The following is a 54,113-nucleotide window of genomic DNA, read 5'->3' on the forward strand; positions in this document are numbered from 1 at the left end:
GCGCCCTCGACGAGGGTCGTACGGACAGCGGCGGGGTGGCGTCCCTCGGCGACATCGTCGCCGTGCCGCCCGTGCGCGAAGCCCGGGACGCGGGACGGCTCAAGGCTCAGCCGATGTTCGCCCGGCTCACCGCGACTGGCGTGGAATGGGGCGACGGCAACCGCACGGACGCCGACGCGATCGTCTGGTGCACCGGCTTCCGGCCGGCCCTCTCGCATCTGGCGCCACTCGGCCTGCGCGGCCCGCGCGGCCACGTCCCCGCGGCCGGCACGCGAGCCGTCGGCGAACCCCGGCTCCACCTGCTCGGTTACGGAGACTGGACGGGCCCCGCCTCCGCCACCCTCATCGGTGTCGGCCGCCCCGCTCGCGAGGCCGCCCGGGAGATCGCCCGGCTCCTCCACGGCTAGAACCGGTCGAGGGGGGGCGATCTTCGCGTCCTCACGCCATGGCGGCCTTGGTGAGCAGCTGTCCCATGGCGGCGAGGACGGCGGGTTCCACGCGGTAGTAGACCCAGGTGCCGCGTCGCTCGGAGGAGAGCAGGCCGGCTTCCTTCAGCTTCTTCAGGTGGTGGGAGACGGTGGGCTGGGAGACGCCGACGTCGGAGATGTCGCAGACGCACGCCTCGCCGCCCTCGTGGGAGGCGACGGCGGAGAAGAGCCGCAGGCGCACGGGATCGCCGAGGGCCTTGAACATGAGGGCGGTCCGTTCGGCCTCGTCGGCGGTCAGCGGGCGCTCGTTCAGCGGCGGGCAGCAGGGTTCGGCGGCGGGTTCGAGGAGGGGGAGCGCCTTCGCATTCGACATACGTCTATGTTGACACACGTCGAACCAGGGGCCCAGGGCGCCTTCGGTCTCTCCTCTCTCCGCCCCTCCGTCTCTTTTCGGCCCCTCTCTGCCCCTTCGGCCGCCCTTGGGTTCGATGAATGTCTATGTTGACGCTCGTCGATACAGGTGCCATGCTGAGGGCCTCAGAGATCGACAGACGTCGAAATACAAGGGGATCCGTCATGAACGCCGCCACCACACCCGCCGACCGGCTGCCCGTCGTCGTCATCGGGTCCGGCCCCGCAGGACTGGCCGCCGCCGCGCACCTCGTCGACCGGGGCCTGGATCCGCTGGTCCTGGAGGCGGGCGCCAGGGCGGGCGCGGCGGTGCGCGAGTGGTCGCACGTGCGGCTCTTCTCCACCTGGGGCGAGGTCACCGACCCGGTGGCCGAGAAGCTGCTCGCCCCCACCGGCTGGGTGAAGCCGGACGCTGGCACCTACCCCACGGGCGGCGACTGGGCGGAGCGCTACCTCCAGCCGCTCGCCGACGTCCTCGGCGACAGCGTCCGTCTCGGCGCCCGGGTCACCGGCGTCTCACGGGCGGGCCGTGACCGGATCGTCGACGCCGACCGCGAGGCCCAGCCCTTCACCGTCCACGTCGAGTACGCCGACGGCCGCGAGGAGCGGATCACCGCCCGCGCCGTCATCGACGCCTCCGGCACCTGGGCCGTCCCGAGCCCGGCCGGCGGCGACGGACTGCCCGCGCTCGGCGAGAAGGCGGCGGCCGCACGGATCTCCTACCGCGTCCCGGACCTGAAGGACCCCGCCGTGCGCCTCCGTTACGCCGGGAAGCGCACCGCCGTCATCGGATCCGGCGCCTCCGCCTTCACCGCGCTCGCCTCCCTCGCCGACCTCGCGACGTCCGCGGACGGCGCCGGCACGCACGCCACCTGGATCCTGCGGCGCGGCATCTCCGGGTCCACCTTCGGCGGCGGCACCGCCGACCAGCTCCCCGCCAGGGGTGCGCTCGGCCTCGCCGCGAAGGCCGCGGTCGACCAGGGACACGCCGACGCCGTCACCGGCTTCCGTACGGAGTCGATCGAGCCCGACGGCGAACGGCTCGTGCTGGCCGGCGAGGACGGCCGCCGGCTCGACCCGGTCGACGAGGTCATCGTCCTGACCGGCTTCCGCCCCGACCTTTCCTTCCTCGACGAGCTCCGCCTCGGCCTCGACGAGCGCCTCCAGGCCCCCGTCGAGCTGGCCCCGCTCATCGACCCGAACCAGCACTCCTGCGGAACGGTCTACCCGCACGGCGTCAACGAGCTCTCGCACCCTGAGCAGGGCCTCTACCTCGTCGGCATGAAGTCCTACGGCCGCGCCCCGACCTTCCTCGCCCTCACCGGCTACGAGCAGGTCCGGTCCGTCGTCGCCGCCGTCGCCGGAGACCGCGCGTCCGCCGAGCGGGTCGAGCTCGTCCTCCCGGAGACGGGCGTCTGTGGCGGCGCCGGCCTCTTCGACCAGTCGCAGACCGCCCAGGGTCAGACCGACGGGACGCAGACCGACGGCGGCTGCTGCGCCCCCGCCCCTGCCCTCATCCAGCTCGGTACGACCACCGCGTCTCCCTCCTGCGGCGCGTGACCGTCCGCAGCACCCCGGCGGACGGGGCCGCGACCGGAACAGGGGACCGGTCGCGGCCCCGCGCCGTCCTGCCCGCGCTGTGCGTCACCCAGATCACGAGCTGGGGCATCGTCTACTACGCCTTTCCCGTCCTCAACCCGGCCATCACCGCGGACGCCGGCTGGAGCGCGGGCTCGACCACCGCGGCCTTCTCCGCCGCCCTTGTCGTCTCCGGCCTCGCCGGAATCCCCGTCGGCCGGGTACTGGACCGCCGCGGGCCGCGGGTCGTCATGACGGTCGGCTCCCTCCTCGGCGTCCTGAGCCTGCTGATCGTGGCCGCGGCCCCCGACCCGGCCGTCTTCCTCGCCGGATGGCTCCTCGCCGGAACGGCGATGGCCACCACCTTCTACCAGCCCGCCTTCGCCGCGCTCACCCGCTGGTGGGCCCCGGACCACGTGCGCGCGCTGACGATCGTCACCCTCGCCGGCGGACTCGCCTCCACCGTCTTCGCACCCCTGACCGCGGTCCTCGCCGACCACATGTCCTGGCGCGCCACCTACGCGGTGCTCGCCGGCATCCTCGCGGTTCTGACCGTCCCGGCCCACGCCCTCGCCCTGAAAGCACCCTGGCCACCGGCGCCCGAGAGCCCCGCGCACGCCACCCGCGGCAGCGGGGGAGTGGTGCGCAGCCGCGCGTTCTGGATGCTGGCCGCCACGTTCACCCTGTCCGCGTTCGCGATGTACGCCGTCGTCATCGGCCTCGTCCCCCTCTTCCTGGACCGGGGCTACACCACCGCCCAGGCCGCATGGGCCCTCGGCCTCGGCGGCGTGGGACAGACCCTCGGCCGCACCCTCTACGCGACCCTCGCCCGCCGCCTCGGCGTCACCGCCCGCACCACCGCGCTGATCGGACTCGGAGGACTCACCACCGCCGCCCTCGCGACGGTGGCCGGCCCGTACGCGCTGCTCATCGCGGTGTCCGTGCTCGCAGGGGTGGTCCGGGGCAACCTCACGCTCCTCCAGGCCACCGCCGTCACGGACCGCTGGGGGAGTGCCCACTACGGCAGGCTCTCCGGGCTGCTCGGCGCACCGGGCCACGTCGCCGCCGCTCTCGCCCCCTTCGCCGGCGCGATGCTCGCCGGGCCGCTCGGCGGCTACCCCGCCCTCTTCGCACTGCTCTCCGCGCTGTCCGCGATCGCGGCTGTCACAGCCCTCGGAACCCGCCCTCCCAGGGGCCGAACGCCCGGGCGACCTCACCGAGGCGGACGTGCAGGTGATGCGTGAGGTCGTCGACACCGTCCGGGCTCAGCGCAAGCCCGAACTGGACCCCGAGGGGGGTGACGCCGCCTGGCGGCTCGCCCTGATGAACATCGGCCACGCCCCCCTCAAGCCGACCCGGTGTCGGTTCATTCGCTCCGTTCGCCTTCTCGTCCGGTACACCGGACCGTTCGGCGTCCTCTCTCGGCTCGTCGTCGCCTCCGTCGGCTCGCGATTCCTCCCGCTCGGCCGGGACGGCCGACTCGACGACGCCGGGGGAGAGCGGCGCCGACCCCTCACCGGTACTCCGGGGTGTCCGGCGCGCGGCTCCCCGACCGTTGCGGCAGGCTGGGATCATGCCCGAACTCCCCGAGGTGGAAGCGCTCCGCGCGTTCCTGGACACGCACCTGGTGGGCAAGGAGATCGCCCGTGTGCTGCCCGTCGCGATCAGCGTCCTCAAGACGTACGACCCGCCCCTGAGCGCCGTCGAGGGCGCCACGGTCACCGCGGTCGGACGGCACGGGAAGTTCCTCGACCTGACCGCCACCGGCCCCGCAGGCGAACTCCACCTCCTGTTCCACCTGGCCCGCGCGGGCTGGCTCCGCTGGCAGGACCCGCTGCCCTCCGGTCCGCCCAGGCCCGGCAAGGGCCCGCTGGCCCTGCGGACCGCGCTCACCGGCGGCGACGGCTTCGACCTCACCGAGGCCGGCACGACCAAGCGCCTCGCCGTCCACCTCGTCCACGACCCCCAGGAGGTGCCGGGCGTCGCACGGCTCGGCCCCGACCCGCTCGCCGAGGACTTCGGCCCGGACGAGTTCGCCGCACTGCTCGCCGGCGAGCGGCGGCAGATCAAGGGCGCCCTGCGCGACCAGAGCCTCATCGCCGGGATCGGCAACGCCTACAGCGACGAGATCCTGCACGCCGCCAGGATGTCGCCCTTCAAACCCGTCCAGAACCTCACCCCCGAGGAGACGGCCGCCCTCTACACGGCGATGCGGACCACCCTCCACGAGGCCGTCGAACGCTCCCACGGCCTCGCCGCCGGCAGGCTCAAGGCCGAGAAGAAGAGCGGCCTGCGCGTCCACGGCCGCACGGGCGAGGCGTGCCCTGTGTGCGGCGACACCATCCGCGAGGTCTCCTTCAGCGACTCGTCCCTCCAGTACTGCCCCACCTGCCAGACCGGCGGCAAGCCGCTCGCCGACCGCCGTCTGTCGAAGCTCCTCAAGTAGCCCGCGGCCTCATGAGGGCACGCGCGCACCTCCGGCCGCCCCAGGCCCGCCGGTTACACTCCGCCGCATGCTGCGCGTACTGGCCGTCGACGACGAGGCACCCGCCCTCGGGGAACTGCTCTACCTGCTGCGCGCCGACCCCCGCGTCAGGAGCGCCGAGGGAGCGGGCGACGCAACCGCCGCCCTGCGCAGGATCGGGCGCGCCCTGGAGGCGGGACCCGACGCCGACGAGGCCGTCGACGTCGTCTTCCTCGACATCCACATGCCCGGCCTCACCGGACTCGACGTCGCCCGGCTGCTCGCCGGCTTCGCCCGGCCGCCGCTCGTCGTCTTCGTCACCGCGCACGAGGGCTTCGCGCTCCAGGCCTTCGACCTGAAGGCCGTCGACTACGTCCTCAAGCCGGTCCGCCGCGAGCGGCTCGCCGAGGCCGTCCGGCGGGTCCACGACCTGGTGCACGCCACCGCCGCCCCCGTCCCGGCCGCGCCCGCCGCCGCCGAGCAGGTCCCCGTGGAGCTGGGCGGGGTCACCCGTTTCGTCTCCGTCGACGACATCGCGTACGTGGAGGCCCACGGCGACTACGCCCGCCTCCACACCGACCACGGCAGCCACCTCGTCCGCATCCCGCTCTCCACCCTCGAGGAGCGGTGGGCGGCCCGCGGCTTCGTCCGCATCCACCGCAGTCACCTCGTCGCCCTCGCCCGCATCGACGAGCTCCGGCTCGACGGCGGCGCCACCTCCGTACGGGTCGGCGCCACCGACCTCGCGGTCAGCCGCCGGCACGCCCGCCACCTGCGGGACCTGCTGATGAGGCGCGCCGGCGGCTGAGCCCTGGCGCCCGCGTCTTCCGCCGTCCGGAGGTGCTGCGTAGACTCCACGCGATGTCAGAGCACCACCCCCAGCGCAGACCCCGCCGTGAGACCGTCACGTACGCCTCCGCCCACGGCGCGGGCGCCGTGCCGGGCCCCGCCCGGCGGCGGCCCGTCCATCCGCCGGCCCGTTCCGAGATCGACGAGCAGACCACCCTCGGCCACACCTACGTCCGCTCCCTGATGCGCAGCCAGCTGCGCGCCGCCCTCACCGCGCTCGGGGCCCTCGCCCTGCTCGTCGGCTCGCTGCCGCTGCTGCTCGCGCTGCCCGCGCCCGAGGCGTTCGTCTGGATCGCCCTCGGCGTCGGGGTGTACCCCGTCGTCTGGGGCATCGCCCACTGGTACGTGCGCCGCGCCGAACGCAACGAGCGCGACTTCACCGGCCTCGTCGAACGGTGACAACGGTGACAAGGGCGAGAACGGTGAACCGGCCCGCGTGAACCAGACCTACGCCGTCGTGGCCGTCGCCGCCGTCGTCCTCGCCACCGTCCTCATCGGCGCCCTCGGGCTGCGGATCTCCCGTACCACCTCCGACTTCTACGTCGCCTCCCGCACCGTCCGGCCAGGCCTCAACGCCGCCGCCATCAGCGGCGAGTACCTCTCCGCCGCCTCCTTCCTCGGCATCGCGGGGCTCGTCCTCGTCCAGGGCCCCGCCATGCTCTGGTACCCGGTCGGCTACACCGCCGGCTACCTCGTCCTGCTCGTCCTGGTCGCCGCACCGCTGCGCCGCTCCGGGGCGTACACCCTCTCCGACTTCGCCGAGGCGCGCCTCGAATCCCCGCAGGCCCGCCGTCTCGCCAGCCTCTTCGTCGTCGGCATCGGCTGGCTCTACCTGCTGCCGCAGCTCCAGGGCGCGGGACTCACCCTGGAGATCCTCACCGGAGCCCCCGACTGGGTCGGCGGACTGCTCGTCGCCCTCGTCGTCACCGGGACCGTCGCCGCCGGAGGGATGCGCAGCATCACCTTCGTGCAGGCCTTCCAGTACTGGCTGAAACTCACCGCGCTGCTCGTCCCCGTCCTCTTCCTGCTCGCGGCCTGGTACGGCGACGGGGCCCCCAGGGCCCGCTTCGACGCCCCCGCCGTCCTGCGCGGTCACACCGTCGTCACGGTCGCCGACACGGTACGGATCGGCCTCGACGCCCCGCTCACCCTGACCGTCACCGGCAGCGTCGACTCCGTCCCGTACGAGCGGCGGACGGTGACCCTCGCCGCGGGCACCCACCACGTCCTCGGCGGCACCACGCTCGCCTTCCCGCCCGGAGCGCCGCTGCCGGAGCGGGTCGCCAGCGGCACCGACCCCCTCGGCTGGTCCCAGCCACTGGCCGGCGGACGCGACGGCCACCAGCTGTACGCCACGTACGGGCTGATCCTCGCGACCTTCCTCGGCACCATGGGCCTGCCGCACGTCGCCGTCCGCTTCTACACCAGCCCGCACGGCCGCGCCGCCCGCCGCACCACCCTCGTCGTCCTCGGACTCGTCGGCGCCTTCTACCTGCTGCCGCCCCTGTACGGCGCCCTCGGGCGGATCTACGCCCCCGAGCTCGCCCTCACCGGCTCCGCCGACGCCGCCGTGCTCGTCCTGCCCGACCGGATCCTCGGCGGGCTGCCGGGCGATCTCCTCGGGGCGCTCCTCGCGGGCGGCGCCTTCGCCGCCTTCCTCTCCACCGCATCCGGGCTGACCATGTCCGTCGCCGGGGTCCTCACCCAGGACGTGCTGCCCTCCCGGGGCGTACGGCACTTCCGCCTCGCGACCCTGCTCGCCACCGCGGTCCCGCTGGCCGTCGGGGTGGTCGCCTCCAAGGTGCCGGTCGCCGACGCCGTCGGCCTCGCCTTCGCCGTCTCCGCCTCCTCCTTCTGTCCGCTGCTCGTCCTCGGCATCTGGTGGCGGCGGCTCACTCCGCCCGGTGCCATGGCCGGGCTGCTGCTCGGCGGCGGTTCCGCCCTGGCGGCCGTGATGGCGACCCGGGCGGGACTCGCCCCCGAGGGCTGGCCGCACACCCTGATGGCGTGGCCGGCCGTCTGGTCGGTCCCGCTCGGCTTCCTCAGCATGGTCCTCGTCTCGCTCGCCACGCCCGGCCGGGTCCCGCCCGGTACTCCGGCGCTGCTCGCACGCCTCCACCTCCCGGAGGAGATCAGCCGGCCCCGGCACACCACCCGCACCGTCCCGGCCCCGGAGGTACGCCGATGAACCCGGAGGTACGCCGATGACACCCGAGACGCGTACTCCCGAGACGCGTACTCCCGAGACGCGCCGATGAGCGGCATCGCCCTCGCCGCCGCGGCCGCCGCGGGGGCCGTGCTGCTCACCGCGGGCTTCGTCCTGGGGCGGCTCGCCGGCCGGCGCGTTGGCCCGGCCGCCGATCCCGATCTCGGTACGCCCGTCGAGCGGGCCACCTTCCACACCCTGCACACCGCCTCGCTCGCGGCGCCGCCGCTGCGCGCCGGGCTCACCGAGGAGACGGCCCGCAGGGCGGCCGGCACCCTCCGTTCGCTGCTCGGCACGGAGGCGCTCTGCCTCACGGACCGGGGCGCGGTCCTCGCCTGGGACGGGCCGGGCGAGGAACACCACCGCGCCCACGTGCCGGAGCAGGTCTCCGAGACCCTGGAGACCGGCCGCAGCCGGTCCGCGCACACCGGATGCGCCGACCCGGCCTGCCCGCTGCGCTGGGCGGTGATCGCCCCGCTCACCGGGGAGGACGGGGTGCTGGGAGCGCTCGTCGCCTACGGCTCGCGGGAGTCGGCCGTCCTGGTGCGGGCCGCGACGGAGGTGGCCCGCTGGGCCTCGGTCCAGCTGGAGCTGGCCGAGCTGGACCGCTCGCGGACCCGGATCGTGGAGGCCGAGATCCGGGCGCTGCGGGCCCAGATCTCCCCGCACTTCATCTTCAACTCCCTCGCGGCCATCGCCTCGTTCGTCCGTACCGACCCGGAGCAGGCCAGGGAACTCCTCCTGGAGTTCGCCGACTTCACCCGCTACTCGTTCCGCAGGCACGGCGAGTTCGCCCAGCTGGCCGACGAACTGCGTTCCATCGAGCAGTACCTGGCCCTGGCCGGGGCGCGCTTCGGCGACCGGCTGAAGGTGACGCTGCAGATCGCCCCCGAGGTGCTGCCGGTCACGCTGCCCTTCCTCTGCCTGCAGCCCCTGGTGGAGAACGCCGTGAAGCACGGACTGGAGGACCGCGAGCGGGGCTGCCGGGTCACCATCGCGGCCCGTGACGCGGGCGCGGAGGCCGTGGTGACCGTCGAGGACGACGGCATCGGCATGGATCCCGAGCTGCTGCGCGCGGTCCTGCGCGGCGAGCACCCGGCCGGCTCCGGCATCGGCCTGTCGAACGTGGACGAGCGGCTGCGGCAGGTGTACGGGACGGAGTACGGCCTCGTCATCGAGACGGGTGTCGGCGCCGGGATGAAGGTGACGGTCCGCATCCCCAAGTACCGTCCCGGCGTGCACCGTTCGGCACCGTGACGGCCTGAGCCCCCGGCCGTCCCGGTACTCGGCGGCCCGCCGCCGCGGTCAGCGCAGGTGCAGCGACAGGTGCGCCAGCGGCAGGCCCAGCTTCCAGGCGGGCAGCCAGATCTGCTCGTCCTCGTCGACCGGGGACCCGGCCTCGTCGGCGCTCCTGTCGTCGAGGTCGGCCGCGCGCACCCAGGTGTCCCTGAGGTGGCGCCACGCGGTCTCCGCGAGCGTCTGGTCGGGGCCGTCACCGCCGGCCTCCCGCCGTGCGGCGAGCCGCTCCTCGACCCAGGGGGGCCAGGGCCGGTCGTACGCCGTGTGCCGCAGCCACTCGTCGATCCGCCAGGCGGCCCCTCCGCCCGCCTGGCCCGCCGGCTCCTCCGAGAGGTGGACGGTGAGGGCGAGGGCCTGGCGGCCCGCCCGGTACTCCAGTGAGCCGGGCGCCACGAGCGCGGCGGCCCGCAGCACCTCGTCGGCCAGGTACTCGGCGCACAGCCAGGCCATCGGGACGGCGAGGCCGCCACCGCTCGTGCCGCCGGTGCCGTTCGTGCTCTCGGGCAGCAACGCTCCCACCTTCTCCCGGAGATCGGGGACCCGGACATGGGGGACCCGGGGAGAGCTTCCTCCGCGAAGGGCGTCCGCGGGACCCGCTTTGCTCAACTCACCCGTGTGGTTTCGGATACGTTTTCCGGCCGGATCGGTGCCGGTGGGATTCCTGGTGCCACGGGAGGCGTACGGGGCGGGAGGGGCGTCGCGGGCAGGGGCGCGGGCGGGTATCGGTCCCGGCCTCAGCCGAGGAGCGCGTACACCGCGGTCGCGTGGGCGGCGGTCTCCTGTGTGCCCTCCGCCGTCATGGTGATGTCGGCGAAGGCCATCCGCTTCCCCGCCTTGGTGAGCCGGGCCCGCACCAGGACGTCCGAGCCGACGACCGCCCGCTGGAAGCTGATGGACTGCTGGACGGTGGTCATCGGCACGAAGCCGCCGCGGGCGGCGGCGACCGCGATCACCGTCGCCGTGTCTGCGGCGGCCATCAGGGCCTGACCGGAGAGGCCGCCACCCTCCCGGGCGAGCCGGTCCGACCACGGCAGCCGGAGCACGGCCTCGTGGCCGTCGGCGGAGGCCACGGATTCGACGGTGAGTCCCAGATCGAGCACCCAGGGGGCGAAGTTGTCGGCGAGGACCTTTTCGGCGGCGGAGAGTGTCAGCGTCACGGCGTCATTGTGGGGCCCCGGCGCGCACCCGGGCAACGGGCCCGCGGCGCGGCCGGTAGCCCGGAAGGGACCGGCCGAGCTGCCGCAGCGCGTAGTGCGAGCGGGACTTGACGGTGCCGGCGGGGATGCCGAGTTCGACGGCGGCCTCGTTGACGGTGAGGCCGTGGAAGTAGAGCCGGACGAGGACCGCGCGGTGCTCGGGGCTGAGTTCGCGGACGGCCGCCCGTACGTCGAGGGCGGCCTCGGCCGAGGCGGTGGCGTCGGCGGGGTCGGGGGTCACCTCGAGGACGCCGTCCCCGATCTCGGCGGGGCGGGCGAGACGTGAGCGCCAGGCGTCGATGGCGAGGCGGCGGGCCACGGTGAAGAGCCAGGGCCGCATCGACTCGTAGGGGCCGTCGAAGGCCTCGGGGTGGAACCAGGCCCGTACCAGGGTCTCCTGGGCGAGGTCCTCGGCCCGCTGGCGGTCCCCGTGGGTGAGCCCGAGCAGGAAGGAGAGCAGGGCGGGTCCGTGGTCCCGCTGCAGCTGCTCGAGGGTCCGTTCGTCGGTGGTCGCCGTCGTCATGCTTCCCGCCTCTCCCGCGGCTCGTCGTCCGGCCCGTATACGAGCGCATCCGGACGGCAAGAGACAGGGAACGGACATCGGCGTGCGACGAACGGTCGGACCGAGCGGCGAATGGTACGGCGAACGGTCGGACGGCGACCGACCGGAGGTGGTGCGTCCGTTTCAGCGGGGTTGATGCGCCGATGCGGCCTTGACCCTTGACTGCGGCTTTCCCGCGAGATCAATTCGTCAGAACACATGTTCATCAGACGAATAGGGTGGAGCGCCGTTACATGACCTCACGCACCAGACCTGCGATGGCACTGGCCGCCGTCCTGCTCGCGGCGGCCACCGGTTGCGCCGAAGGCGGCGGCCCGGCCGGAGGCTCCCCCACCCCGGAGGCCACGGCGAGCCCGCCGGGCAACGCCCGGCCCGCTGCCCCGTCCGCCGCGCCCGGCGGGGCCTCGGCGCCCGCCGGATTCACCCTGGTGGCCTCCGGGGACGTCCTCCCGCACGACTCGATCATCCGCCGGGCGGCCGCGGACGCGGGCGGCGACGGCTACGACTTCGCCCCCATGCTCTCCGGGGCGAAGTCCGTCGTGTCCCAGGCCGACCTGGCCATCTGCCACATGGAGACCGTGTACGGGAAGGACGGCGGCCCCTACACCGGATACCCCGCCTTCAAGTCGCCGCCCGAGGTCGCCGCCGCGCTCAAGGCCACCGGATACGACTCCTGCTCCACCGCCTCCAACCACACCCTCGACGACGGCGCGGCGGGCCTCGGACGTACCCTCGACGCCCTCGACCGGGCCGGCGTCCGGCACGCCGGATCGGCCCGTACCGAGGCGGAGGCGGCGAAGCCCACGCTGCTCAGGGCCGGCGGCGCGACCGTGGCGCAGCTCGCCTACACGTACGACACCAACGGACACCCGCTGCCCGAGGGGCAGCCCTGGGCGGTCCAGCTGCTCGACGAGCGCAAGGTGATCGCCGACGCCCGCGCCGCCCGCGCGGCCGGCGCCGACGTCGTCGTGGTCAGCGTCCACTGGGGCACCGAGTGGCAGACCGAGCCCGACGAGCGACAGCTCTCCCTCGGCCGCTCCCTCACCGCGTCGCAGTCCGGCGGCCGCCCCGACATCGACCTGATCATCGGCACCCACGCCCATGTACCGCAGGCCTACGAGAAGGTCAACGGCACCTGGATCGTCTACGGGATGGGCGACCAGATCGCCGGGGACATGATCAACCACCAGGGTGCCTTCGACCCCCGGGGCAACCAGGGCAGCATCGGCCGCTTCACCTTCGCCCCGCCGAAGAGCCCCGGTGGACGCTGGGAGGTGGCGAGGGCCGAGTTCGTCCCCCAGTGGTTCGACACCGGGCGCGGCCGGGTCGTCAACCTCGGCGCCGCCGACGGCGGCGACCCGCGCCACCCCGGCATCCGCGAGACGATCCGCCAGGTCGTGCTCAGCCGCGGCGCCGACAAGGACGGCCTGGTGATGGGCGGGTAGGCCTCCGGAGCGATCGGCTCATCGGGTGCTTTCGGACGGGTGACCGGTGTCGATGAGCCGCGCGGACCCTCATCCGTACGAACCATTGGTCATGAAAAAGGATCAGATGACCAGCGGGCGGCGGGCGGTGCTGCGGCTCGCCGCCGCCCTCGGAGCCACCGCCACCGTCGGAGTCCTCGCGGCGGACCGGCTCGCCACACCCGGACGGAGCAACGGCGCCGCGCCCCGGCCCACCCCCGGAGGCCACCCGGGACGCGCAGGCGCGGCAGCGGGCCCGGCCGCCGGCCCCCAGGCCCAGGCCGCCCGGCTGCGCCCCAGCGCGTACCGGCTCCAGCCGATGACCGCGTACGCGCCCCCCGCGGTCCGGCGAGCGGTGCCGCCGGTGCGGCAACGGCCCTTCCTCAGCATGTCCGGGGTCGGCAGCTCCATGGTGCTGTCCTTCGACGACGGCCCCGACCCCCGCTACACCCCCGGCATCCTCCGGACCCTGCGCCGGTACGACTGCCGCGCGATGTTCTTCGTCTGCGGCGAGATGGCCGTCGAGAACCAGGACCTGCTGCGGGAGATGGCCGCGGACGGCCATGTCATCGGCAACCACTCCTGGTCCCACCCCCTGATCCCCAAGCTGCGGCCCTCCCGCATCCGCGACGAGCTCGGCTCCACGAGCGAGGTCGTCGAACGGACCCTGGGCGACGCCCCGCTCTGGTACCGCGCCCCCTACGGGGCCTGGAACCGGCACTCCTTCGAGATCGGCGCCGAACTCGGCATGGAACCGCTCGCCTGGACCGTCGACACCCTGGACTGGAAGGAACCCGGCACCGGCACCATCGTCCGCCGCGTCCTCGACGGCGCAGCCCCCGGCGCGATCGTCCTCTCCCACGACGCGGGCGGCGACCGGACCCAGAGCGTGGCCGCGCTCCGCCGCTACCTGCCCGAACTCCTCGACGCCGGCTACCACATCACCGTGCCCCGGCGCTGACCGACCGGTCACGACGAACCTGAACGGGTGCGGGCACCAGGAGGATCCGGGGGGCCTGCACCCGTGCGTCGAACTCCGCGACGCGTGAGGCTGAAGAGGCATTCACCGGCCCACACCTTGGGGGACATCGTGGCCATCTCCACCTCACCTTCGTCACGCGGCGCGACCCGGAACGGCGGCCGTCGCCGGGCGACTCGGGTGGTGGCCGTCTGCTGCGGCCTGCTGCTGAGCGCACCTGCCGTCGCCGTCGCCACCACCACGCCCGCGGCCCCTGCCCAGACGCGGTACGAGGAGCGCGCCCGGGGCGCCCTGGTCTCCGCCGAGAAGCTGTACACCCTCGCGACCCCGCGGGCCGTGGCCACCGAACTGGGCGCGGCCGGCTTCGAGGACGACACCGTCCGGTACGGCGTGGTCGCCTACCGGCTCGTCTACCGGACCGTCGACGCGCACGGACGGCCCACCACGGCGAGTGGGCTGCTCACGCTGCCGATCGACGGCGAACGACGGCTCCGAGCGGTCTCGTTCGCACACGGAACCGGCAGCCACAAGAACGACTCCCCTTCCATGCGGCGCGTCGCGTTCGTCTCCGCGCCGGTGATCGCGCACACGGCGGCCGGTGCGGCGGGGGTCGCGCCCGACTACCTGGGGATGGGCACGGGACCCGGGCTCCACCCCTGGATGGACGTCCCCTCCGAGACCACCGCCTCCCTGGACATGCTGAGGGCGGCCCGCGCCTTCGCGCCCCGCACCGGACACGTACTGGAGCGCGAGGTCATGGTGACCGGCTTCTCGCAGGGCGCCTCGGCGGCGCTGGGGCTCGGCCGGGCCCTGGAGGCGGGCGAGGACCGCTGGTTCAGGCTGGGCGCGCTGGCACCGGTCAGCGGCGCGTACGACTTCGGCGGGGCGGAGCTGCCCGCGCTGCTCGCGGGCAGGCTGGAGCCCAAGTCCAGCGTGCTGTACGCGGCGTACACCCTGGTCGCGTTCAACCGGCTCCACCACCTCTACGACAGTCCCGGCGAGGTCTTCAGGGCCCCCTACGACAGCACCGTCGAGGCGCTCTTCGACGGCGCCCACACGGGGGAACAGCTGATGCGGGGCACCCCGGGCGCTCTGGACGAGCTGCTGACCGAGCACGGCCGCGAGTTGCTCGCGCGACCGGCGGGGCCGCTGGCGGAGGCGCTGCGCGTGACCGACGCCGTGTGCACCGACTGGGCACCCCGTGCCCCGGTACGGCTCTACATGGCGACCGGGGACGAGCAGGCCGTCACCGAGAACACCGAACACTGCCGGACGGCCCTCCTCAGGAACGGCGTGGACGCCCCGGTCGTCGATCTGGGCGCCGTCGACCACTACGGATCCCGTCACCTGGGATCCAACGTGGCCGCCACGTCGTCGATCGTGCGCTGGTTCGGCGAGCTGCGCGGTCGATGACGGGAACGCCTGTCCCCGGGCTCAGGCCCGTGGCCCGGAGCCCAAGGACACGCTTCTAGCGGGAGCCGACCATCCGGGCGTAGACGACGACGTTCCCGTCGTAGCCACGCGCGCGCGTGTAGCCGCCGCCGCAGGTGATGACGCGCAGTTCGGGCTCACCGGTGTCGGCGTAGACCTGCACGCCGGGGAAGTTGTCCTTCGAGTACACCTCGACCCCGTAGATCTCGAAGACCGCGATCCGGCCGTCGTACCGCTCGACCTCGACGTGCTGGCCCTTCTCCAGCGAGCCGAGGCCGTAGAAGACCGCGGGCCCCTGTCCGTTGTCGACGTGGCCGACGACCACCGCGGTGCCGCGCTGGCCCGGGGAGATGCCGTTCTGGTACCAGCCGGCCAGGTTGGCGTCCTGCGGCGGGGGCGCCGCGACCCAGCCGTCGGCGTCCAGGCCCACGTCCATGATCGGGGCCGCCACCCGGATCGCCGGGATCCTGATCCGCGAGGCCGGGGCGAAGGCCAGCGGTTGGACACCCTCGCTCGCCCCGGGCGGCGGCGGGGTGACGGGGCGCGCCACCGGCCGGGCCGCCGCGGCGGGCTGTGGGGGCCCGAGCGAGACGTCCACTCCGTTGCGCATCATCGCGATCCCGGACAGCATGGCGAGGGCCAGGACGCCCCAGGGTTGGCGTCTCCTGCGTTCGAAGACGCGGAAGTCCTTCGGGGGCATGGTTCTCCCTTCGTGGCGTCGTCAGAACGGTAAGGGCGGCCGGCCGGACCGTCGCCCCGAGCGGTGCGAACGGGTGGGGACCCCCTCCGGACGGGTGCCGGGCACCGGCGTGGGGCGCACGCGGCCCGAGCGGCGACGAAACGACCACCGAGCGGCCACGGACCGGCCACGGACCGACCGCGCGGTGGCGACATGCGGGTGACCCGGGGCTGACCCATCCGAGTACTCGTCAGATAAGCGGCCTGATCGGCGCTGACCTGCGGTTCTCCACCCTCAGGCGGCTCCATCCCGGGCGTGTCGCCTCACCGGGGTGGACCAGTGCCGAAATGCAGAGCTCGCCCCGACTTGTGATGGTTCGTCATGGAAGGCGTACTCGTCGAAACTCCCGGAGCACCGCTTTGGGGCGTCTTCCACTGGAGGTTCAACCATGCGTGCTGCACGCACTCTGGCGGTGACCGCCACCGCAATCGCTGCGGTCGGGCTCGCGGCCCCCCTCGCCGTCGCCACGAACGGGCCGAGCAATGTCCAGGTCAACCCCTTCGACGTTCACGCGGGGTCGACCATCACGATCACCGCCAAGGGTTGCGGTCACGGTGGCACCGTCACGTCCAACGCCTTCCCGACGACCAATCTGTCGGTCAACTCCAACGGGCTCTCCAGCGCCATCGCCCGTGTCCACAACAACGCCACCCCCGGCAGCTACAACCTCGCGGTCAAGTGCAGCGACAGCACCAGGGTCGTCACGCACCCGTTCCGCGTCCTCGCGGGCCGCGGCGCCCAGGGTGGCATCGGCGGTTCCCTGGCGCCCAGCTCCACCGAGATGGCCGTCGGCGGCAGCCTGGTCGCCGCGGCAGCGCTCGGCGGCGGACTCTTCATCGCCCGCCGTCGCCGTATGACCGGCGCGGGGGTCTGACCGGTCGAACCTCCCGGTCCGGCCCGCTGTGCCCGCCGCCCCCGAGTCCCCGTCCGGGACCCGGGGGCGACGGGCGTCCCGCGGCGGACGCCCGGCACCGCTCCGGACCGACCGGCGCACCGGTGCACGGCACTGGTCCTCGTCACCGGTCCACGGCGCCGGTCCACGGCACCCGCTCAATGGTGGCGGGAGGCGCCGGAGCGGCGTCGGAACACGTACACGCCGCCGGCGGTCGCGGCCAGGACGAGGCCCGCGCCCGCGGCCAGTTCGACCGGTTCGAGCCCGCCCACCGAGCCGCCCAGACCGCCCTGCACCCCGCGAGGGGGAGTGAGGATGGTGGAGCTGATCGTCGGGGTGGCGGTGGGGATGCCGCTGATCGTCAGGTCGACGGTGTCCTGGACGCCGCCGGTGCAGTTGAACGACACCGTGTACACGGCGCCCCGCCGGGCGTCCCAGTCCACGGTGGCGGTCGCCGCCGCGTTCGGGGCGATGGTCACGGTGTCGAAGATGCCGGCCGAGGCCGTCGCCGTACTGGCGCAGCCGGGTGCGCTGAGCGTCACCCGGCCGCCAGGGGCGACGACCGAGGGCGACACGACGAAATCGCCCGGTGCCTTGGCCCGCGGTGCCCGCGGGTTCGGTGCGGGGGCACCGTCCGCCGCGACGGCGGCGGGGGCGGCCAGGGCGAGGGCGGCCGCCCCCAGCAGGGCAGTGGTTGCGGCACGTATCGCGCGCATGGTGAATCCTCCGGGTCCCGAGGGGCAGCCGCGGAAGGGGGTTTCCGCCAAAGACCGTGCGTACACCTCGATGCCGGCAACGCTAGGAGCGCACTACCACAACCGCGATCCCAGACGTGCGAATGGGGCACGCATGTCCCCCGGGCGGCCCACTCCGGCACCCCGACTCACCCGGTGAGCTGCGGGAACAGGTCGGTGAACGGCGTGGCGGTGGCCGAGATGCCCCGGCCGAACGGCGCGTCGAAGTCCCAGATGAGGAACAGCAGGAACGCGATCAGCACACTGAACAGCCCGGCGAGCAGCAACTCCCGTCCGGTTCTGCGGATCTGCAGGGTGAAGATCAGGCCGACCGTCACAAGGGCCCCGATGATCAGGCCGAACCACACCACCCCCGGCATGGTGGCCCCGGCGCTCTGGCCCCTGGCTCCCCGTGCGTCGTCGGCGACCGCCACCTGATCCACCAGGGGCTGGTAGGCCTGGCCCTCGAAGTCGTTGGCCGGCTGGTAGTCGGTGACGCTGCGCCGGACCCGGTCGAGGAGCGCGGTGCCCTCCTCGCTCAGCTCGCCCTCCTCGGCCATGTACGCCCATTCCTCGTCGACCACGTAGCTGACATACGCGTCGACGTCGGCGCGGATGCGGTCGCGGACCTGCTGCGGGTAGACCTCGACCCGGGCCGAGATCTCGTGCATCGCCTGGGCCTCCTGCCGCACGGTCTCCTGGGCGGCACCGCGGGCCTCCCAGACGCCGGCGATGGCCAGGCCGAGGACGATCGCGTAGATCACGCCGATCATCATCGTCATGTACTCGATGACGTCAGGGGTTTCGCTGGGGTCGTCGTCCTCGGGGATCCGGCGGTTGTTGATGACGACGATCGTGAGCACGACGGCACACGCGGCGGCCATCGCAAGGGTGAGAACAAGCCATTCAGACATGGATTCCTCAGTCGGAGTCAGCTGGAGCGGGGGCGGAGGATCGCGGTCGCGAGGACCGCGGGCGCGATGATCACCAGCGTCATGGTGACGACGGACGTCCGGCCCGCCGGCTGGGGTCGTGACGTGCGCCGGTAGTGGGGCAGCGCGACGGGCCCGGCGGCCGGCGGTCGCGGTCGCACGGTGGGCGCCTGTGCGGGCGGGGGTGGCGGGGCCGCCGCCGGGCCGCGTTCCGGCGGCTCCGTGCCCGGGGGTACGGGGGACGCCGGTGCGGGGCCCGGTGCCGGAGTGGTGACCGGGGGAGGCGGCGGCGCGGTGGTTCGTACGGGAGGCGGGGGCTGAGCGGGGGACGGCGGTTGAGGCGGCTCGGGCGTCGGCCGTGGCGCGGGCGTCGTGGGACGCGGTGGCGACGGCGAGGGGGGCGGCGGAGACGGCGGGGTCGGCCGGGGCGTGCAGCCGCCCGACCCGATGACCGCCACCGAGGTGTTCGACCCGCCGGGGCCGGTGGTGGCGTAGGCGCAGGAGTCGGCGGCGGCGGGCACGGGCGTGGAGAGCATCCACACCAGCGCCAGCGCCGCCACTGGCCGCGCGAGGAGTGATCCGTACAGAGACACGCCGTCGAGCTTGATCACAGACACGCCGTGCCGGGGCGGAAATCCCGTGGGATTCGCCGGATGGTGGGGATCTTCGTACGCACCGGCTTGACGTTTGGCGCTCCGGGGGCGCACGCGGGGCGCAATCTCCGGGGATCCGGCCCCGATCGGATTCGCGGAGACGGCCGACTCCCGTCGTTCCGGGCTCCGAAGAGATTTCTGTCCGGTTGTCGCCCTGTCGGACGGAGTGGTGCACAGGGGATCCTGCACCGATGACCGGGCCCGACGGGGCCGACGGACCAGGCGCCGTCCGGGCCTGGGGGTACATCGGAGGAAACGACTGCCGGCCGTGGAGCCGACGCACAGTCACATGCACGTGAATATGCACAGCCTGAAGGCGTGAATCCTTCGCTCCGAGAAGCACGTGCCAATGGCGTGTGACCAAGAACGGACCGCGAATTTCCGTTTCTACTCGCTCTCTCGGCGGGTGATCAGTAGCCTCACCTCGAACACCGGCCGCGAACACATGGCCGCATCCCCCATGGCGACTTGTTGGAGACATTGATGGAGCGTCCCGCCTGGGCTCCGCCGGGTATCGACATTTCGGTGCCGAGCGTGTCCCGTATGTACGACTTCTATCTGGGCGGCTCGCACAATTTCGAAGTGGACAGGGAAGCGGCGCGCAAGGCCATGGAGTTCATGCCTGGCCTGCCCAAGATCATGCAGGCGAACCGTGCCTTCATGCGACGCGCCGTCCGCCACGCCGTTGACAACGACGTCACCCAGTTCCTCGACATCGGCTCCGGCATACCCACCTTCGGAAACGTGCACGAGGTCGCGCGCGCCGCCGACCCCACCGCCCAGGTCGTCTACGTCGACCACGACCCGGTCGCCGTGGCCCACAGCCGCGCGGTCCTGGACGGGGACGAGGGCGCCACGGTCGTCGCCGCCGACCTCCGCAAGCCGGCCGACATCCTGCACAGCCCCGAGGTCACCCGACTCCTCGACCTGGAGCGGCCCGTGGCGCTGCTCCTCGTCGCCGTCCTGCACTTCCTGGAGGACGAGGACCGGCCGCACGAGGCCGTCGCCGAGCTGATCGCCGCGCTCGCGCCCGGCAGCCTCGTCATCCTCACCCACGCCTCGTACGAGGGCATCCCGCTCTCCGAGGAACAGGCGGGTGGCACCGTCGGCGTCTACCGGAAGATCCGCAACCCCCTGGTGATGCGTTCGGGCGAGGAGATCACCCGCTTCTTCGAGGGCACCGAACTGGTCGAGCCCGGCCTCGTCCCGATGCCCCTCTGGCGACCGGACAGTCCGGTCGAGGAGGAGGATCCCTTCGCCTTCTCCGGTTTCGCAGGGGTGGGGCGCAAGGCGTGAAGGTCCCGACGCAGCCGTCCGGCGCGGTCGCCGAAGCGGACGGCCCGGAGGACAGACTCAGGCGGTTCGTCACCATCTGGAGCCGAGCCATCTTCCCGGTGACCGCCACCTCGCTGACCCGCGCCGAGTTCGAGGGGCATCTGCTGCCCCTCGCCCGCACCCTCTACGACGCCCTGCACGCCCGGCCGTTCGACACGGCCCCGGCCCAGCGCACCGGCGCCGCCCTCGTCGCCGCCCACTGCACCGACCCGGACGCGCTCGGCCGCAGCCTCGGCGTCGTCGACTCGTACCTGGTGCTGTACTGCGGCGGGGCGTCGGACCTGCCGGCCGAGGAGCTCCGGGCCCGCTGCGCCCGGCTCCAGCACGCCATGGCCACCGGCTACGCGCAGGCGCTGCGCGAGCGGACCCGCGCCGAACAGGAGGCAATCGCCCGCTCCGCGCTCTCCGCCCGCAGCGCCGCCGAGATCGCCCTGCACGCCACCGAGAGCCGCTTCCGGGCGGTCTTCGACGGGGCGGCCATAGGGATCGGCATCGCCGACCTCGACGGCAACGTCCTGGAGGTCAACGAGACCCTCACCCGCATGTTCGGCGGGATGGAGGGCCAGGTCCGCAGCCGGAACGTGAGCGAGTGGGTCCACCCCGAGGACGGCCCGCACGTCTGGAAGCTGTACGACGAGCTGGTCCGCGGCGACCGGGAGTCCTACCGGGTCGAGAAGCCGTACTACCGCGGTGACGGAACGGTTCTGTGGACCAACCTCACCGTCTCGCTCCTCCGGGACGCCGAGGGCAACCCCCAGTACCAGCTGGCCCTCATGGAGGACACCACCGAACGGCGCCTGCTCCACCTGCGCCTGCGGTACGAGGCCACCCACGACGCGCTCACGGGCCTGCCCAACCGGACCCTGTTCTTCGAGCGCCTGGAGAAGGCCCTCGCGCCCGGCGACAATGCCCGCTTCGGCCTCTGCTACCTGGACCTCGACGGTTTCAAGGTCATCAACGACAGCCTGGGCCACTCCACCGGCGACCGACTGCTCGTCGAGGTCGCCGACCGGCTCCAGAGCTGCGTGACCGGATCCGGCGAGATGGTGGCCCGGCTCGGCGGGGACGAGTTCGTCGCCCTCACCACCGCTCCGGGCGGTGAGCGGGACGTCACCGAACTCGCGGACCGCATCCTCGCCGCCCTCTCCACGCCCCTGCGCATCGACGGCCGGGAACTGACGGTCCGCGGCAGCCTCGGCGTCGTCGAGGGCCCGGCCGGCGAGCGCACCCCCGCCGAGGTGCTGCGGAGCGCCGACATCACCATGTACCGCGCCAAGTCGGCCGGCGGAAACCGCTTCGAACTCGCCGACGCGGAGGCCGACGCCCGCGCCATCACCCGGCACGGACTCACCACGGCCCTGCCGGCCGCCCTGGAGCGTGGCGAGTTCTTCATCGAGTACCAGCCGCTCGTCCACCTCGGCGACGGCAGCGTGCACGGCGCCGAGGCGCTCGTACGGTGGTGCCACCCGCAGCACGGGGTGCTCGGCCCCGACCGCTTCATCCCGCTCGCCGAGGACACCGGCCTCATCGTGCCGCTCGGCCGCTGGGTGCTCCAGGAGGCCGTACGGCAGGCCCGCTTCTGGCAGACCCGGCACTCCGACGGCGGCCCGCTGCGGATCAACGTCAACCTCTCCCCGACCCAGCTCCACCACCCGCGCCTGGTCGCCGACACCGTCGACGTCCTGGAGCGGTCGGGGCTCGAACCGGGCGCCCTCTGCCTGGAGGTGACCGAGTCGGCGCTCATCGGCGCCGACGAGGACCTGCTCAAGCCGCTGCGGCAGCTCGCCGAGATGGGCGTGGACATCGCGCTCGACGACTTCGGCACCGGCTACTCGAACCTGGCCAACCTGCGCCGCCTGCCGGTGAGCGTCCTCAAGCTCGACCGCTCCTTCACCCGGGGCATGCAGCAACACCCGGTGGACCCGGTCGACCTCAAGATCGTCGAGGGGATCGTCTCCCTGGCGCACAGCCTGGAACTCGCCGTCACCGTCGAGGGCGTGGAGACCGGCGCCCAGGCCCGCCAGCTCCGCGAGCTCGGCTGCGACACGGCCCAGGGCTGGTACTACGCCCGCCCCGGAGCCCCGGACCGCATCCACTCGCTGCTCCTGGCGGACGCCGTCTGAGGGCCGCGCATACAGAACGCGCATACAGAACGCGTGTACGGAGCGCGTACACAGAGCGCGCCTACAGAGCGCGCATACAGAACCGGCCTCCCCGCGCGGAGCGGGGAGGCCGGGAAGAGGTACGGGGGAGGAAAGCGGAGAGGCTATTTCAAGGAGTGGGTAGAAGGAAGCCTCTCCATGGCCTCGCCCCGGAACGACCGTAACACTCAGGCGGGCAGCAGGTCGCGCAGATTTTCCGGGGTGAGCACCCGCGAGCCCGGAGCGAGGCCTTCCGGCCGCTCCAGACCGATGAACGTGACCGGTCCCCCCGGTACCGTCCGGCCGTCCCACAGCGTCGTCTCCGCCCCCGACTCCTCCATCAGCGCCACGAGGTGACGTACGGTCAGGTGTGTGCGCCCGAGCAGGGCGCGCATCACGACCGCGATCGTCACCCGGTGCCCCTCGACCTGGTTCGCCGACGGCGCTCCCCTCAGGTACAGGTGCAGCCAGTGCGCGTGCCAGCGGCCCTCGTCGTCCCGCCGGAAGGCGAGCGGCAGGGCCACCCGGCCGGGCCCGCGCAGATCCGACTTCATCCGCACGGTACGCGGCTCGAACGGCCGCCCGCCCTGCTCGGACTCGCGCAGCATGAAGCCGAAGAAGCCCTCCGCCACCTCGTCGAAGCGCTCTCCCGAGAAGACGTACACCTGCGGCACGATGAACGTGCCCCGTACCGCACCGAGCCGCAGATCGATGAACTCCGAAGCCCCGTCCGGCGCTTCGGTGACGTCACCCGAGTGCCGGCCCTCGACGTCGGTCAGGGCCGTGTACGACAGCCACGTCACGGTCGCGTAGTCCTCGTCCAGGACCAGCGCCGACAGATCGAGGTCGGTCGTCATCCGCGCCTCCCGCCAGTACGTGAAGAAGCGCAGGAGCTCCCCCTCGACCGGCGAGACGGAGCCGCGCGGCAGCACACCGAGCCCCGCCGAGGCCGCCCGGCCGCTCAGCGGCAGGGCCACGTCCAGGACGTCGGGGTCGATCAACAGGCGCGAGGGGGAGGGCAGTCGGCGACGGGTCTCGGCATCGAGGACCGCGATGAGCCGTCGGCGGTCGGCGTCCTCCAGCGGCGGACGCGTGTCGTCCGTGACCCAGGCCGAGCCCTCCCGGTTCACGAACACCCTGCGCGTGCCGCCGCTCCCGCCCGCGCGGTTCTGGACGTGCTCGCGCACCGACAGGACGACCCGGCCCGACACCTCCGGCGCCGCCCGCTCGACGGCCGCGAGGACCGCCTCCCGCTCCTCGCCCTCCCGGGCGGTGCGGACGAGCCGGTCAAGGGCACGGAACAGCCGTCCCGGCGCATGGGAGGCCAGCAGCTCCGCCGCGCCCGCGACATCGCCCCGTACGAGCATCTTTTCCACCCGGCTGTCGAACGACGGCGCCCTGTGCTCCCCCCGCGCGACCGCGAACACCTCGGCGGCGTGCGGCCAGTGCGGGTACTCGTGGGGGTGCAGCCGCTCCCCGAGCCGCTTCCACGCCTCCCCGTGCGCGGACACGTCCGACAGCTTGGCCGGCGACGCGGCCACGACCGCGTCGAGCCCCGCGAGCAGGGCGCGGCGGTAAGGCCGGGACAGCGCGCGGAAACGGGTGGGCTCCCGCAGCGTGACGTCGCCGTCCGCGAGGGCGCAGGCCAGCCGCAGGACGTCGGTCGCGGTGTCGAACAGCGGCGCCGCGCCCACCCGGAGCCGGGCCGCGTTGACGACGGCGCGGTTCTCCCGGACCGGGATCTCCGCGGGCTGGGGGCCGTCGGCCCCGTGCCCGGCCAGCACGGCCAGGTCACGCAGGTGCTCCTCGCCGAGCGGGGTCGTGCTCCCGGCCAGCGCGAGGTAGAGCGCGGTGACCTCGGCGTCCGCGTCCGCGCCGAGGTGCAGTACGGTCAGCCGGTCACCGGCCGCCGCGATCAGCTCGTCGTGGACGGCGAGCATCTCCTCGTACGTGTGCTGGTACCGGCCGTACGACGGGAGGGTCAGCAGGTCGAGGACGCCCGCGCGCAGCTGGTCGACCGTCCCCGCGCGGCGGTCGCCGTCGTCGAGAGCCTCGGCCAGGCACGCCGTCCAGAAGTCGAGCGTGTCCGGCACGTTGGCCGGGAAGTCGACGAAGTAGACGTTGTGCCGCACATGGTCGCCGACGAGCTCGCGGACCGTGGCGAGGGTGCGGACGGCGGTCTCGACGACCGTCGCCTCCGTGAGCCCCGAGAGGCGCTCGATCAGCTCGGCCGAGAGCTTGAACCCGGCGGTCATCAAGGCCGCGTCGAACCTGCGCGCGGCGGCGCTCCCCTCCCCGGCCGGACCGGTGGGGGAGGGGAGGCGGCGGGTGTGCCGGACGACCAGATGTTCGAGCGCGTGAACCATGGACGCATGCTCCCAGCCGCCCGTCGCCCGTCGCACGCGGATTTCGGGGCGCGGGGGCGGGCGGCCGGCCCCGCGCCTCAGCCCCGGTCCTGGGCCTGGGCCTGGTCACCGCCCCGGCCCCGTCGGGAGGCGAGCAGCATCCGCTGGAGTTCCCGGGCCGCCCTGGGGGGTGCCACGTCGCTGCGGTGGGCCAGGGCGATGGTGCGGCGCAGGCCCGGCCGGGCGAGGGCGGTCACCCGCAGGTCGCGGCCCGCGCGCGCCGCCACCATCGCCGGGACGACCGCGAGCCCGAGTCCCGCCCGTACGAAACCGAGGACCGCGTCCAGCTCGCCGCCCTCGACCGTGAAGGAGGGCTCGAACCCCGCGGCCCGACAGGCCGCCACGGTCAGTTCCCGCAGGTCGTAGCCGTGCCGGAACATCACGAGCGGCTGGTCCCGCAGGTCCGTGATCCGGACGGGGCGGCGCGGCGCCGGGGCCGAGGCGGAGGAGACCACCACCAGGTCCTCCCGGAGCAGCTCGACCGTCGTCAGGGCCGGTGACGGGGTCGGCAGGGGCAGCACGACCAGCGCCAGGTCGAGGGCCCCGCGTGCCAGCTCGCGTACGAGATCGTGCGAGCCGCCCTCCTCGATCAGCAGCTCGATCCCCGGGTGCAGGTCGTGGAAGGCGCGCAGCACGTCCGGCAGGAGCCCCGTGCACAGGCTCGGCGTCGCCCCGAGGCGTACCCTGCCCCGCTTGAGCTGCGCCAGCTCCTGCACCTCAAGGCGGGCCGTCTCCGTGTCGGCGAGGATCCGGCGTGCGAGCGGCAGCAGGGCCTCGCCCGCGTCGGTGAGCGTGATGTTCCCCCGGGCGCGGCTGAACAGCTCGGCACCCAACTCCTGTTCCAGGGCCTTGATCTGCTGGGAGAGCGAGGGCTGCGAGACGTGTACGCGCTCCGCGGCCCGGGTGAAGTGACGGGTCTCGGCCACGGCGACGAAGTAGAGGAGCTGCTGGAACTGCATGAGCCCAGCGTACGCCCCATCAATAGGAGCCACCTATCGAGATCAGCCGGACCATGTCTTGGACCTCTCGGGCCCTCCGGCCCTAGCGTCGTGTGCATGGCTCTGGCACCCACGAGGGACCGGACGGCGGGCCGACCGCCGTCCCCCACACCGTCACGCGGATTCCTGTCATCGACCCTCGGCAAGAAGACGGTCATGGCCGTCAGCGGGCTGCTCATGCTCGGCTACCTCGTCGCCCACGTCGCGGGCAACCTCAAGGTCTTCTTCGGCCCCGAGGAGTTCAACGCCTACGGCCACTGGCTGCGGGTCATGGGCGCCCCGGTCCTGCACCACGAATGGGCCCTGTGGCTCGTCCGGATCGTGCTCCTCGCCGCCGTCGTCGCCCACGCCGTCTCCGCGTACCAGCTCAGCCGCCGCGACCTGAAGGCCCGCCCCACCGCGTACGTCCACCGCCGCAAGGGCTCCTCGTACGCCACCCGCACCATGCGCTGGGGCGGGATCATCCTCGCCCTCTTCATCGTCTGGCACATCCTCGACCTGACCACCGGCACCGTCCACCCCGGCGGCTTCGAGGAGGGCAGGCCCTACCAGAACGTCGTCGACACCTTCTCCACCTGGTACGGCAACGTCATCTACATCGTCGCCATGCTCGCCGTCGGCCTCCACGTCCGCCACGGCTTCTGGAGCGCCGCCCAGACCCTCGGCGTCGGCAGCGCCCGCCGCGAACGCCTCCTCAGGGGCGCGGCCAACGGCCTCGCGCTCGCCCTGACCGCGGGCTTCGTCTCCGTCCCCGTCGCCGTCATGACCGGAGTGGTGAGCTGAATGACCTTCCCCGACCACCGCGTGGGCGAGCCGATCGCCGACACCAAGGCCCCCGCGGGACCCGTCGCCGAACGCTGGGACAACCGCCGCTTCCAGGCGAAGCTGGTCAACCCCGCCAACCGGCGCAAGCACCGGATCATCGTCGTCGGCACCGGCCTCGCCGGCGGCTCCGCCGGCGCCACCCTCGCCGAACAGGGCTACCAGGTCGTCCAGTTCTGCTTCCAGGACTCCCCGCGCCGGGCCCACTCCATCGCGGCCCAGGGCGGCATCAACGCCGCCAAGAACTACCGCAACGACGGCGACTCCATCCACCGCCTCTTCTACGACACCGTCAAGGGCGGCGACTTCCGCGCCCGCGAGTCCAACGTCCACCGCCTCGCCCAGATCTCCGTCGAGATCATCGACCAGTGCGTCGCCCAGGGCGTCCCCTTCGCCCGCGAGTACGGCGGACTCCTCGACACCCGCTCCTTCGGCGGCGTCCAGGTCTCCCGCACCTTCTACGCCCGCGGCCAGACCGGACAGCAGCTCCTCCTCGGCGCCTACCAGGCCCTCTCCCGGCAGATCGCCGCCGGCAACGTCGAGATGCACGCCCGTACGGAGATGCTCGACCTCGTCGTCGTCGACGGCCGGGCCCGCGGCATCGTCGCCCGCGACCTGATCACCGGCGAGATCTCCACCCACTACGCGGACGCCGTGGTCCTCGCCACCGGCGGCTACGGCAACGTCTTCTACCTGTCGACGAACGCCATGAACTCCAACGCCACCGCCGTCTGGCGGGCACACCGGCGCGGCGCCTACTTCGCCAACCCCTGCTTCACCCAGATCCACCCCACCTGCATCCCGCGCACCGGCGACCACCAGTCCAAGCTGACCCTGATGAGCGAGTCCCTCCGCAACGACGGACGCATCTGGGTCCCCAGGGCCAAGGGCGACACCCGCCCCGCCGCCGACATCCCCGAGGACGAGCGCGACTACTACCTGGAGCGGATCTACCCCTCCTTCGGCAACCTCGTCCCCCGCGACATCGCCTCCCGCGCCGCCAAGAACGTCTGCGACGAGGGACGCGGCGTCGGCCCCGGCGGCGAGGGCGTCTACCTCGACTTCGCCGACGCGATCCGCCGCATGGGCCGGGCCGCAGTCGAGGAGAAGTACGGCAACCTCTTCGACATGTACGAGCGGATCACCGCCGAGAACCCGTACGAGGTCCCCATGCGGATCTACCCCGCCGTCCACTACACGATGGGCGGACTCTGGGTCGACTACGACCTCCAGACCACCGTCCCCGGCCTCTTCGCCATCGGCGAGGCCAACTTCTCCGACCACGGAGCCAACCGGCTCGGCGCCTCCGCCCTCATGCAGGGCCTCGCCGACGGCTACTTCGTCCTCCCCGCCACCGTCAACGACTACCTCGCCCGCCACCCCCGCGCCGAACCCGTCACCGACGACCACCCGGCCGTACGGGAGGTGCTCGCCGAGACCGAGGACCGGCTGAACCTGCTCCTCGCCGTCGGCGGCGACCGCACCCCCGACTCCTTCCACCGCGAACTCGGCACCCTCATGTGGGAGTACTGCGGAATGGCCCGCACGGAGGAAGGACTCCGGAAGGCACTGCGGCGCATCCCCGAGATCCGCGAGGAGTTCTGGAACCGCGTCAAGGTCCCCGGAACGGGCGAGGAGTTCAACCAGTCCCTGGAGAAGGCCAACCGCGTCGTCGACTACCTGGAACTCGCCGAACTCATGTGCCTCGACGCACTCCACCGCGCCGAGTCCTGCGGCGGCCACTTCCGCGAGGAACACCGCACCCCGGACGGTGAAGCCGCCCGCCGCGACGAGGAGTTCGCGTACGTGGCGGCGTGGGAGTTCGACGGCGGCGCGCCCGTCCTCCACAAGGAGGACCTCACCTTCGAGTACGTCCACCCCACCCAGCGGAGCTACGCATGAGGCTCACCCTGCGCGTCTGGCGCCAGCGGAACGCCGGCGCCCCCGGCGCCATGTCCACCTACGACGTGGACGGCATCTCCGCCGACATGTCCTTCCTGGAGATGCTCGACACCCTCAACGAGGACCTCATCCTGCGGGGCGAGGACCCCGTGGCCTTCGACCACGACTGCCGTGAGGGCATCTGCGGCGCGTGCAGCCTCGTCATCAACGGCGACGCGCACGGGCCCGAGCGGACCACCACCTGCCAGCTTCACATGCGGGCGTTCCGCGACGGCGACACCATCGACATCGAGCCCTGGCGCGCGGCGGCCTTCCCCGTCGTGAAGGACCTCGTCGTCGACCGTTCCGCCTTCGACCGGGTCATCCAGGCCGGCGGCTACATCACCGCGCCCACGGGCGCGGCCCCCGAGGCCCACGCGACCCCCGTCCCGAAGGCCGACGCCGACTCGGCCTTCGAGCACGCGGAGTGCATCGGCTGCGGCGCGTGCGTGGCGGCCTGCCCGAACGGCTCGGCGATGCTCTTCACCTCCGCCAAGGTCAACCACCTGAACGTCCTGCCCCAGGGCTCGCCCGAGCGCGAGACCCGGGTCCTCGACATGGTGGCCCAGATGGACGCGGAGGGCTTCGGCGGCTGCACCCTGACGGGCGAGTGCGCGACCGCGTGCCCCAAGGGGATCCCGCTGCCGTCGATCACGGCGATGAACAGGGAGTGGCTGCGGGCGCGGAGGAAGGTGAAGGGGTAGGGCCGGGGGTCGGGCGGCGCCCGGATCAGCCGCCGAGCGCCCTGGCCAGGTACGGAGCCGTCCGGCTCTCCGCCGAGGCCGCCACCTCGGCCGGAGGGCCCGCCGCCACCACCCGGCCGCCCTCGTCGCCACCGCCCGGCCCCAGGTCGATCACCCAGTCGGCGGTGGCGACGACGTCCATGTCGTGCTCGACGACGATCACCGAGTGGCCGGCGTCCACGAGACCGTGGAGCTGGCTCATCAGCACCTCGACGTCCGCCGGGTGCAGGCCGGTCGTCGGTTCGTCGAGCGCGTACAGGGTGGGGGAGCGGTGCGGTCGCTGGAGTTCGGACGCCAGCTTGATCCGCTGCGCCTCGCCGCCGGACAGCTCGGTGGCGGGCTGCCCGAGCCGCAGATAGCCGAGACCCACGTCGAGCAGGGTGCGCAGGCTCCGGGCGGCGGCCGGGGTGTCGTCGAAGAACGCGGCGGCGGACTCGACGGTCAGATCGAGGACCTCGGCGATGGTGAGGCCCCGCAGCCGCACCTGGAGGGTCTCCGGGTCGTAGCGGGCGCCATGGCAGTCGGGGCACGGCGCGTACGTGCTCGGCAGGAAGAGCAGTTCCACCGACACGAACCCCTCGCCCTGGCAGGTCTCGCAGCGTCCACCCGGGACGTTGAAGGAGAAGCGGCCCGCCTTGTAGCCGCGCGCCCGAGCCTCCTCCGTCTCCGTGAACAGTCTGCGCACGACGTCGAACAGACCCGTGTACGTGGCGAGGTTGGAGCGCGGCGTACGGCCGATGGGCTTCTGATCGACGGTCACCATCCGTCTGACATCCGGGAGTTCATCCGTCAGTGCGCCGACGAGTGTCGACTTGCCCGAGCCGGAGACGCCGGTGACGGCGGTCAGCACGGCGAGGGGGAAGGCGGCGTCGACCGCCCGCAGGTTGTGCCGGGTGACCGGGCCGGTCCTGAGCCAGCCGGCCGGCTCCCGTACCTTCCGCGCGGGCGCGGGCGCCCGGTCGAAGAGGAAGCGCCGGGTCGCGGACGCCTCGACGTCCGCGAGCCCCTCCGGCGGACCGCTGTGCAGCACCCGCCCGCCGTGGACTCCGGCGCGCGGGCCGACGTCCACGAGCCAGTCGGCGTGGCGGACGACGTCGAGGTGGTGCTCGACGACGAAGACCGAGTTCCCGGCCGCCTTCAGCCGGTCGAGGACCACGAGCAGGGCCTCGGTGTCGGCCGGGTGCAGGCCGGCGGACGGCTCGTCGAGGACGTACACCACGCCGAAGAGCCCCGAGCGGAGCTGGGTGGCGAGCCGCAGCCGCTGGAGCTCCCCGTTGGAGAGGGTGGGGGTGGCGCGGTCCAGACTGAGGTACCCGAGGCCGAGTTCGGTCACCGTCGCGATCCGGGCGACGAGGTCCTCGGTGAGCACCCGAGCGGTCTCCGAGCCGCCGGCCGGTGACACGGCCCCGGCGGAGAGCAGCCCCGACAGGACGGTGAGGGGCAGCGAGGCGAGGTCGGCGATCGTACGGCCGGCGAAGGTCACCGCCAGCGCCTCGGGCCGCAGCCGGCCGCCGCCGCAGACCGGGCAGGGGGCGCTGGTGAGGAACCGTTCCGCCTTGGCGCGAAGCGTCGGGCTCTTCGAGTCGGAGAAGGTCCGCATCACGTACCGCCGGGCGCTCATGTACGTTCCCTGGTAGGGCCGTTGGATGCGATCGGCGTCCCGTACGGGATGGACGGTGACGACCGGCTGTTCGTCGGTGAACAGGATCCACTCCCGGTCCTTCGCGTCGAGCTCGCGCCACGGCCGGTCGACGTCGTACCCGAGGGTGTCGAGGACGTCCCGTAGGTTCTTCCCCTGCCAGGCACCCGGCCAGGCGGCGATGGCGCCCTGACGGATCGACAGCTCGCTGTCAGGCACGAGGAGTTCCTCGCGCGTCTCGTGGATCCGCCCGAGGCCGTGGCACGCGGGGCAGGCCCCCGCCGCCGTGTTGGGCGAGAAGGCGTCGGAGTCGAGCCGCCCGGCGCCCTCCGGGTAGCGGCCGGCCCGCGAGAACAGCATCCGGAGGGAATTGGAGAGGGTGGTCACGGTCCCGACGGAGGAGCGGGCGTTCGGCGAGGACCTGCGCTGTTCGAGGGAGACCGCCGGAGGCAGCCCGCTGATCTCGCCGACCGCCGGCGCCCCCACCTGGTGGATCAGACGGCGCGCGTACGGCGCCACCGACTCGAAGTAGCGCCGCTGCGCCTCCGCGTAGATCGTCCCGAAGGCCAGGGACGACTTGCCGGAACCGGAGACCCCGGTGAAGACGACGAGCGCGTCACGGGGGATGTCGACGTCGACCCCGGCGAGATTGTGCTCACGGGCACCACGGACACGGACGTACGAATCATGGGGGCTGTCGGGCATGCGGCGATGCTACCCGTTGGTCCCCTTCTGTTCCGGTCGCGGCCGTGGGGGGGGCCTCATCGTGCGGACGGTGGCGTCACCGCCCGCACCTCACGTCCCTCACGTCCCTCACGTCAGTCGCGCCAGGCGCCGGCGGCCGCGGCTCCCCCGGACGGTCATGAGCCCGCAATGGTCCCTGCGCTTCGCGAGCGGCGCCCACCTGACGCTGGTCGCCGCGCTGAACGGACGGGTCTGGATCACCCCCGCCGACGGCGAGTCGACAGAACTCGGCTCCGGTGACATCGCCGTCCTGCGCGGCCCCGCCCCGTACACCGTCGCCGAGGACCGCGCCTCGCCGCCCGAGCGCGTCATCACCAGCGCGGACTACTGCGCCCGGACCGCGCGCGCGGTCGTGGCCGGCGAGCCGGCCCTCGACCCGCGGACGTGCGGTCTCGACGAGACGGGTTCAGCCCTGCTGATCAGCGGCGCCTACGAGGGCCGGACCGGCATCGGCGACCGCCTCCTGGACGCGCCGCCGGACATCCTCGTCGTACCGTAGGCCGACAACGACCGTACGCTCCGCGCCCTGGTCGCCGAGCCGCCGTCGCGAGGGCCCTCCGGCTGATGCACGACGACCCGGCGCATCCATGGACCGTGGCGTCCCTCGCCGCCCAGGTGGGAGCCTCCAGGTCAAGTCTGGCCCGCGACTCCGCCCGCCACGTCGGTGAGCCGCCCATGACCCAGCTGGCCACGTGGCGCGTCGCCCTGGCGGCCGACCTGCTCCGTGACACCGACGACACGGTCGGCTCCGTCGCCCACGAGGTGGGCTACTCCGACACGGTTCGCCCCCAGCGTCGCCTTCAAGCGCCACCGCGGCGTCACCCCCACGCAACACCGGGCGGCGGCCGTGCGTGCCACGGGCCGGACCGCCTGACGCAACGTCACGCGAGAGCCGCAGCGCCGACCGGAGGTCACCACGGCCCCGAGACGTGCCGGGACCTACCGCGCCACCCACGCCGTGCGGCTCCTAGGCTGGGGGCGTGACCGCCGACAACAGGCCTCTGGCCGTCTTCGACCTGGACAACACGCTCGCCGCGACCGCTCACCGTCAGCACTTCCTGGACATCGTCTACCTCACCGGGCGGCCGGAGCGCTGCCGCCGGGACACCCTGGACTGGCTGGCCGCGCACCGGCTCCCGGAAGGGCCGGTGCACATGCGCCGCAACCGCGACTTCAGGCCCGCCCGGGTGACCAAGGTGGAGATCCTGCGCCGGCTCGGCGCCGACCGCACGGTCAGGATGCTCGTCGACGACGACCTGCTGGTCTGCGACGCGGCGGAGGCGGCCGGGTTCCGTGTCGTACGCGCCCTGTGGGCGACCCCGTCCCAGACGCTGAGGGACGCCCAGGAGAAGGAGGGCAGGACCTGATCCCGCCCGGGGCCGCCGCTCAGGCCGTCTCGTCCTCCAGGCGGAACCCGACCTTCAGCCCGACCTGGTAGTGCTCGATCGAGCCGTCGACGATATGACCGCGGACCTGCGTCACCTCGAACCAGTCGAGGCCCCTCAGCGTCTGTGAGGCGCGGTCGATGCCGTTGCGGATGGCCTCGTCGACGCCCTCGGTGGACGTGCCGACGATCTCGGTGACGCGGTAGGTGTGGTTCGACATGGGGGCGGGGCTCCTCTCCGTGCGTTTTCTCCACGGTGCCCCAGGGCCGGTCGCCGCGCGACACGACGGCGCCCTGTCGGGCGTGCGGGGTGGGGGCGGGATCGTCAAGGACTTGACCATCCGGTTGGTCCAGACCAGAATCCAGGCCACATACCCGCGCGAACAGCCCGTTCGGTCCCCCCATGCCGGGTCAGCCCCCATGCGCACGACCCCGTGCTGCACCCGCAGAAGGTGACCCACGTGAAGAACCGCCATCTCGTCTGTCCCCTGGCAGCCGCCACCGCGCTCGCCCTCGCCGGTTGCGGGATGCTGCCGGGCGGCGACGGCGGGACGAAGACCGTCAACATCTGGCTCATGCGGGACAGCGTCAGCGAGGACTTCCTCACCCGCTTCACCGAGGCGTACGAGCAGGAGCACGACGGCGTCGAACTCCAGGTCACCGTCCAGGAGTGGACCGGCATCGGCAAGAAGGTCACCGAGGCGATCCAGGGCTCCGGCGGACCCGACGTCATCGAGGTCGGCAACACCCAGGTCGCCCAGTACGCCGACACCGAGAAGCTCTACGACCTCACCCTGGAGTCGGTCCGCGACCTCGGCAGCGAGGACTGGCTGCCCGGCCTCGCCGAGCCCGGCAGCATCGGCGGATCCCAGTACGGCATCCCCTGGTACGCGGCGAACCGCATCGTCATCTACAACAAGGACCTGTTCGCGGACGCCGGGATCGACAAGCCGCCGGCCACCCGCGCCGAGTGGCTCGCCGACACCGAGAAGCTCAACACCAGCGGCTCCCAGGGCATCTACCTCGCCGGACAGGACTGGTACACCCTCGCCGGCTTCATCTGGGACGAGGGCGGCGAACTCGCCACCGGCAAGGGCGGGGTGTGGACCGGCGCGCTCGACAGCGCGGCCGCCCAGCGCGGCATGGCCTTCTACAAGAGCCTCCAGTCCCTCGGCTCGGGCCCGAAGGACGCCGACGAGCAGAACCCGCCGCAGGCCGACGTCTTCGCCAAGGGGGACGTGGCCCAGCTCATCGCCGCGCCCAGCGCCGTCGCCGCCATCCTCAAGGCCAACCCCGGGCTGAAGGACAAGCTGGGCTACTTCCCGATACCCGGCGCCAAGGCGGACCAGCCGTGCGCCGTGTTCACCGGCGGCTCCGACCTCATCATCCCGGAGAACGCGCCCCAGCGCGGGGCGGCCCTCGACGTCGTCAAGGCGCTGGCCGGCGAGAAGTGGCAGACCGAGCTGGCGAGGACCATGGGCTACGTGCCCAACAAGAAGGCGCTCGCCTCCGTCGTCGCCGGCGAGGAGGCCATCGCCGTCATGGCGAAGGGCGCCGCGCGCGGCCGGGCCACCCCCAACTCCCCGCAGTGGGCGGACGTCGAGGCCGACAACCCGATCAAGCCCTACATGACGGCCGTCCTCCAGGGCGAGGACCCGGTGAAGGCCGCCCGGGAGGCCTCGGCCGCCATCACGGACACCCTCGCCGAATAGCATTCAGCGCCTCCACACCCGCGATCCCCCGGACGGTCATGTCGAATCCAGCCGGTGACGGAAGAAGTAGGGAGCCGGGCCACCGCTCACACGGCCCGGCACCTGCCCCGTTCCCGCTTCCGTACGCCGGAGGAGCCCGACATGTCCGCACCGACCCCCACGCTCGGCGTCCACACCAGGACCCACAGCCAGGCCCCGTCGCTCACCGTCCCCGCCCAGCCGCAGGCCGCCGACCAGCGGTCGGCCCCCCTCGTCGACGCGCCCACGCCCCGGTACATCGTCGGGCTCGCCCGCGACCAGGAGGACGTCCGCGCCGCCCAGCGGCTGCGCCACCAGGTCTTCGCCGGTGAACTCGGCGCCCGGCTCGACGGCCCCGAGCCCGGCCTCGACATCGACGCCTTCGACGCGTACTGCGACCACCTCCTCGTACGGGAGGAGAGCACCGGCGAGGTCGTCGGCACCTACCGCCTCCTGCCGCCCGACCGGGCCGCCGTCGCGGGCCGCCTCTACTCCGAGAGCGAGTTCGACCTCGCCCGGCTCGCCCCCGTCCGGCACGACCTGGTGGAGGTCGGCCGCTCCTGCGTCCACCCCGCCCACCGCAACGGCGCCGTCATCGCCCTCATCTGGGCAGGCCTCGCCCGCTACATGACCCGCACCGGCCACAACTGGCTCGCCGGCTGCTGCTCCCTCCCGCTCGCCGACGGCGGCACCCTCGCCGCCGCCACCTGGGACACCGTCAAGGCCAAGCACCTCGCCCCCGAGGAGTACTGGGTCACCCCGCACAAGCTCTGGAGCCCCGAGGGCATCACCCGCCCCGAGGGCCGCACCGAGCTGCCCCCGCTGCTGCGCGGCTACCTCCGGCTCGGCGCCTGGGTCTGCGGCGCCCCCGCGCACGACCCCGCGTTCGGTGTCGCCGACCTCTACGTCCTGCTCTCGCTGCGCCGGACCAACCCGCGCTACCTCAAGCACTTCCTCTCGCTCACCCCGGCACGGTGAACGGGACCACGGCCCCCTCGCCGTGGCTCCCCACGGCGCCCTGCACCCCGGGCCGCTGCGCCGCCCACCCGGAGTCCGCCCACCCGGAGTCCGAGGGGGCCCTCGTCCCGGCCGGGGTCGTACGGGCCCTGGTCCGGCTGACGGCGGGCCTCGGGACCGTCCTCCTCGGCCTGCTGCTCGCCCCGGCCACCGGACTCCTTCCGACGGCCGTCCGGCTCGCCCTCGTCCGGCACTGGACGCGGGCGGCGGTCCGTGCCTTCGGGGTACGCGTCCGGTACGAGGGAGTGCCGGCCGACGGCCCGCTCCTCGTCGTCGCCAACCACGTGTCCTGGCTGGACATCCCGCTGATCGCGGCCGTCCTGCCCGGCCGGATGGTCGCCAAGTCGGAGGTGCGCCGCTGGCCCGTGCTCGGCACGCTCGCCGCGCTCGGCGGCACCCTCTTCATCGAACGCGACGGTCTCAGGTCCCTGCCCGGCACCGTGCGCGAGATGAGCGGGGTGCTCGCGGGCGGTGGCCGGGTGATCGTCTTCCCCGAGGGATCCACCTGGTGCGGACGGGAAGGGGGGCGCTTCCGGCCGGCCGCGTTCCAGGCTGCCCTGGACGCGGGATGCGCCGTGCAGCCCGTACGGATCGACTACGGGCCCACCGACGCCGCCGCCTACGTCGGAGCCGACCCGCTCGGCTCATCCCTGTGGCGGGTCGTCTCCGCCCGCCGGCCCACGGCCGTCGTCCGGGTGCCGGATCCCCTCACGGGCCTCCGGCACCAGGACCGCCGTACCCTCGCGGCAGCCGCCCAGCGAGCCGTCGAGCAGTCAGGCGCCGACCGCCGGGCCGTCCGTCGCCCCACGGTCGACCCGTCAGGCACCGACCGGCAGGTCGTCGCTCAGCGGGCCGTCGCTCAGCGGGCCGTCGCAAGCGACAGCGCGAACCTGCCCTCGCTGTCCGTCCACCAGCGCTCCAGTTCCAGCCCCGCCTCCGCGAGATCGGCCCGCACACCCGCCTGACGGAACTTCGCGGACACCTCGGTCCGCATCTCCTCGCCCGCCGCGAACGGCACCACGAGGTCCATCTCCGGGATCTTCACGGTGAGCGCGCGGCGGGCACGCAACCGCATCTCGATCCACTCCCGCTCGCGGTCCCACACCGCCACGTGGTCGAAAGCGTCCGGATCGAAGTCCGCGCCCAGCTCCCGGTCGATCACGGACAGCACGTTCTTGTTGAACGCGGCCGTCACCCCCGACGAGTCGTCGTACGCGGCGACCAGCGTCGCCTCGTCCTTCACCAGGTCCGTGCCGAGCAGCAGGGCGTCGCCCGGCGTGAGCATCGCCCGGACCGAGCGCAGGAAGGTCAGCCGCTCGACGGGCAGCAGATTGCCGATGGTGCCGCCGAGGAAGGCCACCAGGCGCGGCCCCGGCGTCCCCGGCAGCGCGAGCCCGCGAGTGAAGTCGGCGACGAGGGCGTGCACATGAAGCTCCGGCCGCTCGGCGAGCAGCGACTCGGCCGCCCCCGTCAGCGCCGACTCGCTCACGTCCACGGGAACGTAGGCGTCGAGCCCCGGCAGCAGCGCGTCGATCAGGAACCGGGTCTTCTCGGAGGAGCCGGAGCCCAGCTCCACCAGGGTCCTGGCCCCGGTGACGGAGGCGATCTCCGGTGCCCGCTCCTTCAGGATCTCCCGCTCGGCCCGCGTGGGGTAGTACTCGGGCAGCCGGGTGATCTCCTCGAAGAGTTCGCTGCCCCGGGCGTCGTAGAACCACTTCGGCGGCAGCTCCTTGGGGGAGCGCGTCAGGCCGTGGAGGACGTCGGCGCGCAGATCGGCGCCGGCGGCGTCGGGGGCGAGGGTACGGGTCAGTTGGTACGGGCTCACGCGGACGGCTCCTTGAGCGGGGTGAGGGTGACGTCGGCGCGGCCGGCGGTCAGGAGCGTGTGCTCCGGGACCTCCCGCCAGCGCGGATCGTCGTCGTACGGTTCGGAGGCCACGACCACCCGGTCGGGGCCCTTCAGGTACCAGAGGCCGTTCCCCCAGGTGGTCGCGGCGATCCTGACACCGTCGGTGAGCAGCAGGTTCAGCCGGGACCCGGGGGCCGCGGCGGCGGCCTCCCGTACCGTGTCGGCCAGGGCGGGCCCCGGCGCGTCGCCGGCCCGCAGCCGGTGCAGGACGAGCGCCCAGAGCAGCGCCGAGTCGGTGCGCGCCTCCATCCGGAGCAGTTCACCGGGCGCCAGCCCACCGGCGAGCTCCGCCAGGGAGTCGGGCCAGCCCGCGGCGGCGCCGTTGTGGCTGAACAGCCACGGTCCGCCGGCGAACGGAGCCGCCGCGGCCTCCCCGTCCGCGCCCGGCAGGGTGGCCCCGCGGACCGCCGCGAGCAGCGCCCGGGAGCGCACCACCCGGGCGAGGTCGGCGAAGGACAGGTCGCCCCAGATGGGGCCCGTGCGCCGGTAGCGGGCGGGCACGGGATCGCCTTCGGCGTACCAGCCCACCCCGAAGCCGTCGGCGTTCACCACACCGCTGCTCTGCGTACGGGGTTCCCAGGCCTGGCGCAGCAGGGCGTGCTCCGGATCGACGATCAGCTCTCCGAGCGTCACCGGCTCGCCCACGTAAGCGATATGACGGCACATCAGTCGAGCTCCGCGCTGCGTGCGGTACGGAAGCCGGAGAAGATCTGGCGCCGCACCGGCAGGTCCCAGTTGCGGAAGGTGCCCCGGCAGGCGACCGGGTCCACGGCGAACGAACCGCCGCGCAGCACCTTGTGCTCCGGCCCGAAGAACACCTCCGAGTACTCCTTGTACGGGAAGGCCGTGAACCCCGGGTACGGCAGGAAATCGCTTGCCGTCCACTCCCACACGTCACCGATCAGCTGCCGTACGCCGAGCGGCGAGGCGCCCGCCGGGTAGCTGCCGGCCGGCGCGGGCCGCAGATGCCGCTGTCCGAGGTTGGCGTGCTCGGGTCCGGGGTCCGCGTCGCCCCAGGGGTAGCGGCGCGAACGCCCGGAGACCGGGTCGTGTCGGGCGGCCTTCTCCCACTCGGCCTCGGTCGGCAGCCGCCGCCCCGCCCAGCGGGCGTAGGCGTCCGCCTCGTACCAGCTCACGTGCAGGACGGGCTCGTCCACGGCGGGCGACTGCGCCACCGGCTCCGTCACCCCGAAGCGGCGGCGCAGCCACTCGCCGCCCTCCCTGCGCCAGAACAGCGGCGCCGTGATGCCGTGCTCCCTGATCTGCGCCCAGCCCTCGGGCTGCCACCAGCGCGGGTCCGTGTACCCGCCGTCGGCCATGAAGGCCAGATAGGCGCCGTTGGTGACCGGTGTCGTGTCGATGTGGAAGGCGGGCACGACCCGGGGGTGCGCCGGACGCTCGTTGTCGAGGGCCCACGGCTCGCCGGAGGTTCCCATCGTGAACGGGCCACCGGGGACGAGGACTTCGGTGGGGAGCGGGCCGGTGCCCGTGGCGGGCGGCGGGGGAGCGGTCAGCGCGACCGGCCCCTTCCGCAGCTGATGCGTGATCAGCATCGTCTCGTCGTGCTGCTGTTCGTGCTGGGCGATCATGCCGAAGGCGAAGGCCGCGTCGAGCAGCGGCCGCCCCTCGAACGGCGTGCGCTCCAGGATGTCGAGGACGCGGAGCCGGACGTCCGCCGCGTAGGCCCGCGCCTCGCCCGGCGCGAGCAGCGGCAGCGAGGGGCGGCTGGCGCGCGGATGCTCGAAGGCGTCGTAGAGCGAGTCGATCTCGGGCCGCAGGGCCTCCTGCCCCGCCACGGCCCGCCACAGCCACTGCTCCTCCTGGTTGCCGATGTGTGCCAGGTCCCACACCAGCGGAGACATCAACGGGGAGTGCTGCGCCGTGAGTTCACCGTCCTCCACGCAGGAGGTCAGCAGCGCCGTCCGGGCCCTGGCGACGGTCAGGGCCTCAAGGGCCCTCCGCCGCAGGACCTCAGGATCGAGCTCGGTTCCTGTCGTCGCCGTCATGACGTCACCGCCTCGAAGTCGTCGGCCGGGCAGCTCCCGGGAATCACGTACCGCTCGTGGAAGGCGGCGACCGTGCGTCGCAGCTCCTCGCTCGCCCCGATCCGGGGCAGCGCCTCCAGGGCGGCGGAGAACACGGCGCGGGCGGCGGCGTGCAGCTCCGGGTCGGCGAGGCCCTCACGGGCCGCCGTGAGCCAGAGCGGATTGCGCGGCGCGGGACCGCTCCCGGCCCGCTCCGCGAGCGGCTTGACCGCCCGGTACACGGTCTCCGCCGCCTCCGGGTCGTCGAAGACCGCCGTCGTCACGGCGACCGGCACCATCCATCCGTCCCGGCCCGGCTGCGCGTCGACCATCCGCAGCTCCAGATGGCCGCGCGGACGGACCGGCGGGAAGAGGGTCGTCATGTGATAGCGCAGGTCGTCGGCGTCGGCGGGCCGGGGCAGGCCGGTGCGCAGCCAGTCGCGGAAGGTCAGCCCCTCCGGCACGTCCCACGGCCCCTCCTCGGCCCGTACGCACATCACCGGGGTGTCCAGGACGTGCGCGGCCCACTCCGCGCGCGGCTCGCCGTCCGGCGGCGGCGCGAGCGCCCGCCGGGGATCGAGGTCCGTCCACAGCGCCTGCCGGGTGGAGCGCCAGCCGGTGCGCCGGCCGCCGTGCAGCGGGGAGTTGGCGAAGGCGGCCACGAGCACCGCGCCGACGAGGTGGGCGAGCCGCCATCTCCGGTGGTAGCCGAGCGGACCCGGCTCCTCGACGCCCGCGTCGAGACAGATCTGCACGGACGCCGAGTCGCACATCATCGCCCGTCCGGCGGGTCCGGTGCGGTCGAGGGCGGCCTCCATGGCGTCGTACCGCGGCTCGTGGAGCACCCGGCCGCGCGGCCCGTGCCAGGGGTCCACCCCGTATCCGCTGAGGGTCAGACCGAGCGGTCCGAGCGCCGACCGCACCGCCCGCAGATCGGCGGAGAGCGAGTCGAGACACTCCATGAGCGACCCGGCAGGGAGCGAGCTCAGCTCCAGCTGCCCGCCGGGTTCGAAGGTCAGGGACGACACCAGCGGCAGGGACCGCACGGTGTCGAGGGCAGCCGCGAGCCTAGGCGGCCTTACGGGGAGCCGGGGGTCACGCAGCTCGTGAACGAGCCATTCCAGCTCCACCCCCACCGTGCGGGGCGGGCCGGTCTTGAAGCAGATACATCGCAGCAGGTCCTCCGCCTCCCGCTCGGTGAGAGGGGGCCCACCACTCGGTATGCCGCTCGACGACATCCGTACACCTCCAGGTCATCGGGACTGGTCCCGGGGAGTCGCTGTCTCCACCTAAAGCCACCACCGGGCGGCGTGCAAGAGCGCCCCGGACCGGTGCGATGCGCCCCCGTGCGCCCCTGGCTGTCCGAAATCGCCCCTCCGCCCGTGTCTCAGGGGCAGCCGCCACCGAGTCCCGGGCGGCCGGCCGTCCTGGAAAAACCCGTTGTGGCGAACGGGACGAAACGATCATGCTGAGACACATGAGTGCACGACTGCGCGCCATCGCGCGGCAGACAGAGGAGATCGTGGCGGCGGGCCGGTACCGGGCCCCCGACGGCCGGACCGTCTCCCTCGCCGACGACCTGACCGCCGCCCTGGCCGGAACCCGTCTGTACGGCCCCGACGCCGTCACGGTCACCCCCGACACCGACCGCACACCCGCCATCGACGTCACCGGCGAGAGCAGCCTGGCCGCCGCCCGCCGGATGACCGCCGCCGACACCGGCCGCCCGGTGGCCGTCCTGAACTTCGCCTCCGCCCGCAATCCCGGCGGCGGCTACCTCAACGGCGCCCAGGCCCAGGAGGAGGCGCTCTGCCGCTCCTCCGCCCTCCACGCCACACTGCTTCGCGCCCCCGCCTACTACACCCACCACAGGGAGGAACGGGACGCCTTCTACACCGACCGGGTCATCCACTCGCCCCGCGTGCCGGTCTTCCGCGACGACCGCGGTGCCCTCCTCGACGCCCCCTTCACCGTCGGCTTCCTCACCTCGCCCGCACCCAACGCGGGCGTCGTCCGCCGCCGCACCCCGGAACTCGCCGGCCGGATACCCGCCGCCCTCGCGAGCCGCGCCGAGCGCGTCGTCGAGACGGCGGCGGCGACGGGATACCGGCGCCTCGTGCTCGGCGCCTGGGGCTGCGGGGTCTTCCAGAACGACCCGGAACAGGTCGCCGGCGCGTTCAAGGCGCTCCTCACCGGGGACGGGCGCTTCGCCGGCCACTTCGAGGAGGTCGTCTTCGCGATCCTGGACCGCGCCTCCGGCACGCCCACGCTGGCCGCGTTCGCCCGGGTCCTGGGGCGCCCGGTCTGACATGCGGCTGCTCTGCCCCCGTGCCAGGCTGAGGGGACACGGACCGGAGTCCGACACCCGTAACGGGAGGCAGGATCGTGGGCAAGAAACAGACCCGGACGAACCGGGGAGCCCGTACCGGCGGCCATGAGCACCGTACCGAGGCGGCCGCGAAGGAGCAGACCGCGGCGGCGCCGAGGAGAGAGCCCTCGATGCCCCTCGTCGAGCACACGTCCCACCGCAAGGAACGCAAGTTCGGCCACAACTGAGGCCACAACTGAGGCCACAACTGAGGCCACAACTGAGGCCACAACTGAGGCCACGGCTGAGGACGCGGCCGAGGCCACGGCTGAGGACGCGGCCGAGGCGAGCTTCAAGGCCGCGACGCGGGCCACCACCGAGGCCACGCGCACGACCGGGCCCGGCGCCGCGACGGCACCGGGCCCGGTCGGTGCGGGCGGTGAGGACGGGCGACCGCTCCCCGTCGCTCTACCCCCCGGTCGCTCCCTACTCCCCGTCGCTCAGCGTGATCTCCACGCTCTTCTCCGGCGCGCGAGGAGCGGGCGCCACAGCACCGAGCCGCTCCTGAGCCGCCGGGTTCATCGTGGAGAGCAGCTGCCGGGCCAGACCGAGCCCGGTCCCGCCCATGGTCAGCGCCTTGGCGAACACGTCAGCCATGCCGTCGGCGCCGTTGAGCAGCACCATCTGGTCCACGTTCCCGAACGCGGACGCGCCCGCGGAGACGATCTCCGGCCACTTCTCGGCCAGCTGCTGCGCGACCACCGCCTCCTGGTTCTCGGCGAGCGCCGCCGCGCGCGCCTTGATCGCCTCGGCCTCCGCCAGACCCTTCGCCCGGGTCGCCTCGGCGACCGCGAGCCCCTTGGCGTGCTGGGCCGCCGCCTCGGCCTCACCCGTGAGCCGGGTCGCCGTGGCCATGGCCGCGCTCGCCAGCTCCGTCTCCTTCGCGTCGGCCTCGGCCGCCGAGATCCGTGCGTCGCGCTCGGCCTCCGCGAGGGTCCGGGTCTCGTACGCCATCGCGTCGGCCGGCTTGCGGACCTCCGCCTGCAGCTGCTGCTCCTTGCGGTGGCCCTCCAGCTCGGCCACCCGGGTCTCCTGGACCACGACCTCCTGGCGCGAGGCCGCGTCGGCCAGCGGCCCCGCCTGCCGGGCCTTGGCCGTGGCCTCGTCCCGTTCGGCCTGGTAGCCCGCCTGGAGGATCTCACTGTCGCGGGTCGCCTCCGACATGCGCGCCGCGGCCTGCTGCTCGGCCTCGGTCGCCCGCCGGTTCGCCTCGGCCTGCGCGATCCGCGCGTCCCGCTGGACGGCGGCCGCGTGCGGGGCGGCCAGGTTCTTGATGTAGCCGGTCGGGTCCTCGATCTCGTGGATCTGCAGCGAGTCGACGATCAGACCGAGCTTCTCCATCTCCGTGCCACAGGCCGAACGGGCCTGCCCGGTCAGCTTCTCCCGGTCGCGGATCATGTCCTCCACGGTCAACCCGCCGACGATGGCGCGCAGATGACCGGCGAAGACGATGTGCACCCGCTCGCTCATCAGCTTCTGCTGGTCGAGGAAACGGCGGGCGGCGTTGGCGATCGACACGAAGTCGTCACCGACCTTGAAGATCACCACACCGCGGACCTTGAGCGGAATGCCCTGGTGGGTGACGCACTCGACGGACAGCTGGGTCTCGTTGAGGTCGAGCGAGAGCTTGCGCACCGCCTGCACACCGGGCAGGACGAGCGTGCCGCGGCCGGTGACGATGCGGAAGCCCATCCCCGCGCCGAGGCCTTCGTTCTTGTGGTTGGAACCGGAGATGATCAGCGCCTCGTTGGGTTCCGCGACGCGCCACATCATCTTGAACACACCGATGAGAACGGCGAAGGCGCCGACGACGACGCCCGCCACAATGCCGATGCCCATGAACTGGGTCCCCCTTCACCGGAGCCGACACGGACCCGGTGAAGGGAGTGTGCGCCTGTGACGGGCGCCACTCAACGGTTGCGTCAACCGCCGTACGCGGCTGTGACATAGACGGTACGCGGAGGGAGATGTTCCATGACCATCACGACCGTTCCGACGTCGATCCGCTCCTTCGGGGAGGCCGGATGGGCGAGGAAGTGCTCGGCTCCGCCACGGATCCGGACGATCACCTCGCCGACGAGACCGGGCCCGACGGTGCCGGTCACCCGGCCGAGCAGTCCCACCATCGGGGAGTCCATCGACGCGTCGTCCATGCCTGAACGGTACGTCAGATCCAGCCGTCCAGCGCGGACATGAACCCGTCGAAGTCGTCCCGGTGGATGGTGTGGCCCGACTTCTCCACCGTACGCACGGTGAATCCGCGGCCCGTGAGCATCCGGGCGTCGCCGGGTGAGACCAGCGTGCTCGGGTCGGCCAGGGTGACCAGGGAGGGTACGGACGCGCGGGCAGGCCACAGGTCGGCCCCCACGGAGTCGAGCAGTCCGTACGCCGACCGCTCGTCCCAGAGTCGTACCGACGCCATCTCGGTGTCGAGGTCCTCGTCCGCCCAGTGCGGGTTGAACCCCCTGATCTGTTCCCGGGTCATCGACTTGCCCCGGACGAAGAGCTCGGCCCGGTAGCCGTCGGCGCCCGAGGCGAGATGCCATGCGGGGTCGGAGTAGACCGCGCGCGCCGGCTTCAGCCGGCCGAGCGCGCCGGCCAGGACGAGCCCGCCGAGCGAGTGCCCGACGGCCAACTCCGCGCCGGGCGGGAGGGTTTCGACGAGGTCGTCGGCGTAGTCCTCCGGCCGGTACTCCGCGGGCCCCGACGCCCGCCCGCTCAGGCCGTGCCCCCGCAGGTCCACCGCGATCACCCGGTAGCCGCGCGCCGCGAGCGCGGGTCCGACCCGCCGCCAGGTGCGGTGGTCGGCCATGATGCCGTGGACGAGCAGGGCGATCCGGTCCCCGGAACCCCACGTGGCGGTGTGCAGGCGCACGATGCGGCCTTTCTGACGGTTGTTCACGGGCGCCGACGCGGGTCAGCGCACGCTGCGGATGGGGCGCACGGCGAGCGCGCCGAGTACCGACAGTACGGCCGCGACCAGGAACAGCGCCGTGTACCCGCCACTCAGCGAGACGACGAGCGAGGCCACGAAGGGCGCCACGATCTGCGGGCCCGCGTTGGCGACGTTGAGGACGCCCATGTCACGGGCAGCGTCCTCGGCCTTGGGCAGCACCATGGTCACCAGCGCCGTGTCGACGGCCATGTAGCAGCCGAAGCCGAGTCCGTTGACGACGGCGAAGGCCAGCATCGCCGTCCAGCTCGTCGAGACGGCCGGGATCAGCAGGGCGACGGCGGCGAGCGCGGCCGAGGCGCCCACGAAGAGCTTGCGCCGGTCGAACCGGTCCGAGAGCCAGCCGCCGAGCACCGTGGAGACCACCATGGCGACCGCGGTGAGCGGCGCGAGGATCGCCACGGCCCCCTCGGCGGTCAGCCCCTCGGGCAGAACGGTGTGGTCCTTGAGGATGTACAGCTGGAACCCGGCGACGGCGAAGTATCCGAGAACCAGGAGCGCGCGGCCGATGAACGCCCAGCGGAAGTCATGGTCCTTGAGCGCGCTGCCGAAGGCGGTGATCTGCTCCTTCACCGGCAGCGGAGCCTTGGGCGGCATGCGCTCCTCGCGGGCGAAGACGGTGAACACCACGGCGGTGGCGGCGACGATCGCACCGAAGACGAGGTACCCGGTGCGGTAGTGCTCGGAGAAGGCCGCGCCGACGAGGGCGCCGATCGTCGAGCCGATGGGGAGGCCGAGGCCGACGGCGGCCGAGGCCTTGCCGCGGGCGGCCACCGGGATGCGGTCGGGCACCACGGAGGTCAGGGCGGCCTGATACACGTTCATGACGGCCTGGCCGAGGCACCAGGCGATGGTGACCAGCAGGATCGTGTGGACGCTGCCGAGGAGCAGCATCACCGGAAGGGCGAGGAGACCACCGGCGAGGATCCACGGGTTGCGGCGGCCCGAGCGGTCGGAGAGGGCGCCGGCGACCGGGTTGAAGACGGTGGCGAAGATCGCGGATATGCCGGAGACCAGTCCGAAGTTCGCCACCTTGCCTGCCGGGTCGATCTCCTCGATCTGGAGCGCGAGGAGCATGCCGGGGACGCCGATGTACAGGGCGTACATCGCGGTGTTCCCGGCGAGGAGCAGGGGAAGCAGGCCGCGGGTGGGCCGGGCGGAAGTGCCGGCCGGGCCGGTCGGGCCCGACGAGCCGGAAGTGCCGGTCGAGCCGGCCGCGTCGGCGGAGCCTGTTGACGAGCCGGAAGCGGCGGATGTGCCGGACGAGCCGGTCCCTGGGGACGAAAGGGCCACGGTGCCCTCCTGAGGAGATCGCCCGACGAGGGGGCGAGAAGCGGATCGAGCGAGAGAGGTGACACGTGTCAGTGACGCGTGTCAGCATTGTGTAGCACCCGATTCCGGCCATCCGCCAGACCCTGTGCCGGATCGTTCTGGAAAGATGCCGAAGCGATGAGCCAGCCAACCGAACAGCCCTCCGAACGCCCCGCCGGGCGCGCGGTCCCGACCAGCGCCGATGTCGCCCGTCTCGCGGGCGTCTCCCGGGCCACCGTCTCGTACGTCCTGAACAACACCTCGGCCGTCCGCATCAGCGAGCCCACCCGCCGTCGGGTGCGCGAGGCGGCCGAGGAACTGGGGTACGTGCCGCACGCCGCCGCACGCAGCCTGCGCGCCGGCCACAGCCGGATGGTGCTGCTGCCGACCCCCCACGTCCAGGTCGGACCGCTGTACAGCCAGTTCTTCAACGAGTTCCAGTGGGCCCTGCGGCGCCTCGACTACACCGTGGTCCAGTACGGCAGCGTCGGCCTGGAGGCCGAGGAGGCCGCCCGCGCGTGGGCCGAACTCCGGCCGGTGGCCGTGGTCGCGCTCGGCGAGAGCCGCCTCACCGGACAGGGGGTCGAGATCCTCAAGCGGTCCGGGGCGCGGGCCGTCATCACCCTCGGCACCGAGCGGGTCGAGGGCGCCCACGCCCTCGTCATGGACCAGGGACGCGTGGGCGAGGCGGCCACCGCCCATCTCCTGGAGACCGGCCGCCGCCGGATCGGCGTCGTCGTGCCGGAGGAGCCGGGACTCGCCATGTTCTCGGGCCCCCGCCTCGAAGGCGCCCGGCGCGCCGTCGCCGGCACCGGCGCCACCGTCCTACCCCTGCCGCTGCGGTACGAGGAGGAGTCGGCGAACGCGCTCGCCGCGCGGTGGCGCGCGCTGGATCTCGACGGCGTCTTCGCCTACAACGACGAATACGCGATGCTCCTGATGCGGGCGCTCCAGGACGCGGGCGTCGCGGTGCCGGCGGAGACCGCCGTCGTCGGCGCCGACGACCTGCTGCTCGGCCGGCTGCTGCGGCCCCGGCTCAGCACCGTGCGGATCGACATGGTGAGCGGCCGGGAGCTCGCCGAGCTGGTCGACCGGGCCGTACGGGAGCCGGAGGCCCCGGCCCGCACCCGTGATCTGATGGCCTCGCGGGTCGTCCGGCGGGAGTCCGGCTGAGCGCTTAGCGTCGGTTCATGAGCACAGTTCCGAAGCGATTCGAGATCCTGCTGGTGCCCTCCCACGTCGAGGACAGGGGCGACGCCTCCGTGACGGACAGCGCGGTCCGCTCGGCCGTCGTCGAGGCGACCGGGCGGCGCGGCGAGTCGGGCTATCCCATCTACGAGGGGCACGGAATCATGGCCGACATCGACCCGGAGACGCGGACGGTCGAGGCGCTCCTCGTCGACGGGCGCGAGCTCGACTACGGCCTGACGGCACTGGTCCGCCCGGCTGCCTCGCCGAATGGCCGGAACTCGCCCCCAAGATCGTGAACCGAACCCGTCCGCACGCGTGCGAGGGGGGTACGGGAAGCTCTCCCGTACCCCCCTCGCGGTGGGTCACTTCGCCGTGGAGTCCTCGATGGACTTGCGGACCTCGTCCATGTCCAGCTTGCGCGCCTGCCCGATGACGTCCTCGAGCGCGGTCTCCGGCAGCGCCCCGGGCTGTGCGAACACGGCCACGTTGTCGCGCACGATCATCAGCGTCGGGATGGAGCGGATCTCGAACGCGGCGGCCAGCTCCTGCTGCGCCTCGGTGTCCACCTTGGCGAACACCAGGTCCTGGTGGCGCTCCGAGGCCGCCTCGAAGACAGGCCCGAACTGACGGCAGGGACCGCACCAGGAAGCCCAGAAGTCGATCAGGACGAATTCGTTGCCGCTCACGATCTCGTCGAAGTTGTCCTTGGTGAGCTCTACGGTACTCATGCTTCCTGTCTCCGACCTGCGTAGATGGTGCGATCCTGGCTGATTCCCGAGACGGTGCGGGAGGGCAGCGGGAACACTTGGGCCCTATGGCGAGCCTAACCCCGAGAACGAACAAGCACGGTGTCGTTACCAGCCATCAGGTGAAGTGGCGCATGGACGGCGAGTGGCAGACAGAGCGCTTCTTGCCGGACAACGAGGTTGCGGCGTGAGATCGCGCTCCGCTGTCTCGCGAGCCGCACCGGAGGCGACTACTGCAAGCGCCTGCAGACGCGGCCTTGGAGAACCACGTCTTCCCGATCTTCGGGGGCTGCGACATCCGGTCCACCGGGCATTCATGGCTGAGCCGCCCCTTCGGAACCGGAATCCCTGCGACTTCGTTCATCGTTCCGACGGCGGTGGCCGGGGTCAGGACTACGACGGCGCAGCGGACTCATGACCCCGGAGGAGATCGCAGGTCTCGTCGACTGCTTGGCGGGCGCTGGAAGACCTTCGTGGTCCTCTCGGTGCTTTCAGCGGTTCCGTCGGCTGCGGCGCATGAGGAGAAAGGCGAGGAGGGCGATCCCCGCTGTAAGCAGTGGGGTCCATTTGGATCCTGCCGTGTGCGCCGCGCGTACAGCCTTTTCGCGGACTGCGTCGGGGGTTCTGTCGGCTGCGAGCTGGCCGGCTCGGTGTGCGGTGTCGCGGACGTGCGCTGCGGTTTGTGTTGCTGTGTGCAGGATCGGCTCAGGTGTCTTGCTCTTTGCCAGCTCAGCTGTATGGCCGGCCTTCTCACGGACCTGGGTGGTGGCCTGTTTGGCTCTCGCGATGCTGTGTTCCTTGACCGCGGCAGCCTTCTCTTTGGCCGTGGTCTTGCCGTCGGCTGCGGCCGACGGCTCGTCGACCTGACCGGGTTCGCTGGCTGTGTACTCGGCCTCTGGCGGCTCTCCAGAGGGGAACGGGAACTCGTTACCGTCATGCTGACTTGTCATTTGTGTGCTTCTCCATCCCGGCTATAACAGCCACCGGCTTCGTTGCTGGTGCGAGCTGACCCCGATCCTCAGGGCGAGCCAGCGCTCGAAGGGCCCTCCTTTGATGATCGCGCGGCGAGCGGCTGAACGCGCGGCGCCGAGCGGGTGCTCTACTCCGTCCGACACGCCGCCACAGAGGCTGTGGAGGCCCTTGAGGATCATCAGGCCCCCGGTGAGAGCGGGAACCACCCAGGACGCAGGAGGGGTGGCGGTAGCGGTGTCCGCCTCCGCCATCCCGAGCCAGCCGGTCGGTCGGCTGGGCAGTGGTGTGTCCACGCAGAGTTCGGCCTGACGGGTACTGCTTTTCGGGCTGGCTTCAGTCGGTGAGTCTTCAGGTCTGGGGTGGAAGGAGAGGTCCCAGTGGGCCGAGGTCGAGGTTGAGGTCCTCCAGCGCGTAGCCGTGCTGGGCGCACAGATCGGCCAGCCGGTCGTGGAGCGCCAGGAGCGTGGCTCCCAGCTCCTCCTCCTGTTCGTCTGTGAGGTCTCCTGCGTCCACGCGGCGCAACGCCTGGCGCTCGATGAGCTGACGCAGGAGTTCGACCAGGGTGAGGACGAGTTTGAGCAGGTCCTCTTCCACTGTGTCGCGGTCGGTGTACATACGGTGAGCTGTACGCGGGGGCGCGTCGTGAGGTGAGGGAGGCGCCTGAATGAGCCGGAAGGCTTGCGACATGGAGTCACCGACGTCACGGAGTTCGGGACCGGGGTGCGGTGACGGGGCGCTGTGCCGTTCGTGGTGTTCTTCGCTCATGCCGGCCGCCCCTCTGCGCCGCCCGCGCCTGGGCGGTTCTCGGAGCTGACGGACACGATGAGCGCGCGCAGCGAGATCCGGACGAGATCGATGTCCGCGATCGACAGAACGATGTCGCCGGTGATGACCACGCCGCCGCTGAGCAACCGGTCGAGGAGGTCCACCAGCGCCACTTGGCGCCCGGGAAGTGGTTCTCCGTGCTCCGCGAGAGTCATGAGCCGTGCTCCTCGCCAGGGGCTGAGTGCCGGCCCTCGACCGGTGGCGCTGCGAAGGAGTAGGGCGCCCAGGGGCCGGTCACTTCGACACGAATGCCGTCGAAGACGCCGACGGCCCTCTCGATCGCGGCCCGGAACGGCTCCGCGTAGGCGTCGGGGACGAGGTAGGCGTCGTTGAGCACGTTTTCGACGGGCCCGGTCAGGGTGCCGCGCTGGGTGGGGTGTCGCACGTGCTGCGAGGCGTATTGGGAGGCGACGGTCGCGATGATTCCGGCGGCCTCTTGCGCTTGGCTGTACACGGCTTCCTGGGCGTTGTGCTGAGCCCTACGGCGCTGGAGATATGCCTTGCCCGGAGTAGTGGCAGCGCTGGCGTCGGTGTCGGGGAGAGGCCCGGTGCCGGCCGGGGCTGCGGTGGGCGCGAGGTAGATTTTCACGCCGAATTCGGTGTGGGCGGTGAGCTGGGCGAGTCTTTCGGCGAATGCGTCCTGCTGCTCGGCAAGAGCTTGGCCGGCGCGGTCGTCGTCCTGGTAGACGGTGGCCATGCGTAGGGGAAGGACTGGGGCGTGGATGGAGAGGGCCTGTACGACGTCGTGGTGGGCGCGGGCGACATCCTCGAGCCACTCCAGGTCCTCGAAGTGGCTTTTCAGCGCGCTCTCGTTGAAGTCACGCCGTGGTACGTGGCTGGTGGCGAAGGCCACGGGCGGCGCTGGGCCGCCCGTGCCGGGTGGGGCGGTGACGAGCAGGACAGGGGAGCCGTAGATCCCGCGGAGGCCCATCAGGGCGTCTCGGAGGCCTGTCGTGAGCGGGGCTGCAGCGTAGACGTACGTGAGGGCGTCACCGGGTGTGGTCATGGCCTACGCCCCCGTGCGGTCCCCTCGCCCGTATTTCCCTCGGGTTCCTCACTGGTGGTGCGGGGTGGGAACTCTTCGCCGTCGAGGCGTTCACGGCGTAGGGCCTCCAGCTCGGCGCGCAGTCGCCGGTTCTCCTGCTCGAGGGGGCTGCCGGTGTGACGCGAGGAGAGCGAGGGGTCGTGCTCCCACCAGTCGATGCCCATCTCCTTCGCCTTGTCCACGGAGGCGACCAGGATCCGGAGTTTGATCGTCAACAGTTCGATGTCGAGAAGGTTGATGCGAATGTCCCCGGCGATGACGATGCCCTTGTCCAGGACTCTCTCCAGGATGTCGGCGAGGCTGGAGGTGCTTTGCCCGTATGGCATCGGGGCGGCTCGGGACGGGAAGGATCCGAGTCGGCTGGGTAGTGGCTCAGACACGATGACGGCCTCGCTTCCCCGTCAGGGAAATTGTCGGCGGAACTCTGCGATCTCGTCGAGCCGGTCGATCAGCTCGTCCTCCCGGCGGTCGAATGTGTCCTGGTCGATCTCGTCGTTCAGCAGTCGCCGCTCCAGGTCGGCGAGTTCGCGCCACACCGGGGCCGGGTCGTAGTACTCGTCCTCGGCCTTGTCCACGACCTGCTGGGCGGCCCACACGACTGCCCGCACCGGTGCGATGGGAAGGGCGAGCAGGCCTGAGAACAGTCCCATGGTGAGTGTCCTCCTCTCCTTCTCCGTTCTGGGGTCGCCGGGTCACTGAACGAAGCTGTACGGGGGCAATGGGCCAGTGATCCGGAAGTCCACGCCGCCCTCGATCTGTTGAGCGAGACTGGCCCCCGCCGCCAGGAGGTCCTCTGTCCGGTCGTGGGGCACCAGCAGCGACAGATTGAGGAAGTCGGGGCTGGAGGGCGGATGGGTGACGTGCTCTCGGCCGTAGGGAACCAGCGCTTGTACGAGTCCCGCTGCCAGCGAATCCTGGCGTTCCTGCACTTCGCGGGCGACCAGTTCCCCAAGCGTGAGGGGCAGCTGCGGGTCCTGCTCGCCGGCACGGATCTGGTCGTTCAGATCCCTTGCCTCGGGGGAATCCTGCAGGATCTGACGCAGCAGCTCGTCCTCATCCGCCTGGGTAGCCCTCACGTGATACTCGGCGCAGCCGTCAAGTCGCGCGAGAGTGGCTATGTAGCTGTCCGTGTTCTCTTCGAGGGCCCGCTGGACGGTCTGATCGTCGGAGGCGAAGTAGCCGAACTGGAGTGGCAGGACCACGGCATCGGCCATGAGGGATTCCAGCACCTCCTGATGGACCTGGAGGTCCCTGCGCTTGGGCCGGATCTCTTCGGAGATCTCGCTGACCACCGCGCACAGGGGTCCGGCGGCGACGGTACGCACGGGTGAGGGGTGGGAGCCCACTCCGGTCAGACCGTCAAGGCGGTGGGGATGATCCTTACCGGTGATCGCGTACACGTAGAGTGCCATCGGTTACTCCCTCTCCCGACGGACCGGGCGCCGGGCGGGACGCCGCTTCCTGGGGGCAGCCTCTTCCTCTGGCTCTTCTTCGGGCTCTTCCTCTTCCGGTTCCTCCTGCTTGGCGGACTTGCCGGTAAGCGATTCGGTGACGGTGTCGACTGCCCCGCTGAGTGCGCCCTTGGTCTTGCCCTTGGCCCCGCCTTCCATCATGGTTCCGACGACCTCGGGGAGCTGGGCGGGTGCCTTTCGGCCTGCTTCGAGATCGAGCCGGTTGCATGCCTCGGCAAACCGCAGGTAGGTGTCGACGCTGGCCACCACGATGCGGGCGTCGATCTTGATGAGTTCGATGCCCACCACCGAGATGCGGACGAAAATGTCGATGACCAGACCGCGGTCGAGGATGAGTTCCAACACGTCATAGAGGCTGCTGCCGCCTGTGCCGCCTCCGCCCCTGCCTACGCTGCTGCCGCTCTGCGGCACCATGGTCATGGCGCCTCCTTTCCCGGGCGGCCCGTCTTCAGGTCGGCCGGTCGATCATGCCTCGGCTGTACCGGCGGGTTCGTTCGTAGGACATCAATTGCCCCTCGGGATCCAGGGCGACCTTGTAGCTGGCCATCACGCTGGTCGTGTCTGGGATGCGTTCCAGTTCCACCACTTCCACCTGTGCCTCCCAGCCGTCCTCGGTGGGCTTGAGCGACGAGACGGAGTCAGGGGGCCTCCCGAGGAGCTGGGCCAGTTGCCCAGCTGCGGAACGCATTGCCGAAGACGCGCTGAGAGCCCTTGACGGCCGTTTGGCGGAAGCGCGGCGTTCCGACGGCCGCTTCTGTTCCTCGGCGTCCTCAGCAGGGCGGGGGCGGACTCTCCTCGGACGTGTCGGCTCTGCTGCGGCCATGTGCTCACTCCACTGGGGGAACATCGCTCGCTGAAACTACAATGTCATCATATAGGGACATATCCCCCGTGTCGGGGGCGGGCGGTGTAGAGACCTCTGAGCGGAGCTGCTTCTTCGGCTGCCGGCGCAGAACACCACCGCACGGTCCCGCAGGCCCGGACGGTATTCCCGGGCGGCGACGTACAGCCCGCAAACGCCCTGGTGAAGGGATGCAGCTCATGCAGGACACGACCAAATACGCGCTCGCGGCCGCTGTGGCCGGGGGCTACGTACTCGGACGCACCAAGAAGGGCCGCCTCGCACTCACAGTGGCCACGTACCTCGCCGGCCGCCGCTTCGGCCTTGACCCGCGTCAACTCATGATGGAGGGCCTCGGCAAGCTCAAGGAAACGCCCCAGTTCGCTGAACTCAGCGAACAGCTGCGGGGTGAGGCACTGGACGCGGGCAAGAAGGCTTTGGGAGCCGCGGCGAATCGCAAGCTCGGCGACCTCGCCGACTCGCTCCACAACCGCACCCTCGAACTGGCGAGCGCGGGCAAGAGGGAGGACGAAGAAGAGCCCTCCGAGTACGAGGACGAGTACGACGACGAACAGGGCTACGCGGAGCCGGAGGCCGAGGAGGAGGAAGAGGACGAAGAGGACGAAGAGGAGGAGGAAGAGGAAGAAGAGCCGGAGGAGGAAGAGGAAGTAGCGGAGGAAGCGTACGAGCCGGAGGAAGAGGAGGAGGAAGAGGAAGAGGAAGAGCCTCAGGAAAAGCCCCG

At 72.3% G+C, this 54,113-nt stretch carries 58 protein-coding genes and 1 pseudogene (2 of these 59 only partly in view); 29 read left to right on the top strand and 30 right to left on the bottom strand.

Features of this window, described 5'->3' with window-relative positions; genetic code table 11:
- Positions 1 to 407: pseudogene (locus ACIA8N_RS13910) on the top strand (pyridine nucleotide-disulfide oxidoreductase); its annotated part reaches 16 nt to the left of the window's first position; the annotation flags it as partial.
- 31 nt (positions 408 to 438) lie between these two features.
- Here ACIA8N_RS13910 and ACIA8N_RS13915 read toward each other — a convergent pair.
- Positions 439 to 801, bottom strand: coding sequence for a metalloregulator ArsR/SmtB family transcription factor (locus ACIA8N_RS13915; RefSeq protein ID WP_365781012.1), 363 nt, complete (start codon positions 799 to 801; stop codon positions 439 to 441).
- A 203-nt stretch (positions 802 to 1,004) separates the two neighbouring features.
- Here ACIA8N_RS13915 and ACIA8N_RS13920 point away from each other — a divergent pair, with 203 nt between their 5' ends.
- The 7 genes from ACIA8N_RS13920 to ACIA8N_RS13950 all read left to right on the top strand — a co-directional run bounded on the left by ACIA8N_RS13920 (position 1,005) and on the right by ACIA8N_RS13950 (position 9,193).
- The gene (locus ACIA8N_RS13920) at positions 1,005 to 2,399 is read left to right on the top strand and encodes an NAD(P)-binding domain-containing protein (RefSeq protein WP_365781011.1); all 1,395 of its coding nucleotides are present in this window, start codon (positions 1,005 to 1,007) and stop codon (positions 2,397 to 2,399) included.
- Complete coding sequence (locus ACIA8N_RS13925) at positions 2,396 to 3,661, top strand: MFS transporter (RefSeq protein WP_365781010.1); 1,266 nt, start codon at positions 2,396 to 2,398, stop codon at positions 3,659 to 3,661. Before ACIA8N_RS13920 ends, ACIA8N_RS13925 begins: the two co-directional genes overlap by 4 nt.
- Before the next feature lie 329 nt (positions 3,662 to 3,990).
- Complete coding sequence (locus ACIA8N_RS13930) at positions 3,991 to 4,863, top strand: DNA-formamidopyrimidine glycosylase family protein (protein ID WP_365781009.1); 873 nt, start codon at positions 3,991 to 3,993, stop codon at positions 4,861 to 4,863.
- 67 nt (positions 4,864 to 4,930) lie between these two features.
- Complete coding sequence (locus ACIA8N_RS13935; RefSeq protein WP_365781008.1) at positions 4,931 to 5,689, top strand: LytTR family DNA-binding domain-containing protein; 759 nt, start codon at positions 4,931 to 4,933, stop codon at positions 5,687 to 5,689.
- A 53-nt stretch (positions 5,690 to 5,742) separates the two neighbouring features.
- Positions 5,743 to 6,129, top strand: a complete 387-nt coding sequence (locus ACIA8N_RS13940) for a hypothetical protein (protein ID WP_365781007.1) — start codon at positions 5,743 to 5,745, stop codon at positions 6,127 to 6,129.
- A gap of 37 nt (positions 6,130 to 6,166) precedes the next feature.
- A complete protein-coding gene (locus ACIA8N_RS13945; RefSeq protein WP_365781006.1) occupies positions 6,167 to 7,918 on the top strand; it encodes a cation acetate symporter in 1,752 nt (583 codons plus the stop codon).
- Between the two features lie 66 nt (positions 7,919 to 7,984).
- Positions 7,985 to 9,193 carry a histidine kinase gene (locus ACIA8N_RS13950; RefSeq protein WP_365781005.1) on the top strand — a complete coding sequence of 403 codons (1,209 nt, stop codon included), beginning with the start codon at positions 7,985 to 7,987 and terminating at the stop codon, positions 9,191 to 9,193.
- Positions 9,194 to 9,241: 48 nt separating this feature from the next.
- Here ACIA8N_RS13950 and ACIA8N_RS13955 read toward each other — a convergent pair whose 3' ends face one another.
- The 3 genes from ACIA8N_RS13955 to ACIA8N_RS13965 all read right to left on the bottom strand — a co-directional run bounded on the left by ACIA8N_RS13955 (position 9,242) and on the right by ACIA8N_RS13965 (position 10,954).
- Complete coding sequence (locus ACIA8N_RS13955; RefSeq protein WP_365781004.1) at positions 9,242 to 9,745, bottom strand: hypothetical protein; 504 nt, start codon at positions 9,743 to 9,745, stop codon at positions 9,242 to 9,244.
- Between the two features lie 224 nt (positions 9,746 to 9,969).
- Entirely contained in the window at positions 9,970 to 10,392 is a 423-nt protein-coding gene (locus ACIA8N_RS13960) for a PaaI family thioesterase (protein WP_359205404.1), read from the bottom strand.
- Positions 10,393 to 10,396: 4 nt separating this feature from the next.
- On the bottom strand, positions 10,397 to 10,954 hold the full coding sequence (locus ACIA8N_RS13965) for a sigma-70 family RNA polymerase sigma factor (RefSeq protein ID WP_030552586.1): 558 nt from the start codon (positions 10,952 to 10,954) through the stop codon (positions 10,397 to 10,399).
- Between the two features lie 272 nt (positions 10,955 to 11,226).
- Between ACIA8N_RS13965 and ACIA8N_RS13970 the strand changes: the two genes are divergently transcribed.
- The 3 genes from ACIA8N_RS13970 to ACIA8N_RS13980 all read left to right on the top strand — a co-directional run bounded on the left by ACIA8N_RS13970 (position 11,227) and on the right by ACIA8N_RS13980 (position 14,848).
- On the top strand, positions 11,227 to 12,438 hold the full coding sequence (locus ACIA8N_RS13970; RefSeq protein ID WP_365781003.1) for a CapA family protein: 1,212 nt from the start codon (positions 11,227 to 11,229) through the stop codon (positions 12,436 to 12,438).
- 91 nt (positions 12,439 to 12,529) lie between these two features.
- Positions 12,530 to 13,417, top strand: coding sequence for a polysaccharide deacetylase family protein (locus ACIA8N_RS13975; RefSeq protein ID WP_365781002.1), 888 nt, complete (start codon positions 12,530 to 12,532; stop codon positions 13,415 to 13,417).
- 129 nt (positions 13,418 to 13,546) lie between these two features.
- The gene (locus ACIA8N_RS13980; protein ID WP_365781001.1) at positions 13,547 to 14,848 is read left to right on the top strand and encodes a lipase; all 1,302 of its coding nucleotides are present in this window, start codon (positions 13,547 to 13,549) and stop codon (positions 14,846 to 14,848) included.
- 55 nt (positions 14,849 to 14,903) lie between these two features.
- Here the strand turns inward: ACIA8N_RS13980 and ACIA8N_RS13985 are convergent, their stop codons facing one another.
- The gene (locus ACIA8N_RS13985) at positions 14,904 to 15,566 is read right to left on the bottom strand and encodes a class F sortase (protein ID WP_365781000.1); all 663 of its coding nucleotides are present in this window, start codon (positions 15,564 to 15,566) and stop codon (positions 14,904 to 14,906) included.
- Between the two features lie 427 nt (positions 15,567 to 15,993).
- Between ACIA8N_RS13985 and ACIA8N_RS13990 the strand changes: the two genes are divergently transcribed.
- Positions 15,994 to 16,479: a hypothetical protein gene (locus tag ACIA8N_RS13990; RefSeq protein WP_365780999.1), complete on the top strand. Its 486-nt coding sequence runs from the start codon at positions 15,994 to 15,996 to the stop codon at positions 16,477 to 16,479.
- Between the two features lie 176 nt (positions 16,480 to 16,655).
- On the opposite strand, the gene ACIA8N_RS13995 is transcribed toward ACIA8N_RS13990, so the two are convergent.
- The 3 genes from ACIA8N_RS13995 to ACIA8N_RS14005 form a co-directional block, all read right to left on the bottom strand.
- Positions 16,656 to 17,213, bottom strand: a complete 558-nt coding sequence (locus ACIA8N_RS13995) for a hypothetical protein (RefSeq protein ID WP_365780998.1) — start codon at positions 17,211 to 17,213, stop codon at positions 16,656 to 16,658.
- Between the two features lie 167 nt (positions 17,214 to 17,380).
- Positions 17,381 to 18,145, bottom strand: a complete 765-nt coding sequence (locus ACIA8N_RS14000) for a hypothetical protein (RefSeq protein ID WP_365780997.1) — start codon at positions 18,143 to 18,145, stop codon at positions 17,381 to 17,383.
- A gap of 17 nt (positions 18,146 to 18,162) precedes the next feature.
- On the bottom strand, positions 18,163 to 18,324 hold the full coding sequence (locus tag ACIA8N_RS14005; protein ID WP_365780996.1) for a hypothetical protein: 162 nt from the start codon (positions 18,322 to 18,324) through the stop codon (positions 18,163 to 18,165).
- Positions 18,325 to 18,535: 211 nt separating this feature from the next.
- Between ACIA8N_RS14005 and ACIA8N_RS14010 the strand changes: the two genes are divergently transcribed.
- The 3 genes from ACIA8N_RS14010 to ACIA8N_RS14020 all read left to right on the top strand — a co-directional run bounded on the left by ACIA8N_RS14010 (position 18,536) and on the right by ACIA8N_RS14020 (position 22,274).
- Positions 18,536 to 18,658, top strand: a complete 123-nt coding sequence (locus tag ACIA8N_RS14010; RefSeq protein ID WP_365780995.1) for a hypothetical protein — start codon at positions 18,536 to 18,538, stop codon at positions 18,656 to 18,658.
- A gap of 641 nt (positions 18,659 to 19,299) precedes the next feature.
- Complete coding sequence (locus tag ACIA8N_RS14015; protein ID WP_365780993.1) at positions 19,300 to 20,112, top strand: SAM-dependent methyltransferase; 813 nt, start codon at positions 19,300 to 19,302, stop codon at positions 20,110 to 20,112.
- Entirely contained in the window at positions 20,109 to 22,274 is a 2,166-nt protein-coding gene (locus ACIA8N_RS14020) for an EAL domain-containing protein (RefSeq protein ID WP_365780992.1), read from the top strand. The genes ACIA8N_RS14015 and ACIA8N_RS14020 overlap by 4 nt, the downstream gene beginning before the upstream one ends.
- 206 nt (positions 22,275 to 22,480) lie before the next feature.
- Here the strand turns inward: ACIA8N_RS14020 and ACIA8N_RS14025 are convergent, their stop codons facing one another.
- Together ACIA8N_RS14025 and ACIA8N_RS14030 are read right to left on the bottom strand one after the other, a co-directional pair.
- On the bottom strand, positions 22,481 to 24,658 hold the full coding sequence (locus ACIA8N_RS14025) for a hypothetical protein (RefSeq protein ID WP_365780991.1): 2,178 nt from the start codon (positions 24,656 to 24,658) through the stop codon (positions 22,481 to 22,483).
- 77 nt (positions 24,659 to 24,735) lie between these two features.
- On the bottom strand, positions 24,736 to 25,656 hold the full coding sequence (locus tag ACIA8N_RS14030) for a LysR substrate-binding domain-containing protein (RefSeq protein ID WP_365780990.1): 921 nt from the start codon (positions 25,654 to 25,656) through the stop codon (positions 24,736 to 24,738).
- Positions 25,657 to 25,752: 96 nt separating this feature from the next.
- On the opposite strand from ACIA8N_RS14030, the gene ACIA8N_RS14035 reads away from it, so the two are divergent.
- Genes ACIA8N_RS14035 through ACIA8N_RS14045 form a run of 3 tightly spaced genes read left to right on the top strand, consistent with a single transcriptional unit; the run spans position 25,753 to position 29,162 of the window.
- Positions 25,753 to 26,478, top strand: coding sequence for a succinate dehydrogenase (locus ACIA8N_RS14035; RefSeq protein WP_399416344.1), 726 nt, complete (start codon positions 25,753 to 25,755; stop codon positions 26,476 to 26,478).
- The gene (locus ACIA8N_RS14040; protein WP_365780989.1) at positions 26,479 to 28,419 is read left to right on the top strand and encodes a fumarate reductase/succinate dehydrogenase flavoprotein subunit; all 1,941 of its coding nucleotides are present in this window, start codon (positions 26,479 to 26,481) and stop codon (positions 28,417 to 28,419) included.
- Entirely contained in the window at positions 28,416 to 29,162 is a 747-nt protein-coding gene (locus ACIA8N_RS14045) for a succinate dehydrogenase/fumarate reductase iron-sulfur subunit (protein WP_030215091.1), read from the top strand. The genes ACIA8N_RS14040 and ACIA8N_RS14045 overlap by 4 nt, the downstream gene beginning before the upstream one ends.
- A gap of 25 nt (positions 29,163 to 29,187) precedes the next feature.
- Here ACIA8N_RS14045 and ACIA8N_RS14050 read toward each other — a convergent pair whose 3' ends face one another.
- The gene (locus ACIA8N_RS14050) at positions 29,188 to 31,545 is read right to left on the bottom strand and encodes an excinuclease ABC subunit UvrA (RefSeq protein WP_365780988.1); all 2,358 of its coding nucleotides are present in this window, start codon (positions 31,543 to 31,545) and stop codon (positions 29,188 to 29,190) included.
- Between ACIA8N_RS14050 and ACIA8N_RS14055 the strand changes: the two genes are divergently transcribed.
- From ACIA8N_RS14055 to ACIA8N_RS14065, 3 genes are all read left to right on the top strand, one after another.
- Positions 31,544 to 32,083 (top strand): cupin domain-containing protein, encoded by a 540-nt coding sequence (locus ACIA8N_RS14055; protein WP_399416347.1) that lies wholly within the window; start codon positions 31,544 to 31,546, stop codon positions 32,081 to 32,083. The genes ACIA8N_RS14050 and ACIA8N_RS14055 overlap by 2 nt on opposite strands.
- Before the next feature lie 65 nt (positions 32,084 to 32,148).
- On the top strand, positions 32,149 to 32,568 hold the full coding sequence (locus ACIA8N_RS14060; protein ID WP_365780986.1) for a helix-turn-helix transcriptional regulator: 420 nt from the start codon (positions 32,149 to 32,151) through the stop codon (positions 32,566 to 32,568).
- On the top strand, positions 32,565 to 32,951 hold the full coding sequence (locus tag ACIA8N_RS14065; protein ID WP_365780985.1) for a hypothetical protein: 387 nt from the start codon (positions 32,565 to 32,567) through the stop codon (positions 32,949 to 32,951). Before ACIA8N_RS14060 ends, ACIA8N_RS14065 begins: the two co-directional genes overlap by 4 nt.
- Before the next feature lie 19 nt (positions 32,952 to 32,970).
- Here the strand turns inward: ACIA8N_RS14065 and ACIA8N_RS14070 are convergent, their stop codons facing one another.
- Positions 32,971 to 33,189: a dodecin gene (locus ACIA8N_RS14070; RefSeq protein ID WP_030215071.1), complete on the bottom strand. Its 219-nt coding sequence runs from the start codon at positions 33,187 to 33,189 to the stop codon at positions 32,971 to 32,973.
- A 240-nt stretch (positions 33,190 to 33,429) separates the two neighbouring features.
- Here ACIA8N_RS14070 and ACIA8N_RS14075 point away from each other — a divergent pair, with 240 nt between their 5' ends.
- The 3 genes from ACIA8N_RS14075 to ACIA8N_RS14085 all read left to right on the top strand — a co-directional run bounded on the left by ACIA8N_RS14075 (position 33,430) and on the right by ACIA8N_RS14085 (position 36,680).
- Positions 33,430 to 34,680: an extracellular solute-binding protein gene (locus tag ACIA8N_RS14075; RefSeq protein WP_365780984.1), complete on the top strand. Its 1,251-nt coding sequence runs from the start codon at positions 33,430 to 33,432 to the stop codon at positions 34,678 to 34,680.
- 141 nt (positions 34,681 to 34,821) lie between these two features.
- A complete protein-coding gene (locus ACIA8N_RS14080) occupies positions 34,822 to 35,676 on the top strand; it encodes a GNAT family N-acyltransferase (protein WP_365780983.1) in 855 nt (284 codons plus the stop codon).
- The gene (locus ACIA8N_RS14085) at positions 35,673 to 36,680 is read left to right on the top strand and encodes a lysophospholipid acyltransferase family protein (RefSeq protein WP_365780982.1); all 1,008 of its coding nucleotides are present in this window, start codon (positions 35,673 to 35,675) and stop codon (positions 36,678 to 36,680) included. Before ACIA8N_RS14080 ends, ACIA8N_RS14085 begins: the two co-directional genes overlap by 4 nt.
- On the opposite strand, the gene egtD is transcribed toward ACIA8N_RS14085, so the two are convergent.
- The 4 genes from egtD to egtA are packed head-to-tail and all read right to left on the bottom strand — an operon-like array spanning position 36,575 to position 40,885.
- The gene (egtD, locus tag ACIA8N_RS14090) at positions 36,575 to 37,540 is read right to left on the bottom strand and encodes an L-histidine N(alpha)-methyltransferase (RefSeq protein WP_365780981.1); all 966 of its coding nucleotides are present in this window, start codon (positions 37,538 to 37,540) and stop codon (positions 36,575 to 36,577) included. The genes ACIA8N_RS14085 and egtD overlap by 106 nt on opposite strands.
- On the bottom strand, positions 37,537 to 38,289 hold the full coding sequence (gene egtC, locus ACIA8N_RS14095) for an ergothioneine biosynthesis protein EgtC (protein ID WP_365780980.1): 753 nt from the start codon (positions 38,287 to 38,289) through the stop codon (positions 37,537 to 37,539). Before egtC ends, egtD begins: the two co-directional genes overlap by 4 nt.
- Positions 38,289 to 39,629, bottom strand: a complete 1,341-nt coding sequence (gene egtB, locus ACIA8N_RS14100; RefSeq protein WP_365780979.1) for an ergothioneine biosynthesis protein EgtB — start codon at positions 39,627 to 39,629, stop codon at positions 38,289 to 38,291. Before egtB ends, egtC begins: the two co-directional genes overlap by 1 nt.
- Positions 39,626 to 40,885: an ergothioneine biosynthesis glutamate--cysteine ligase EgtA gene (gene egtA, locus ACIA8N_RS14105; RefSeq protein ID WP_365780978.1), complete on the bottom strand. Its 1,260-nt coding sequence runs from the start codon at positions 40,883 to 40,885 to the stop codon at positions 39,626 to 39,628. Before egtA ends, egtB begins: the two co-directional genes overlap by 4 nt.
- A gap of 239 nt (positions 40,886 to 41,124) precedes the next feature.
- Between egtA and ACIA8N_RS14110 the strand changes: the two genes are divergently transcribed.
- Together ACIA8N_RS14110 and ACIA8N_RS14115 are read left to right on the top strand one after the other, a co-directional pair.
- Positions 41,125 to 41,955, top strand: coding sequence for a TIGR02452 family protein (locus ACIA8N_RS14110; protein WP_365780977.1), 831 nt, complete (start codon positions 41,125 to 41,127; stop codon positions 41,953 to 41,955).
- Between the two features lie 77 nt (positions 41,956 to 42,032).
- Positions 42,033 to 42,203, top strand: coding sequence for a hypothetical protein (locus ACIA8N_RS14115; RefSeq protein ID WP_321184505.1), 171 nt, complete (start codon positions 42,033 to 42,035; stop codon positions 42,201 to 42,203).
- A 238-nt stretch (positions 42,204 to 42,441) separates the two neighbouring features.
- Here the strand turns inward: ACIA8N_RS14115 and ACIA8N_RS14120 are convergent, their stop codons facing one another.
- The 4 genes from ACIA8N_RS14120 to ACIA8N_RS14135 form a co-directional block, all read right to left on the bottom strand.
- Positions 42,442 to 43,854 carry an SPFH domain-containing protein gene (locus tag ACIA8N_RS14120; RefSeq protein WP_365780976.1) on the bottom strand — a complete coding sequence of 471 codons (1,413 nt, stop codon included), beginning with the start codon at positions 43,852 to 43,854 and terminating at the stop codon, positions 42,442 to 42,444.
- 83 nt (positions 43,855 to 43,937) lie between these two features.
- Positions 43,938 to 44,168, bottom strand: coding sequence for a hypothetical protein (locus ACIA8N_RS14125; RefSeq protein ID WP_030552537.1), 231 nt, complete (start codon positions 44,166 to 44,168; stop codon positions 43,938 to 43,940).
- Positions 44,169 to 44,182: 14 nt separating this feature from the next.
- Complete coding sequence (locus ACIA8N_RS14130) at positions 44,183 to 44,890, bottom strand: alpha/beta fold hydrolase (protein WP_365780975.1); 708 nt, start codon at positions 44,888 to 44,890, stop codon at positions 44,183 to 44,185.
- A gap of 42 nt (positions 44,891 to 44,932) precedes the next feature.
- The gene (locus ACIA8N_RS14135) at positions 44,933 to 46,261 is read right to left on the bottom strand and encodes an MFS transporter (protein ID WP_365780974.1); all 1,329 of its coding nucleotides are present in this window, start codon (positions 46,259 to 46,261) and stop codon (positions 44,933 to 44,935) included.
- Positions 46,262 to 46,417: 156 nt separating this feature from the next.
- Here ACIA8N_RS14135 and ACIA8N_RS14140 point away from each other — a divergent pair, with 156 nt between their 5' ends.
- Positions 46,418 to 47,452, top strand: coding sequence for a LacI family DNA-binding transcriptional regulator (locus ACIA8N_RS14140; RefSeq protein WP_365780973.1), 1,035 nt, complete (start codon positions 46,418 to 46,420; stop codon positions 47,450 to 47,452).
- A gap of 17 nt (positions 47,453 to 47,469) precedes the next feature.
- The gene (locus ACIA8N_RS14145; protein ID WP_365780972.1) at positions 47,470 to 47,766 is read left to right on the top strand and encodes a hypothetical protein; all 297 of its coding nucleotides are present in this window, start codon (positions 47,470 to 47,472) and stop codon (positions 47,764 to 47,766) included.
- Between the two features lie 66 nt (positions 47,767 to 47,832).
- On the opposite strand, the gene trxA is transcribed toward ACIA8N_RS14145, so the two are convergent.
- From trxA to ACIA8N_RS14195, 10 genes are all read right to left on the bottom strand, one after another.
- A complete protein-coding gene (trxA, locus tag ACIA8N_RS14150) occupies positions 47,833 to 48,198 on the bottom strand; it encodes a thioredoxin (RefSeq protein WP_365780971.1) in 366 nt (121 codons plus the stop codon).
- A gap of 509 nt (positions 48,199 to 48,707) precedes the next feature.
- Complete coding sequence (locus tag ACIA8N_RS14155; RefSeq protein WP_365780970.1) at positions 48,708 to 49,166, bottom strand: hypothetical protein; 459 nt, start codon at positions 49,164 to 49,166, stop codon at positions 48,708 to 48,710.
- Between the two features lie 370 nt (positions 49,167 to 49,536).
- Positions 49,537 to 49,953 carry a gas vesicle protein K gene (locus ACIA8N_RS14160; RefSeq protein WP_399416355.1) on the bottom strand — a complete coding sequence of 139 codons (417 nt, stop codon included), beginning with the start codon at positions 49,951 to 49,953 and terminating at the stop codon, positions 49,537 to 49,539.
- Positions 49,950 to 50,168 (bottom strand): gas vesicle protein, encoded by a 219-nt coding sequence (locus ACIA8N_RS14165; RefSeq protein ID WP_365780969.1) that lies wholly within the window; start codon positions 50,166 to 50,168, stop codon positions 49,950 to 49,952. The genes ACIA8N_RS14160 and ACIA8N_RS14165 overlap by 4 nt, the downstream gene beginning before the upstream one ends.
- Positions 50,165 to 51,019: a GvpL/GvpF family gas vesicle protein gene (locus ACIA8N_RS14170; protein ID WP_365780967.1), complete on the bottom strand. Its 855-nt coding sequence runs from the start codon at positions 51,017 to 51,019 to the stop codon at positions 50,165 to 50,167. Before ACIA8N_RS14170 ends, ACIA8N_RS14165 begins: the two co-directional genes overlap by 4 nt.
- A complete protein-coding gene (gene gvpJ / locus ACIA8N_RS14175; protein ID WP_365780966.1) occupies positions 51,016 to 51,384 on the bottom strand; it encodes a gas vesicle protein GvpJ in 369 nt (122 codons plus the stop codon). The genes ACIA8N_RS14170 and gvpJ (ACIA8N_RS14175) overlap by 4 nt, the downstream gene beginning before the upstream one ends.
- A gap of 75 nt (positions 51,385 to 51,459) precedes the next feature.
- Positions 51,460 to 51,708 (bottom strand): gas vesicle protein GvpG, encoded by a 249-nt coding sequence (locus tag ACIA8N_RS14180; protein ID WP_365780964.1) that lies wholly within the window; start codon positions 51,706 to 51,708, stop codon positions 51,460 to 51,462.
- Positions 51,709 to 51,750: 42 nt separating this feature from the next.
- The gene (locus ACIA8N_RS14185; protein WP_365780963.1) at positions 51,751 to 52,470 is read right to left on the bottom strand and encodes a GvpL/GvpF family gas vesicle protein; all 720 of its coding nucleotides are present in this window, start codon (positions 52,468 to 52,470) and stop codon (positions 51,751 to 51,753) included.
- A 3-nt stretch (positions 52,471 to 52,473) separates the two neighbouring features.
- The gene (gvpJ, locus tag ACIA8N_RS14190) at positions 52,474 to 52,950 is read right to left on the bottom strand and encodes a gas vesicle protein GvpJ (RefSeq protein ID WP_365780962.1); all 477 of its coding nucleotides are present in this window, start codon (positions 52,948 to 52,950) and stop codon (positions 52,474 to 52,476) included.
- A 28-nt stretch (positions 52,951 to 52,978) separates the two neighbouring features.
- Positions 52,979 to 53,353, bottom strand: coding sequence for a gas vesicle protein (locus tag ACIA8N_RS14195; RefSeq protein WP_365780961.1), 375 nt, complete (start codon positions 53,351 to 53,353; stop codon positions 52,979 to 52,981).
- Between the two features lie 218 nt (positions 53,354 to 53,571).
- Between ACIA8N_RS14195 and ACIA8N_RS14200 the strand changes: the two genes are divergently transcribed.
- Positions 53,572 to 54,113, top strand: partial view of a histone protein gene (locus ACIA8N_RS14200; protein ID WP_365780960.1) — the 5' portion only. Its footprint extends 382 nt past the window's final position; the window shows 542 of its 924 coding nt (coding positions 1-542); it begins with the start codon at positions 53,572 to 53,574; its stop codon lies off the right edge, out of view.

The organism is Streptomyces sp. NPDC051822 (assembly GCF_044452745.1).
Lineage (GTDB): Bacteria > Actinomycetota > Actinomycetes > Streptomycetales > Streptomycetaceae > Streptomyces.

Bases quoted from the DNA above. Each gene is read 5' to 3' on its own strand.
- ACIA8N_RS13915 (WP_365781012.1), bottom strand. From the start codon at position 801: ATGTCGAATGCGAAGGCGCTCCCCCTCCTCGAACCCGCCGCCGAACCC.
- ACIA8N_RS13920 (WP_365781011.1), top strand. From the start codon at position 1,005: ATGAACGCCGCCACCACACCCGCCGACCGGCTGCCCGTCGTCGTCATC.
- ACIA8N_RS13930 (WP_365781009.1), top strand. From the start codon at position 3,991: ATGCCCGAACTCCCCGAGGTGGAAGCGCTCCGCGCGTTCCTGGACACG.
- ACIA8N_RS13935 (WP_365781008.1), top strand. From the start codon at position 4,931: ATGCTGCGCGTACTGGCCGTCGACGACGAGGCACCCGCCCTCGGGGAA.
- ACIA8N_RS13940 (WP_365781007.1), top strand. From the start codon at position 5,743: ATGTCAGAGCACCACCCCCAGCGCAGACCCCGCCGTGAGACCGTCACG.
- ACIA8N_RS13950 (WP_365781005.1), top strand. From the start codon at position 7,985: ATGAGCGGCATCGCCCTCGCCGCCGCGGCCGCCGCGGGGGCCGTGCTG.
- ACIA8N_RS13965 (WP_030552586.1), bottom strand. From the start codon at position 10,954: ATGACGACGGCGACCACCGACGAACGGACCCTCGAGCAGCTGCAGCGG.
- ACIA8N_RS13970 (WP_365781003.1), top strand. From the start codon at position 11,227: ATGACCTCACGCACCAGACCTGCGATGGCACTGGCCGCCGTCCTGCTC.
- ACIA8N_RS13975 (WP_365781002.1), top strand. From the start codon at position 12,530: ATGAAAAAGGATCAGATGACCAGCGGGCGGCGGGCGGTGCTGCGGCTC.
- ACIA8N_RS13985 (WP_365781000.1), bottom strand. From the start codon at position 15,566: ATGCCCCCGAAGGACTTCCGCGTCTTCGAACGCAGGAGACGCCAACCC.
- ACIA8N_RS13990 (WP_365780999.1), top strand. From the start codon at position 15,994: ATGCGTGCTGCACGCACTCTGGCGGTGACCGCCACCGCAATCGCTGCG.
- ACIA8N_RS13995 (WP_365780998.1), bottom strand. From the start codon at position 17,213: ATGCGCGCGATACGTGCCGCAACCACTGCCCTGCTGGGGGCGGCCGCC.
- ACIA8N_RS14000 (WP_365780997.1), bottom strand. From the start codon at position 18,145: ATGTCTGAATGGCTTGTTCTCACCCTTGCGATGGCCGCCGCGTGTGCC.
- ACIA8N_RS14015 (WP_365780993.1), top strand. From the start codon at position 19,300: ATGGAGCGTCCCGCCTGGGCTCCGCCGGGTATCGACATTTCGGTGCCG.
- ACIA8N_RS14025 (WP_365780991.1), bottom strand. From the start codon at position 24,658: ATGGTTCACGCGCTCGAACATCTGGTCGTCCGGCACACCCGCCGCCTC.
- ACIA8N_RS14030 (WP_365780990.1), bottom strand. From the start codon at position 25,656: ATGCAGTTCCAGCAGCTCCTCTACTTCGTCGCCGTGGCCGAGACCCGT.
- ACIA8N_RS14035 (WP_399416344.1), top strand. From the start codon at position 25,753: ATGGCTCTGGCACCCACGAGGGACCGGACGGCGGGCCGACCGCCGTCC.
- ACIA8N_RS14040 (WP_365780989.1), top strand. From the start codon at position 26,479: ATGACCTTCCCCGACCACCGCGTGGGCGAGCCGATCGCCGACACCAAG.
- ACIA8N_RS14045 (WP_030215091.1), top strand. From the start codon at position 28,416: ATGAGGCTCACCCTGCGCGTCTGGCGCCAGCGGAACGCCGGCGCCCCC.
- ACIA8N_RS14055 (WP_399416347.1), top strand. From the start codon at position 31,544: ATGCGGCGATGCTACCCGTTGGTCCCCTTCTGTTCCGGTCGCGGCCGT.
- ACIA8N_RS14050 (WP_365780988.1), bottom strand. From the start codon at position 31,545: ATGCCCGACAGCCCCCATGATTCGTACGTCCGTGTCCGTGGTGCCCGT.
- ACIA8N_RS14060 (WP_365780986.1), top strand. From the start codon at position 32,149: ATGCACGACGACCCGGCGCATCCATGGACCGTGGCGTCCCTCGCCGCC.
- ACIA8N_RS14070 (WP_030215071.1), bottom strand. From the start codon at position 33,189: ATGTCGAACCACACCTACCGCGTCACCGAGATCGTCGGCACGTCCACC.
- ACIA8N_RS14080 (WP_365780983.1), top strand. From the start codon at position 34,822: ATGTCCGCACCGACCCCCACGCTCGGCGTCCACACCAGGACCCACAGC.
- egtC (WP_365780980.1), bottom strand. From the start codon at position 38,289: ATGTGCCGTCATATCGCTTACGTGGGCGAGCCGGTGACGCTCGGAGAG.
- egtB (WP_365780979.1), bottom strand. From the start codon at position 39,629: ATGACGGCGACGACAGGAACCGAGCTCGATCCTGAGGTCCTGCGGCGG.
- egtA (WP_365780978.1), bottom strand. From the start codon at position 40,885: ATGTCGTCGAGCGGCATACCGAGTGGTGGGCCCCCTCTCACCGAGCGG.
- ACIA8N_RS14110 (WP_365780977.1), top strand. From the start codon at position 41,125: ATGAGTGCACGACTGCGCGCCATCGCGCGGCAGACAGAGGAGATCGTG.
- ACIA8N_RS14120 (WP_365780976.1), bottom strand. From the start codon at position 43,854: ATGGGCATCGGCATTGTGGCGGGCGTCGTCGTCGGCGCCTTCGCCGTT.
- ACIA8N_RS14125 (WP_030552537.1), bottom strand. From the start codon at position 44,168: ATGGACGACGCGTCGATGGACTCCCCGATGGTGGGACTGCTCGGCCGG.
- ACIA8N_RS14140 (WP_365780973.1), top strand. From the start codon at position 46,418: ATGAGCCAGCCAACCGAACAGCCCTCCGAACGCCCCGCCGGGCGCGCG.
- ACIA8N_RS14145 (WP_365780972.1), top strand. From the start codon at position 47,470: ATGAGCACAGTTCCGAAGCGATTCGAGATCCTGCTGGTGCCCTCCCAC.
- trxA (WP_365780971.1), bottom strand. From the start codon at position 48,198: ATGAGTACCGTAGAGCTCACCAAGGACAACTTCGACGAGATCGTGAGC.
- ACIA8N_RS14155 (WP_365780970.1), bottom strand. From the start codon at position 49,166: ATGACAAGTCAGCATGACGGTAACGAGTTCCCGTTCCCCTCTGGAGAG.
- ACIA8N_RS14160 (WP_399416355.1), bottom strand. From the start codon at position 49,953: ATGAGCGAAGAACACCACGAACGGCACAGCGCCCCGTCACCGCACCCC.
- ACIA8N_RS14165 (WP_365780969.1), bottom strand. From the start codon at position 50,168: ATGACTCTCGCGGAGCACGGAGAACCACTTCCCGGGCGCCAAGTGGCG.
- ACIA8N_RS14170 (WP_365780967.1), bottom strand. From the start codon at position 51,019: ATGACCACACCCGGTGACGCCCTCACGTACGTCTACGCTGCAGCCCCG.
- gvpJ (WP_365780966.1), bottom strand. From the start codon at position 51,384: ATGCCATACGGGCAAAGCACCTCCAGCCTCGCCGACATCCTGGAGAGA.
- ACIA8N_RS14180 (WP_365780964.1), bottom strand. From the start codon at position 51,708: ATGGGACTGTTCTCAGGCCTGCTCGCCCTTCCCATCGCACCGGTGCGG.
- ACIA8N_RS14185 (WP_365780963.1), bottom strand. From the start codon at position 52,470: ATGGCACTCTACGTGTACGCGATCACCGGTAAGGATCATCCCCACCGC.
- gvpJ (WP_365780962.1), bottom strand. From the start codon at position 52,950: ATGACCATGGTGCCGCAGAGCGGCAGCAGCGTAGGCAGGGGCGGAGGC.
- ACIA8N_RS14195 (WP_365780961.1), bottom strand. From the start codon at position 53,353: ATGGCCGCAGCAGAGCCGACACGTCCGAGGAGAGTCCGCCCCCGCCCT.